Genomic DNA, 57,671 nt, shown 5'->3' with positions numbered 1-57,671 from the left:
TTTGCTGAGTTTGTGACCACATTTTGGGCAGTTCTTATTGGGCATATCAAAACCTGAACCGTACGAACCATCTGTGATAAACTCACTGTACTGACACTGACCACAGACATAGTGAGGAGAAAGAGGATTGACTTCTGTAATCCCAATCATGGTCGCAACGAAACTAGATCCAACAGATCCACGAGAACCCACCAAGTACCCTCGTTCATTGGAACGTTGCACCAGCATCTGCGATGCCAGATAAATCACAGCAAATCCATTTCCCAGAATAGAGGTTAGTTCTTTTTCAATCCGCAAATCGACAATATCTGGCAACGGATTTCCATAAATCTCAAAAGCTTTCTTGTAGGTCAATTCAGCAACCGTTTCTTCAGCCTTGTCGATGAAAGGCGTGTACAAGTCACCCTTAACGACCTCCACAGGCTCAAAGATTTCTGCCAAGGCATTGGTGTTTTCAATAACCAGTTTACGAGCCAGTTCCTCTCCCAAGAAGGCAAATTCATCCAACATCTCATTAGTCGTTCTAAAATGAGCCTTTGGAAGTGGTGCTGGTTGGGCATGTTCCCCATGACCGATAGTTCGGTTAATCATAGCCCCCTGTCCCAAACTACGGACGATAATTTCACGGTAAATCTCTTCTTCCGGTTCGATATAGTGAACATTACCCGTAGCTAGAACAGGCTTACCTAGACGGTCTCCCACTTCTATCAAACTTTTGATAATGGTCTGGAGTTCCTCCATATCTTTGACCTGCTCCTTAGCAATCAAGGGAGCATAGATGGCAGGTGGCATAACCTCGATAAAGTCATAATACTTGGTCACCTCAACCGCCGCATTCACACCTTGGGAAACGACTGCATCAAAAACTTCACCTTCAGAACAAGCCGACCCCAAAATCAAACCTTCCCGATGGGCATCTAAAACCGTTCTCGGAATCCGTGGCACCCCTTCAAAGTACTTGGTATTGGATAAAGAAACCAGCTTAAAGATATTTTTTAGACCTACCTGATTCTTGACATAGATAGTCGCATGCTTGATCCGAGCTTTTTTATAAGAATCTGGACTAATCAAATCAATGTTAAGTCTAGCTAGATCGGTCACCCCATGTTTTTCTGCCACTTCTTTGATAAAAATAAAGAGCAGACGACCAGTAGCTTCCGCATCGTAATTGGCCATGTGGTGATGTTCCAAAGCCACACCAAAACGCTTGGTCAAAGGCCCCAAACCATGACGTTTATACTCAGGATAGAGATTTCTAGCAAACTCAAGCGTATCAATAATTGGCTGACTAATCTTTGGAAGACCATGACGCTCATAATTGGCATTCATAAATCCTACGTCAAAGGTTGCATTGTGGGCAACTAAGACTGTATCCTTGCAAAATTCTTGGAATTCCTGTAACACTTGTTCCAGTTGTTTAGCATTTTTGACATGATCATCTGTAATTCCAGTTAACTCAGTAGTAAAAGCTGACAAGGGATGCCCAGGATTGATAAATTCATCAAATTCAGCAATAACATTCCCCTTGTACATCTTAGAGGCCGCAACCTGAATCAAGTCATTATAGATAGCTGAAAGCCCCGTCGTTTCCACGTCAAAAACCACGTAGGTCGCTTCAGACAAGTCCATCTCCTCTTCGTTATAGACGATAGGGACACGGTCCTCCACAATATTGGCTTCCATTCCATAGATTAGCTGGATTCCAGCTTTCTTGGCTGCCTTATAGCCGTGTGGAAAGGACTGGACATTCCCATGGTCCGTGATGGCAACCGCCTTGTGTCCCCACTTAGCAGCTGTCGCAACGATTTCTTCGACCTCTGGTAGTGCATCCATGGTAGACATGTTAGTATGAGCATGAAACTCAACTCGACGCTCACCTTCTGGCATCAAATCCTTCCGCTCATAGTGAACAACTTCCTGCACATCCTGTACGTTCATAGTCAAATCGCGTGTGAAATTATTCATCTCTATATTCCCACGCACTCGGAGCCAAGAATTTTTCTTGATGAGGTCAAATTTCTGAGCCTCTTCCTCGTTCTTGACCCACTTTTGCATAGAAAAACTTGAAGTATAGTCCGTCATTTTAAAATTGATCAAGACACGCCCTGTTCTGGTTACCTTTTGTTCAACATCAAAAACAAGTCCTTCAAAAACAATTCGATTTTCCTCTGTCGTTATATCGATCATAGAGGTGATTTCTGCTTTCTCTAACTTAGGCTTCACGGCAGCCTTCTTAGCCTGAAAATCAAAAGCTGGTTTCTCTTCCGCTGGAGGAGGTGTCATTTGATCCAATTGTTCCAAAGCCCGTAAGGTTGCCTCATTTGCTACTTGAACAATCTGCTCATTTTCAGCATGAAAAGCCTCTTCCTGCTCCTGGGTCAGAACATCATTCTTCTCTACTTGACAAATAAAAGCTGGAAAACCAAATTTTTCGAGCTGTTTAGAGAGGTTAGGGAGATGATTTTTCTTAAAATGCTCCTTGTCAATAGCTTCAGCTCCCTCTATAAAGAGATGATTCCCATCTGCTCGCACTTGTAAATTTTGATAAAGTGATTTAAAACCTTGACTAGCGCATGGCCCCTCAGAAAAAGCCTCTCTATAATAGGCCTGCAAGAGTTGATTTGAAAATTCTTGAGACAGAGCCTTGATTTCAAAAATTGCTTTATTGCCTGTCTTAGAAAATTCTTCGCTCAAACCTTTCTTTAATTCTAAAAAGATTTCAATAGGTAAAATATTAGAAAATACAAAGTGAAACTCCCATAACTTACTGATTTTATGAACCACAACACCTTCAATATCAGCCTGAGCTAAAGCAGAATGCTGCCTTATCTCTGACGGTATTCCTAATTGATTCATCAAAATTTCAAAACTATTTGACATTCATTTTCCTCACATTATTCTCCTACTATTTTACCATATTTAGAGACATTTTCTAAAAACAAAAGGAAGCCACTAAGTGACTTCCTTCAGAGCGAAGATAAATTAATCTTCACCTTTGTTTTTCTTAATGATTTCTTCTTGTACTGACTTAGGTACATCTTCGTAGTGGTCAAATACCATCATGAAAGTACCACGTCCTTGAGATGCAGAACGAAGAACTGTTGCGTAACCGAACATTTCAGCAAGAGGAACATAAGCACGAACGATTTGGCTGTTACCGTGTGCTTCCATACCATCTACACGTCCACGACGAGCAGTTACGTGACCCATAACATCACCAAGGTTCTCTTCTGGAACAGTGATTGTTACAAGCATCATTGGCTCAAGGATAGCTGGTTGTGCTGATTTAGCAGCTTCTTTAAGAGCAAGTGAAGCTGCGATCTTGAAGGCAGTTTCAGATGAGTCGACATCGTGGTATGAACCATCGTAAAGCTTAGCTTTAACGTCAACCATTGGGTAACCTGCAAGAACACCGTTAGCCATAGATTCTACCAAACCTTTTTCAACCGCTGGGATAAATTCACGAGGAACCACACCACCGACGATTGCGTTTTCGAATTCGAATCCTTTACCTTCTTCGTTTGGAGTAAATTCAATCCATACATCACCGAATTGACCTTTACCACCAGACTGACGTTTGAAGAATCCACGTGCTTGAGTAGAAGCGCGGAATGTTTCACGGTAAGATACTTGAGGAGCACCTACGTTCGCTTCAACTTTGAACTCACGACGCATACGGTCAACAAGAACGTCAAGGTGAAGCTCACCCATACCAGAGATAACTGTTTCACCAGTTTCGACGTTTGTTTCAACGCGGAATGTTGGATCTTCTTCAGCCAATTTTTGAAGGGCAATACCCATCTTGTCTTGGTCAGCTTTAGATTTTGGCTCAACCATCAATTGGATAACTGGTTCTGGAACGTTGATTGACTCAAGGATGATTTTAGATTTTTCATCTGTCAATGAGTCACCAGTAGTAGTATCTTTCAAACCAACGGCAGCAGCGATATCACCTGAGTAAACAGTGTCGATTTCTTGACGGCTGTTAGCGTGCATTTGAAGGATACGTCCGATACGTTCACGTTTACCTTTAGAAGTGTTCAATACGTATGAACCTGATTGAAGAACACCTGAGTACACACGGAAGAATGTCAAACGACCTACGAATGGGTCTGTCATGATCTTGAAGGCAAGAGCTGCAAATGGCTCTTCATCAGATGCTGGACGAGTTTCTTCAGCGTCTGTATCTGGGTTAATACCTTTGATTGCTGGGATATCAAGTGGGCTTGGAAGGTAGTCAATAACCGCATCAAGCATCAATTGAACACCTTTGTTTTTGAAGGCAGAACCACACAATACTGGGAAGAATTCAACGTTGATAGTAGCTTTACGGATACCAGCTTTCAATTCTTCGTTAGTGATTTCTTCACCTTCGAGGTATTTCATCATCAATTCTTCGTCAGTTTCAGCAACTGCTTCAACCAATTTTTCACGGTATTCTTGTGCTTGGTCAAGGTATTCAGCTGGAATATCTTCTTCAAGGATATCTGTACCAAGGTCGTTCGTATAGATTTCAGCTTTCATCTTGATCAAGTCGATGATACCACGGAAGTCATCTTCAGAACCGATTGGCAATTGGATTGGGTGTGCATTTGCTTGAAGACGATCGTGAAGTGTGCTTACAGAGTAAAGGAAGTCAGCACCGATTTTGTCCATTTTGTTGGCAAATACGATACGTGGAACTCCATACTCAGTTGCTTGACGCCAAACTGTTTCAGTTTGAGGCTCAACACCTGATTGTGAGTCAAGAACGGTAACCGCACCATCCAATACACGAAGAGAACGTTGTACTTCGATTGTGAAGTCCACGTGTCCTGGTGTGTCGATGATATTTACGCGGTGGTTGTTCCATTGAGCTGTTGTCGCAGCAGATGTGATAGTGATACCACGTTCTTGCTCTTGCTCCATCCAGTCCATTTGTGACGCACCTTCGTGAGTTTCACCAATTTTGTGGATTTTACCAGTGTAGTAAAGAATACGCTCAGTAGTTGTTGTTTTACCAGCATCGACGTGAGCCATGATACCGATATTACGAGTTTTTTCAAGTGAAAATTCGCGTGCCATGAGGTTTATTTCTCCTATTTATTTTTGATTTCTATTCTATTATAACACGATTTTAATAAAAACGGATAGGCAGGACCTACCCGTTCTCAATGTTTTCATGCTATTGTTGGTTTCAACTTGTAGATTTACAAGTTGAATTGAACTCGGGCTAAAGTTAGTTAACCGATTTGAGCTTGAACGGGATGCTGTGTGAAAAAGATAAACTTCCTTGTATCCATCGAATACTGCATCAGTTTCCTATTTCTACTTTGCTCTTTTAGCGCTCTTAGTATCCTAATTGAACCCGGGCTAAAAGCTCGGAAAATAGATAAGCTCTCCTAGAATCTTCGATTCTTCGTCAAGCTTCCTAATTTTCAGTCGCTTTTTTAACGCCCTTAGTATCTTAATCTTACCAACGGAAGTGTGCGAATGCACGGTTAGCTTCAGCCATACGGTGAGTGTCTTCACGTTTCTTAACAGCTGCACCAGTGTTGTTAGCAGCATCCAAGATTTCTTTTGCAAGACGGTCTTGCATTGTGTGTTCACCACGAAGACGAGCGATTGTTACCAACCAACGAAGTCCAAGTGTTGTACGACGTTCTGGACGAACTTCAACTGGGACTTGGTAGTTAGAACCACCAACACGACGTGCACGTACTTCAAGTACAGGCATGATGTTTTCCATAGCTGTTTCAAATACTTCAAGTGCATCGTTACCAGTAGCTTCTTTGATTTGCTCAAAGGCACCGTAAACGATTGAAGCAGCTGTACCACGTTTACCATCAAGCATAACGCGGTTGATAAGACGAGTAACTAGTTGTGAATTGTAAAGCGGATCTGGCAATACGTCACGTTTTGGAGCTCTATTTTTACGACTCATTTCTCTTTATCCCCTTTCCTTATGCTTTTGGACGTTTAGTACCGTATTTAGAACGGCCTTGTTTACGATCGTTAACACCTGCAGTATCAAGTGCACCACGGACGATATGGTAACGTACCCCTGGAAGGTCTTTTACACGTCCACCACGAAGAAGAACCACGCTGTGCTCTTGCAAGTTGTGCCCGATACCTGGGATGTAGGCAGTAACTTCGATAAGGTTGCTCAAACGTACACGAGCGAATTTACGAAGGGCTGAGTTAGGTTTTTTAGGTGTCATTGTTCCAACACGAGTTGCAACACCACGTTTTTGTGGTGAAGAAACGTTTGTTTGAACTTTTTTATGACTGTTGTAACCAACGTTCAAAGCTGGTGATTTAGATTTTTCTACTTTTGATTTACGCGGTTTGCGAACCAATTGGTTAATTGTAGGCATCTACATTCTCCTGTGTTTTTTTATTTTTGGTGATGATACACTTGGTGACAGCTATCATCTGTGTGTACTTTTGCAACATTTGTCAGCACGTCCCTGTACACTCTTGAGAGACCAAAAGTAAAAAGTACCGTCTATTATTGTAACACAATTTTCGCTTCATTGTCAATATATTTTTCTTTTTTCTTGTTAATTTTAGCTCTTTTGTAGTGCTCCCCCAAAAAAGAAAAAGGAGGAATCCCCCCTCTCCTAAAGTTAGTATTGTTCCATTCAATCCCATCAATTTTAGCACATAATGTTCAAAAAATATTATATCATCACAACCAACCAGATTCTTTCGCGATATTAGCTGCCTCTGTTCGATTGCCTGCATCAAGTTTTGAAAGAATATTGGTGACATAGTTTCGGACTGTTCCGTTTGATAAATAAAGTTGATCTGCAATTTCTTGGTTGGATAAGCCCTGAGCGATTCCCTTTAAAACTGCGATTTCTTGTTCTGTCAACGGATTGGGATGCATCATCACCACTTCCATCAATTCAGGCGAATACTCCTTGCGCCCTTCGAGGACAGTGTGCAAGGTTTGCATGAGCTCTACAATGTTTCTTTCTTTTAATACATAAGCATCTACTCCAGCCTTGACCGCACGTTCAAAATACCCAGGGCGCTTGAAGGTCGTCACCACAACCACCTTTGTTTCTATATTTTCTGCTCGTATCCACTCCAAGACTTCAAGACCTGTCTTAACAGGCATTTCTACGTCAAGGATGGCGATATCTACAGACTCCTTTTCTAATAGTTGGATTGCTTCTTGCCCATTCTTGGCCTGAAAGACAGACTCTACATCCGGTTGAAGCGTGAGCAACTGGCATATGGCGTCTCGCAACATACTTTGATCTTCTGCGACTAATACTTTCATCTACTTTCTCTCCTTATAAGGTAGTCGAACCTGAACTTCTGTCGGTTGTTTCCAACTAATTACCTTTACTTCTCCCGAAAATGGAAGAACACGATCTCGAACTGTATGGAGATCATCCCCGCTTATAGAAACAAAGCCACAGCCATCATCTCTCACTGTTAGAATGAGTTCTTTCTCTGTCCGTTCTAATTTCAAGTAGACTTTAGACGCTTTAGCATGTTTAATGATATTGGTCACTAATTCAAGCAAAATCATGGAAGCCGTTGATTCCAATTCCTGAGTTAAGCTAGCTGTATCTAGTTGATTAGCTATTTCCACCTCAATTCCAGCAATTTCTAACATCTTTTTCACAGTCTCTAGTTCGGATGTCAAAGTTCTAGACTTAAGATTTTCCACAATGGTTCGCACTTCACGCATTGATTCTTTGCTAATTTGCTGTATTTCTCTTAATTCCTTTTCCACCTGTGGATAAGCCTCCATCTGAAATAACTGCAAGGCTAAATCTGTCTTGACACTCAACATAGCAAAGGTATGTCCCAGACTATCATGCAAATCTTGACCGATACGACTGCGTTCATTTTCAGCAAGCAAGAGATTTATCTGGGCATTTTGCTTAGCCTGAGCTTCTTTCAAATCCTCCACAAGACGAATGCGAATCAAGCCGAAAGTCATCAAATCGACAAAAGCAAGAATTACAAGTAGATAGAATAGATACTCAACTTCGATTCTCTGAAAAATCAAAAGTTGACCCACAACAAGGACTTGAGCAAGAAGAAAAGTCCAGACATGTAAAGACTTTAAACCACCTACGCTGAAATGATAACTTAAGAGATTGGATAGGAAAAAGAAAAACCAGATATAATTAACAGCAACAAAGGCAGTATTCCCAACTACATAAATCAGCATGAGGCCCCAATATAGCCAAGATAGGCGCTGACTCTTAGTTGTTAAAACACCCAAATACGCCACTACAAATAGAATATCAATCAATAAATGCCAGGCAGAAAGCCATCCAGTCACTACAGGTAGGATGGGGAAAATCATAAAAATTAAACTAGCCCAAAACATATAATGTATGCTTTTCAGTCTTTCAAGCATTAAGCATTCTCCTTATGACCTTGAAGGTAAATGGTCAAACCAAACAAAACTGCTGAAAAAACAAGTAGATAAACTGTGGCTGATAGATTGATGCTACCCTCGTTTAAGAAGGTCTTGAGCAACTCCATCAACTGATAAGTTGGTAGGCACTTCCCGATTGCTTGCATCCAGTCTGGAAATAAAGAGATGGGCATCCAGAGTCCACCTAAAACAGCCAAGCCTAGATAGAGAAGATTGCCCACGACAGACATCAGCTGACTAGAAGGCAAGAGTGTCAAGGTCAAGCCAAGCGCTACAAAAGCTACACTTCCTACTATCAGCAAGAACGCAGCCCCAATCCAGCTTCCTAAAGGCATATCCACACCTCTTACCAAGTGCCCAACTGAGAAAACAACCAGGATTGAGACCAGATAATCAACCATCATACTTGTTATCTTTGATAGATAATATTCTACCATATTTACCGGAGTATGGCGCAATGTTTTCTGCCAGTTGTTGATTTTATCTGTATGTAAAACAGCTGGGAATGAAAACATAGCTGTCGACATCATGGAAAAGGCTGTCATAGAGATGAGGTAATCACGCATAAAATTAGCTGGTCCACCAGGTGTGTCCTGGTACATGCCTGAAAAGAATAAATAGAAGGCTGTCGGCATCCCTACAGATAATAGATAATAGACTAATTGTCGTTTGGTCAATAGAAATTCTATCTTGTTTAGTGCGATCCATCGTTTCATCTTAGTCATCTCCCTTTTGTGTTTCTTCAAAGATTGTATCCAACAAGCTACGATTATTGACTTCAATTTCTTGAATCCTACATCCTGCTTGCACTAACAGTTGCCAAAAAGCATCCGCTTCACGTGTAACTACTTGCAAAGCATCTTGTTTTTGTGACCAGTTTTCAACCAAGTTAGACTGCTCAATGACTTCCTTGTATGCTAGAGGAAGGATAAAATGCTTTTCAATTCCCTCACTACGCATGGCTAGAGGCGTCGTATCACGAATCAACTCTCCCTTATTCAAGACCAAGATTCGGTCCGCTGTATGCTCTACCTCTTCGATATAATGGGAGGAATAGAGAATGGTAACTCCCTTAGCTTTTAGTTCCTGAACAATTTCCCAAAAGCGTTGACGGGTTGAAGTATCCATGGCAGCAGTCGGCTCATCTAAGAAGACTAGCTTTGGTCGCCCAATCAAGGTCAAGACGAAAGAAAAGAGACGCTTTTGTCCACCTGACAATTTTTCTGCAAATTGCTCTTTTTGTTGCTGGTCAAACTGCAATAGTTGATCAATTTCCTGGTTGCTCAAGGGATTTGGGTAAATGCTTTGAAAGAAAGCAATCAACTCTTTGACCTTTAATTTCTGAACGATGACATTTTCTTGAGGCAGGTAGGATCTTGTGTAATCTAACTGAGAACTCGTCACTGACAAGCCTTGGATGGATACTTGACCGCTTGTGACCAGTTTATCTCCAAGCAGACAGTCCAAGAGTGTGGTCTTCCCAGCACCATTGGGCCCAATCAAGGCGACGCATTCACCTTCAGCTACCTCAAAGGAAATACCCTTCAAAATAGACTTGCCCTTGATGTTTTTATTTAGGCTTTCTACCTTAATCATGTTCATGATATTCTCCTTTCAGCCACTCCTTTCCCATAGGAAAGGCGATAAAAATCATAAATCCTAGTCCCCAGGCACCACGGATGAATTGGTGAAGGAAGGCTTGATCAAACCAACCTGTAAACATTTCTACCAACCATACCACTAGTGATAGTCCAATAAAAAGATAGAGAAACGCTTTTTTCATTTTTCAAACTCCTTTTTCACATCTGAGACTAATTTCAAACCTTCTCGGATAAGCCAGGACATCATTCCAAATCCTGCAAATAGCTCCCAAGGAAAATGATAGAAATCTTCATCCAATCCTGAAAACATGAGATAAGTCATGACTCCTGCTACTACTAAACTCATTGCGACAATTACTTTATGTTTCATTTTTTTCTTCCTTTCTGTTATAAATCTATTGTATTTCATTATAAATTAGAAAAATAGAGCCTAATGTAATTAGAGAATATGACAAAAGTCATTTAGTAAACGAAATGATAAAAAATTAAATGGCGACATAAACAGTTAGATGTTAGAGAAAAATGAAAATAAGCATTACTTATAAGTTTATTAATTAGATAAAAAAGAGAACTTAACTAGTCCTCAAAAAAGTCCCATAAGATCAATAATTCTTTCGAATTAACGTTTACTAAATTGTGATGCTTTACGAGCTTTCTTAAGACCTGGTTTTTTCTACATCATGATATTTATGGTAAATTATTGCTAAAATCAAGTACTTTCGAGAGATGAATCCTCAATTTTTACATATATAATCCTTTTGAAAATCAAGAGGTTATCAAAGGGTTATCACTTTTTTAGTTTTCGGAGCTTATGTAATTGAGAAATACGATCTAATGTATCACAAAGATGATGTACAGTTTAGCAACAAATATACAGTTTCTTCGCTCCTGGACAATTTCTTTTTCTATCCTGAAAATATTTAAATAGTTCTAAATATTATTTCTAGATATTTAAAAATAATAAAACAAATTCTATTTTATTTCTAAATATTTGAAAATAATTACTATTTATATTATACTATCTTTGAGGTAACTATTATGAACTATATTAAAAGACCACATTATTTAGACTTTTTAAGAAGACATCGTGACCGCCAAATCATTAAAGTTGTGAGTGGAGTTAGACGAGCTGGTAAATCTGTTCTCTTTCAACTCTATAAAGAGGAGTTACTAGCAACTGGGGTAGACGAGGATCAGATTATATCCATAAATTTTGAAGATTTGAGTTACTATGAACTGCGACATTTTCAAACATTATTTGCTTATATAAAAGAGCGGTTAGTTGAGGAAAAAACATACTATATCTTTTTAGATGAAATTCAACATGTTGAAAAATTTGAGCTAGTAGCAGATAGTCTATTCATCCTACCAAATGTTGACCTCTATTTGACTGGATCCAACGCCTACTTTATGAGTAGCCAATTAGCTACAAACTTGACTGGTCGGTATGTTGAGATAGAGGTTCTTCCTTTGTCATTTGAAGAATACCTATCAGGTCAAGCTCTCTCAAAGAATCTGAATACAACAGAAATTTTTAACAATTATCTCTTTAGTGCTTTCCCTTACTTATTGCAAACATCATCTTACGCTGAAAAAATTGACTATCTAAGAGGAATATATAACTCAATACTGTTAAATGATATTGTCACTAGATTGGGAAATCCAAATCCTACTATTATTGAGCGCATTGTCCGAACCCTTCTCAGTAGTACAGGTAGCTTAATATCAACGAATAAGATTCGCAATACCCTGGTCAGCCAAAATGTTTCAATATCCCACAATACTTTGGAAAATTATTTGACGACTTTGACAGACAGTTTACTTTTTTATTCCGTTCCACGTTTTGATGTAAAAGGCAGAGCATTATTACAACGCTTAGAAAAATATTATCCCGTTGATTTAGGTTTACGACACCTCTTATTGCCAGACCACAAAGAAGATATTGGCCATATCTTGGAAAATATTGTCTATTTGGAATTGAGACGTAGATATTCGCAAGTATATGTTGGTAATTTAGATAAGTATGAGGTTGATTTTGTTGTTGTAACTGATCTTGGTCACTACGCTTATTATCAAGTCAGTGAAACAACACTTGCTCCAGAAACACTAGAAAGAGAACTTAGACCACTAGAAGCCATTAAAGATCAATTCCCAAAATATCTATTAACAATGGATACGATTCAGCCAACAGCAAATTACAATGGTATTGAGAAGAAAAACATTATAGATTGGTTACTAGAAAAGTAGATAATCATAAATCATACAGCTAACTAGATTTGTAACAGTCTGTTATCAATGATTCTACCCAAATCCTAACAAAATATAAGAAATTTGGAACACACTATCTAATACAAAGACTTGAAGGATAAAATGGAATCTATAACTTCTGAAAGCAATATTATTACTCATAATGATGAATCTCCATAGAATTAATAAAGCTAGGAATCAAACGGAACTATAATGAAAAAGAGACTAAGCAATCAGGCTCTAAAATCCTAAAAAGCGCATAGTATCAGATATTGAACAACCTTGATAATATGCGTTTTATTATGGAAATATTTGCTTCATTTTCTCCTGAAATAGAGCTTTTTCTATCCTATTTTCTCTATTTCTAATGACTTACTTCAGCTTCTTACCTCTTGGAAAAAGCAACAAAGATATGAACTGGCAAAATTTGGCATCATCAGTAATCCAGAACAATTTGTTTTTACATATATCGACACAAAAAGAAACATCAACAATCCTTTACATGCTGACTATCTAAACAATAAAATGAAAAGCATCATAAAGAGCTGACACATGCTACACCTCATAAACTGCGACATACAGGAGCAACGCTTGCTAAACAAGCAGGAATGAGCTTAGAAGCAATTTCTGAAGCACTAACACACAGCGATACAGGTACAACTCAAATTTATGTCAATACTTCTAACGTTGTTTCTATGACCGTTGGTGAATTTGCTTTAAAGTCTCTAAAACAATAAGGTGAAAATAAGGTAAACTTTGAGGTAAACTTTTGAGTGCTTTGAAACGTTGATAGTATCGTATTAATTAATGTTTTGAGCCAACTGGCCTTGTCCGGTTGCAGCCAAATTTGCAAGCAACTAAAGTCGCAACAACTGTGTCAATTGCACCAATTTAGTAAGAAAGTACAAAAAGAACACCCCGAAAGGTGCTCTTTGTAAGTATAGTAATTCTTTCGAATTAACGTTTACTAAATTGTGATGCTTTACGAGCTTTCTTAAGACCTGGTTTCTTACGTTCAACTTTACGTGAGTCACGTGTAAGAAGTCCTGCGCGTTTCAATGAATCGCGGAAGTCTGGGTCTACTTGAAGAAGGGCACGAGCGATACCGTGACGGATAGCTCCTGATTGACCAGCGTATCCACCACCTACAACGTTAACGAAAACGTCGTATGAACCTACAGTTGAAGTAACTGCGAATGGTTGGTTGATGACAAGACGAAGGTCAGCGTGTGGGATGTACTCTTCAACATCTTTTTTGTTAACAGTGATTTTACCAGTTCCTGGAACAAGGCGAACGCGTGCAACAGCGTTTTTACGACGTCCAGTACCTGCATATTGTGCTTGTGACATACTTTATTGTTCCTTTCCTTAGATAAGTCCTGAAATATCAAGAACTTCTGGTTGTTGTGCAGCGTGAGTGTGCTCAGCTCCAACAAATACTTTCAACTTCATACCTTGAGCGCGTCCAAGTGTATTGTGTGGAAGCATACCTTTAACTGATTTCTCGATCAAACGTACTGCATTTTTAGAACGAAGTTCACCTGCAGAGATTTGTTTCAATCCACCTGGGTGGTTTGAGTGAGTGTAGTAGATTTTATCAGTTGCTTTTTTACCAGTCAATTTAACTTTTTCAGCATTGATAACAATCACAAAGTCACCTGTATCAGTGTGTGGTGTAAATGTTGGTTTGTTTTTTCCGCGAAGTACGCTAGCAACTACTGCAGAAAGACGTCCAAGTGGTACATCAGTTGCGTCAACTACGTACCATTTACGTTCAACTTGGCCTGGTTTAGCCATAAATGTTGTTTTGTTCATGATTTCTCCTATATATAGTTCGATTTTTGTTTACGGTGATGGGTGTTCCTTCCCATCGAAAAGTATTTGGAAGGTTCCGGGGCCTTTCAAATGGGGTAAACAATACCGCCTACTATCATATCAAATTTCACCCCTAAAAGTCAATAGATATGAAAAATATTTTTCTAAATTCCGCTCTTTTTGTCTCTAGAAAACCTCGCTTTCGCGAGGCTCTTCTATTTATAAGATAAAGCACGTTTAAAGGTTTTCCAAGGACCTAAATCATCTGTTTGCAGAACGAGACTAGCATACATACGCCCGATAAAGACTGTTGCAGTTACTGCAAAAGCGATCGTGATAGCAAGCGAAATCCATGCTTCTGCTCCCCCTGCATAGCCATTAATGGCTCTAAATGGCATGAAGAAAGTCGAAATAAAGGGAATATATGAACCAATTTTTAAAATCAAATTGTCCCCTGCAGAGCCTAAGGACATAACTCCCACAAAACCTATCACAATCACAATCATCAAAGGTGACAAGGCTTTTCCTGCGTCCTCAGGACGAGAAACCATAGAACCTAGGAAGGCTGCTAAAACGACGTACATAAAGAAACTGACTAAAATAAAGAGCAAGGTATTCAGAGAGAAAGCATCTCCCAAGTGATCCAAGATACCAAACTGAGCCAAGAATGGCAAATCTTTAAAGAGCAGAATGGCAGCGAGACCACCCACGACATAGATGCCGATATGAGTCAAAATCACAAGCAACAAGGCAAGCATACGAGCATAGAAATAATGGCTAGCTCGAATACTGGAAAAGACCACCTCCATGATTTTAGTCCCTTTCTCACTAGCCACTTCCTGGGCAGTGACACTAGCATAAGTAATTAAAATCATATAGAGAAATGCTCCAACCGCTGTAGCCGCGATGGTTTGAATCATTTTTTTATTTTCCTTGGATTCATCAATTTTCTCCGTAAAGTTAACTGTTTGTTCCAAGCGTTTTTCCTGTTCTTGCGACAAATTAGCTGCCGAACGATTGAGTTGAGCTTGAAGCTCATTTAACTTGCTCGTTACTCCTAGCTTAATAATACTCTCAAGAGAAGTTTCACCGTGATAAACTGCCTTCAAGACAGTATCCTCTTGGTCAATGGTCAAAAAGCCTTTTAATTTTTCATCCTTGATAGCAGCTTGAGCACTTGCTTCATCCTTGTAGTCAAAATTGAGACCATTGGTAGATTTGAGACCTTCTGTCACAGCTGGAACAGTGCTAATAACTGCTATCTTACCACTCTGAGCCATTGATGAGCCTTGGAGATAGCCAATTCCTCCAAAGAGACCGATAAACAAGAATGGTGAAATCACCATAAAGAAGAAACTCCACGACTTGATGTGTCGAAGATAGGTTTCCTTCATTACAACCCACATATTTCTCATACTTCCACCCCTGATTCTAGTTTAAAGATTTCATCGATTGTTGGCGCTTGCTGGTCAAAGGTTGCGATATATTGCCCCTGAGTCAAGATTGGGAAGAGCTCCCTTCCAGCGCTCTCATCCTCCAAGATCAATTTCCAACTGCCTTGTTTAGTCAAGCTCACCTGCTTAACATGAGGAAGATTTTCCAATTCTTCCTTACTTCGTTCACTTGAAACAAAGAGACGCGTTTTCCCGTATTGATTGCGGACATCCTGGACTGGTCCGTGCAAGACCACACGGCCATCTCGAATCATCAGAATATCGTCACAAAGTTCCTCGACGTTGGTCATGACATGGTCAGAAAAGATAATGGTTGCTCCGCGCTCTTTTTCCTGAAAAATGACTTGCTTGAGCAATTCTGTATTGACTGGGTCCAAACCACTGAAAGGTTCATCCAGGATAATCAAGTCTGGCTCATGAATCAGAGTAATGATGAGCTGAATCTTCTGCTGATTTCCTTTTGACAGGCTCTTAATTTTATCTGTCAGCTTTCCTTTTACTTCTAACCTCTTCATCCATTGAGGAAGTTTTTCCTTGATTGCCTTGGCATCCATACCTTTTAGAGTCGCCAAGTAACGAACTTGTTCAAGGACTGTCAATTTAGGCATGAGACTGCGTTCTTCAGGCAGATAGCCAATCCGAGCATAGGTTTCCTGACGAATATCCTGACCATCCAGACTGATTTCTCCCTGATATTCTAAAAATTTCAAAATACTGTGGAAAATCGTTGTCTTCCCAGCACCATTTTTTCCAACTAGTCCCAAAATACGACCTGGTCGCGCTTGAAAGTCAATACCAAACAAAACTTGCTTGGGTCCAAAACTTTTCTCTAGACTTCTTACTTCTAGCATCTTTCACCTCCGAAATGTCTTGCACTCATTATACTCCTTTTTGATAGCCTTTACAATGGTTTCTGTCCATTTTTATAAGACTAATGCTATGTAAAATATGGCCTGGAGCACTTTTATACTCAATGAAAATCAAAGAGCAAACTAGGAAGCTAGCCGTAGGTTGCTCAAAACACTATTTTGAGGTTGTAGATAAGACTGACGAAGTCAGTCACATATATACGGCAAGGCGAAGCTGACGTGGTTTGAAGAGATTTTCGAAGAGTATTAGTGATAAATCCATTATACAGTAGCAAACTTAATTTATCATCTCTGTTCCTCAACTGTCCATTTTTGATCCTGAATTGTTATTTGAAAAGCAAAAATCCACCCCGAAGGATGGATTGATACTTTAACGCACTTCTGCATTGACTTTTTCTTCGAGTGATGCTTGGATTTTTTCCATGTAGCGTGCGACTTCTTCGTCCGTTAAGCTATCTTCAGGATTTTGGAAAGTCAAGCTATAAGCCATTGACTTCATACCTAGTCCCAATTTTTCGCCTGAGAAGACGTCAAAGAGTTTGATATCTGTCAAACGTTTCACGCCGGCAGCTTGGATCGCGTCCACAACTTCTTGGTGAGTCACTTCTGCCTTGAGAAGGAGGGCAACGTCACGGCTGACTGCTGGGAATTTGGTGATTTCCACAAATGGAGCAGCAGGTTGAAGCGCAGCTTCGACGGCTGAAAGGTTAAGCTCAGCTACATACGTTTCTGGAATATCGTAAGCCTTAGCAGTGACTGGATGCACTTGGCCAAGGAAACCAAGAACTTGGTCACCGAGTGAAATCATAGCTGTACGACCTGGGTGGAGGCTAGCAATCTCAGATGTTGCTGTATAAGTTACTTGGAGTCCCAAGCGAGTAAAGAGCGCTTCAAGGATTCCCTTAGCATAGAAGAAATCAACTGGAACTGCTGCTGTTTGGAAATCTTTTTCAGCAACTAAGCCTGTCAAGGCAAAGGCAAAACTGTTGATTTCATTTGGAAGTTCTTCTTTTGGATTGCCTGTTTGTTCAAAAACTTTTCCAATCTCATAAAGGGCCAAGTTTTTATTCTTACGAGCCACGTTGTAGGCAACAGTGTCAAGGATACCTGAGATCATATTTTGACGGAGGACAGAACGGTCCGCTGTCATTGGCCACATAAGTTCAGTAAGGTTACTTGGTTGAGCCGTAAACACAACTGCTTTTTCAGGAGTTGTTAGAGCGTAGGTGATGATTTCTGTCAAACCTGCTCCTTCAGCGATGGTACGAACTTGACGGCGGAGTTTCTGTGTGGCTGTCAATTCACCAGCTGTCCCATCGTCTTTTGGAAGACTGGTTGGCAAGCGGTCATATCCATAGATACGAGCAATTTCTTCAAAGAGGTCTGCCTCGATTGTGATATCCCAGCGACGACGTGGGACACTGACTGTAAAGCTATCTGCATTTCCAGAAAGGCCAAATCCAAGACGACGGAAGACGTCTTCTACATCAGCATAAGAAAGCTCTGTACCAAGGACACGGTTAACATCAGCAAGAGTTGAAGAAACTTCCACATCAGAGGTATCAAGCTCACCCGCTGAAACGATACCTTTACGTACTGTTGCACCGGCAAGTTCGGCAATCATACTAGCTGCCGCATCAAGAGCTTCATTGACTGTTGCCACATTGATACCTTTTTCAAAGCGAGAAGATGACTCAGAACGAAGGTTGAGGCGACCACTTGTCTTACGGATAGATTTGCCATTGAAAACAGCAGCTTCAAGGACAACACGACTAGATTTTTCAGAGATTTCTGTTGCTTGACCACCCATAACACCTGCAAGAGCTACTGGCTTGTCTGCGACAGTGATAACTAAGTCATTCATGTCCAAGTCACGTTCTTCACCATCTAAAGTCACCAATTTTTCACCAGCACGCGCTTCACGTACACGGATGTCAGTTTCTTCAAAGGTATCCAAGTCAAAGGCATGCATTGGTTGACCAAAGTAGAGCAGGATATAGTTGGTCACGTCCACTACGTTATTAATTGGACGGATTCCTTCGTTCATGAGAAGGTTTTGCAACCATTGTGGACTTGGTGCGATAGTCACATTGTCCAAGATACGAGCGGCATAGTAAGGCGCCTTGTCTGTCTCAATGCCCACAGAAAGAGCATCTGCTGCAGCTTGGTCAGTTTCTGAAAGAGTAAATTCTTTAAAGTTGACTGCCTTGTCATAGATGGCCGCCACCTCGTGAGCCACCCCACGCATAGAAAGAGCATCCGCACGGTTAGGTGTAATTGAAAGTTCGATGATTTCATCATCCAAGTCTAGATATGAGAAGACTTCCTCACCTGGAACGGCATTTTCTGGCAAGATTTGGATGCCATCTGCGAATTCCTTAGGTACAACTGAGTCAGAAATTCCCAATTCACCAAGTGAACAGATCATCCCAAGTGACTCAAGACCGCGGATTTTTCCTTTTTTGATTTTGTAATTGTCAGCGATACGAGCTCCCGGAAGTGCCACCATAACCTTGATACCTGCACGCACATTCGGGGCACCACAGACGATTTGACGGGCTTCTTCTTCGCCAACGTTAACCTGACAAACATGGAGGTGAGTTTCTGGCACATCTTCGCAAGACAAGACCTCACCGACGACAATTTTTGAGAGACCAGCAGCAGGTGATTCAACACCTTCTACCTCGATCCCTGTAGTTGACATTTTTTCAGCCAACTCTTGTGATGGCACATCAATGTCCACCAATTCTTTTAACCATTTATAAGATACAAGCATAATTTAGTTTTCCAGAATGACAGTTGCCACTCTGGTTATTTTCCTTTCCTATCATTTCAATAGAAGAATCATCTTCTTACCTTAATTTCTTTCTCAGTAACCAATCCGTATCTACTTTTTGACCAACCATAAAATGATGTTGGCTAAATTTTTCAAAACCATATCGATTATAAAACGCTTGAGCTTTTGTATTATGCTCCCAAACACCTAGCCAAGCCCAGAAAAAACTATTTTTTGTAGCAAGTTCCAGAACGAATTCAAACAGTTTCTTACCGAATCCAAATCCTTGGAATTTTTGTAGCACATAGAGGCGTTGAATTTCAAAAGCATCCTCTAATTCTCTCTCAGTCTGAGCACTTCCCCAGTTGACTTTGAGAAAACCAGCTATCTCCTCTTCATGCATAATGAAATAGGTTTCGGATTCTGGATTTTCCAACTCAGTTGACAAAACTCTCAGACTATAAGCCTCTTCAAAGTATTCCTGTAACTGCTCTTCCGTATTATCATGCGCAAATGTTTCACGAAAGGTTTGTTTGGCAATTTTGGCCAACACCTCAACATCTGCCATTTCTACTTTTCTAATCATTATTTAAACTGTTCTGAGAAGCGGACATCTCCTTGGTAGAATCCACGGATATCATTGATTCCATAACGGAGCATAGCTACACGCTCTTGTCCAAGACCAAAGGCAAATCCAGAGTAAACAGTCGCATCGATACCACTCATTTCAAGGACACGTGGGTGAACCATACCGGCACCCATAATTTCGATCCAACCTGTTTTCTTACATACGTTACAGCCTTCTCCACTACACTTGAAACAAGAAACATCCACCTCAACAGATGGCTCTGTGAATGGGAAGTAAGATGGACGCAGACGGATCTGACGCTCTTCACCGAACATTTTTTGCACAATCAACTGAAGGGTTCCTTGAAGGTCTGCCATAGAAATGTTCTTCCCAACAACCAAGCCTTCAATTTGGTGGAACTGGTGACTGTGGGTCGCATCGTCTGTGTCACGACGGAAGACACGCCCTGGCGAAATCATCTTCAAAGGACCTTTTGAAAAATCATGGGCATCCATAGCACGCGCTTGAACTGGAGACGTGTGAGTACGGAGCAAGATTTCTTCTGTGATATAGAAGGTGTCCTGCATGTCGCGAGCTGGGTGGTCTTTGGGAAGGTTCATACGCTCAAAGTTATAGTAGTCTTGCTCAACTTCAAAACCATCCACGACTTGGTAACCCATACCGATAAAAATATCTTCGATTTCTTCACTAGTTTGTGTGAGGACATGACGGTGACCAGCCGCAACTGGACGACCTGGAAGTGTCACATCGATACTCTCGCTAGCTAATTGTGCAGCGACTTTCTTTTCTTCCAAGAGCTTAGCTGTTTCTTCAAAGGCTGCTGTCAAGACATCACGAGCTTCATTGACGTGTTTCCCAATGATTGGACGCATCTCAGCAGAGACATCTTTCATCCCTTTGAGGATTTCAGTGAGCGAACCCTTTTTACCAAGGACAGAGACACGCAAATCTTGCATCTCTTTTTCATTTTCAGCAGTAATCTGCTTCAAGCTAGCCAGCGTTTCTTCACGAAGCGCTTTTAATTGTTCTTCAATAGTTGACATAATTCCTCCATCAGTCTCTCGTAGATAAAAAGAAAACCACATGCCAAAAACTCCACTCGGAGCGTTGACACGCGGTACCATCCGTTTTTATCTGATAAGTCAGACCTTCATTTCTAAATCCATGCGCAAGTGAATTCACCCAGCTTTCATATAGAGAGCTTGCAGTCACGGCTCTCCTCCCTGATATACTTCCCTTGAGTTACTAGTCTTGCGGATTCCTATTCAATTACTACTTAGTTTATCAGATTTTGAGTTAAAAAACAAGTTAGATTAGACTAATTTCAGTATAAAACTCGTTCCTTTTTCCGTTGCTCCATCTTCCACAAATCCAAGCGACTTGAAACACCTCCTAGAAGCATGATTGTAGGTGTAGATTTCCTTGACTCTCAATTCTTTCCATCCTTTTACTCGAGCCAATTCAATCAAAGTACTTAGAATCTTTTTTCCAAGTCCTCGATGTTGGTAAGCGGAATTCCCAATCACAATGGGGAGATTATCCTGAGATAGTGTAACATCCCCAATTGGAAACCATTCTCCCTTCTCCTTGACTTCAATCCAAAAAAGTTCACCATGCTGATCCAAATAGGAATACATAGCTTCCAAGGTCGCTGGACTGTAAGGAAGCTTCACCCCATCTACTAGGTAAACCAAGTTCACATCCTGATACCAAGCCAAAGCTTCCTCACAATGATTGACCTGATAATAAGGAACAAGACGCAGTGCATCATCTATTTGTAAGATCTCTTTCATCTACTTTCCCTTTCAATAAGAGAGTTGCTGCTTGATTAAAACCCTCACACCAGTTATACCATTTTGCTTCATACTCATCTTGAGGTAAGATATGATTTTTTAAATCCAGAACAGAGTAAATCTTTCTTTCCTCACAAGCTTGCGCATAGAGATGATATAGTTCATCACCGCCGTCTCTATCAAACTCAGCAGAAATCGTATCCCGACCTGCCAATAAAGCCTGATAAGCCCTGTGATGCCCATCTGTAATCAACAAGCAATCTCCGAAGGCAAGAATACTGATTGGATCGACTTGGATTGTTTCTGCCGACTGGTAAAGCCTCTGAATACCTTCTAGTTTCTTTTCTGATAAGTATAGTTGAGTTGGATGAAGATCTTTTATATTGACTTTCATTTCTTTCTCCTCAAGAGATTTTGATACTCACTTCTGCTTGCCTTTAAATCGCCATTGGAAACGAAGCTTGTCATAGAAAGGAAACTCGATAAACAGGACTCCCAAGCCCACACAGAGACTGGCAAGGACGTCTGATGGATAGTGAACCCCCAGATAGACCCTTGATACTAGCACACTGACTAGGTAGAGGGCAAGGACGATTTGTACGATTTTTCTCCAGACTGGATTTTTAATCCGTTGACTGAGAATGACAATCAGAGTGCCCACCATCAGCGTCACTGCCAAAGAATGCCCACTTGGAAAAGAAAATCCCTTCTCCTCTACCAGATGTATGATAGCTGGCCGTGGGCGCTGGTAGATATTTTTAAAGGTCACGATTAAAAAACCTGCCAAAGTCAGATTTCCCAGCATGAAGAAACTTTCTATCTTCCATCGCTTACGATAAAAGACAAAAGCTGTAATGACAACCCAAGTGATAATCACTGGGATATCAATCAAGCGTGTGATGGACTTGAAAAGAATAGTCAAGTAATCTGGCAAGTCTCCTCGAACGGCAACCTGTATCGGTTGGTCAAAACCGACCAGCGTTTCAGGGTAAAATTTGACCATGTAGCCAAGAATAACGAAAAGTAAAAGGGCAAAACTGCCCTTCATTAAAAATGTTTGTTTATCTCTCATAATGTTTTAAGGTTGGTTTCAAGAGAACGTACAACAACCAGAATGAAACGGAAAAGATTACACCCTCAATCAAGTTAAAAGGCAATACCATGGTCATTAGGTAGTTGGAAAGTCCCAAAATTTTTCCAATATCAAAGTTAGCAAACTTAGCGTACAAAGGAACAGCGTAAACATAGTTGAGAACCAACATAGCCACGGTTAAACCAATAGTCCCAGCTAGAGAGCCTAGTAGGAAACGAAGGGTTGTCCGTTCCTTTTTCCAAATCAAAGCAAAGACGATGACAAAAACTCCCAAAGCTACGATATTCATCGGCAAACCAATGTAAGTATTCACTCCTTGACTATTAAGAAGCAATTTCAAGAGTGAGCGAAGCAAGAGAATTCCTAGAGCAGCAGGCAAATCCATGACCACCAAGCCCACAAGGACTGGCAAGATACTAAATTCGATCTTGAGGAAGGACGCCGCTGGTAAAAGCGGAAAGTCAAAGTACATCAGCACAAATGAGATGGCTGATAGAATTGCAATGGTCGAAAGTCGACGTGTGTTTGTCATAACAGGTTCCTCCAATTTTCTATAAAATCAGAAGAAGTTAGAAAGGATTTCTCTATCTATTCTCACTTTTTATATCCCAAAAGTTCCCTCTCACTCTACCAATGCAAGCGGTTACAATCTAGTTATAAATCCATCAGAACAGACAAAGCTATTCTTTCGTCTTCTCCCATCCAGACTATACTGTCGGTTGTGGAATCTCACCACATCAGCTTGCGCTCGCGGACTTCTTTAAAGAGAAGGAAATAGAGATTTTTCTTTTAGACTAGGCGACAAGCTGTAGGCATAACTTCTGGTTAGGCAAAGCTTGTCAACAAAGTATAAAAGGAAAAGATCATTTCCTAGTTAAAGTCACCGCCGGTCGGGAATCACACCCAGCCCTGAAGACTCTTTTATCATAACAAAAAACGCTTGCAAGCGCAAGCATTTTGTTCATTTCATTTTCATTTTTTATTTCAATTTATCTGCTTCATAGGTATGAACGAGCTCAAGACCTGCAAAGCTCTGCTGTCGGAGGGCTTCGTAGACAATCATGCAGACGGTATTAGACACATTGAGACTGCGGACATGTTCATCATTCATAGGAATACGGAGAGCTTTCTCAGGATGTTCGCGCATAAAGTCCTCAGGCAAGCCCTTGTCTTCACGTCCAAAAAGAAAATAATGGTCTTCGTCAGTCGATAAATCTACATCAGAATACACTTTTTCAGCAAATTTCGAAATCAGATAGAGTTTACCCTTCATCTGAGACATAAAATCTTCCAAACTATCGTAAAAATAAATCTCTAGCTTATCCCAATAATCCAATCCAGCCCGCTTCATCTTGCGGTCGTCAATAGGAAAGCCCATTGGCTTAATGATGTGGAGGGGAGAATTGGTCGCAGCGCAAGTACGCGCGATATTGCCTGTATTTTGTGGAATTTGAGGCTCAAATAATACAATGTGATTTGTCATGACTTGCTTCCTTTCACCATTGCAAAAAAATAGCCACACTGCCCGGAGTCAAGCTCAGCAAACAGCGTGGTTAAGGCATCGTTAACTTACCTCACAACAGGTTTGAAGTAAATCAGCGAAACTACTTTCTTAGTATAACACTTTCAGAATCATTGTCAATAGAAACGACTTGATTTTTTCAATTTTTTCAAACTATTTCCAAGGGTTTCTAGGAGAAAATTCTTAAATATCTGCAAAAATTGCTTACTCTTTTATACCTATCTATGGACTGGGAATGATGATATTATGACCTCGTTATCTCAAATACTGCTGTATGAAGCCACTCATTATGAATTTGTAAGTCATTTTCTATAACCCTACTAAAGGTGAAGCCATTTTTTAAAAGCACCCTCTGAGAGGCTAGATTACCTGTTGCCGTTCCTGCAATGATTCTATTGAAAGCATAAGTCGTGAAGGCTTTTTCTAAAACGAGTTTAACCGCTTCGCTTGCATATCCTAAATTGCTAACATTTTCTCCAATCCTATATCCAAGTTCTGCTGTCTTTCGATTATTCTCTAAAACACTTAAATTGATTCTTCCAACCATAACGCCTTGTGTATCTCTAATAAGATGCATGTAGACATCATGATTCTCTTGTTCCCTTAACAATTCCCTCGTAATTTCTTTAAAACCTTCTAAATCAAAATAGTTAGCTGGTCTAGGAGGTAAATTCCGCTCAAAATACTCTTGATTCTCTTTTTCAAAAAAATAGACGTCTAAACTATTTTCTTCAGACAACAGCTCTAAACTTATCATTGTAAATCATCTCCCGTCATTATCTACATTCAAATTTTCTCATGTTTACACAAAGTGAAATTAACACGATTTAAATTAAATACTTTTACTATTTTATATCGTCTCTACATTGTGACACTGAACTTAGTTAAAAATGATTATATTTGAATAACTTTAATTTTGTAGTGTAAATTCTACTATAAAGTAGACAAACTAATTCATATTTTGTCAAAAAGTTTCAAGCATACAATTATTAACTTTATTTCTCATACAATCTATCAATAAAAAGTTATAGAATAATTTCTCTTTACTTATCTAATGAAAACTTTGACAATACTATTTCCAAGGGTTGTAAAATCGTCCCTGATTCTGCAAGATAAGTAGTAAACTAATTACTAAAAACAAGGCTGCCAAGAGCAAGGTAAGATAGTCTCCTTTTCTCAAGGCTTGATAACTATACCAAGTGCGTTTTTTCTCTTTCCCAAAGCGTCGAAGCTCCATGGCGGTCGCGATGGTATCAATGCGTTCTAGCGAGCTAAAAATCAAGGGAGTAATAATGAGCAGATTGCCTTTGATTCGTTGCATGAGAGAAGCTTTCTTGGATAATTCCATCCCACGCGCCTCCTGAGACATCTTGATAGTAAAGAATTCTTCCTGCAAATCTGGAATATAGCGCAAGGTCAGGCTGACTGAATAGGCAATCTTATAAGGCACACCGATTTGATTTAAACTGGAAGCAAACTGACTAGGGTGGGTTGTCATCAAAAAGATAATAGCCAGAGGAATGGTACAAAGGTACTTAATGGCCAGATTTAGCAGATAAAAGAGCTCTTGACTGGTCAGAGTGTAGGCACCGATTCCCTGCCAAATCACACTTCTCTCTCCGTAAAGACCAACCCCATACTCGGGAGAAAAGAGATAGACCATCAAGACGTTTAAAACGGCAAATACCGTCGCAAAAACTGCCACAAAAGAAACATCTTTAAAATGGATTTCTGACAAATAGAGGAGAAAGACCGAAAAGATGGCAATCAGAACAAGCAGTCTGGTATCATAGCTAATCATAGCCGCCAATGACACGAGGATGAAAAAGAGGAGTTTCCCAGCTCCTGACAAGCGATGAATCACAGTATCTCTATGCTGGTAACCAATTAATTTAGCTTGCATCCTTCTCTCCTTTCTTTGTAAAATGCCGTTAAAGCAAGTGGATCCACGTCTAGTTTTTTAGCCAAGTTGAAGATTGAAGTTTCTTTTAGATTGGCTTTTACTAACAGCTCAGGATTGCTCAACAGACTAGCTGGATCGGTATCGGCAATCAGTTCCCCATCAACCATGACAAGAGCACGATCAGAATAATCCAGCATCAATTGCATATCATGAGTAATCATGACAATGGTATGCCCTTTTTGATGCAACTCTTCGAGAAATTCCATAATCTCAGTATAGTTCTTCTGGTCTTGACCTGCAGTTGGTTCATCTAAGAGGATAATTTCAGCCCCTAAGATCAAAATCGAGGCAATAGTGACACGCTTTTTCTGACCAAATGACAGGGCAGAAATGGGCCAATTACGGAATTCATAGAGACCACAGATTTTCAAGGTTTCATAGACTCTCGTTTCAATTTCCTGCTCGTCCACACCTCGCAAACGAAGTCCCAGAGCCACCTCATCAAAAATCATATTGGTTGAAATCATTTGATTGGGATTTTGCAGCACATAGCCTACTCGTTCCGCCCGCTCTGCAACAGAATCTTCTTTTATATCCTGACCTTTCCAAAGATAAGAACCTTCCGTCTGGATAAAGCTACTTAAGGCCTTGGCTAGAGTTGACTTCCCTGCTCCATTTTTTCCGACAATGGCAATCTTTTCACCCTTTTTAATATCTAAATGTAGGGACTTTAAAATCGGTCTATCATCATAAGAAAACGACACGTCCTCTAGTCTAAAGAGTGACTGCAATTCTGGGGTTTCTTTTACCTGTTCCGTCTGCAACTGAATCTGGCCTTTTGAGATAGACAAGTTGTCCAAATTTGATAATTGTTCTTCCTTGAATAAATCTACACCCAATTGACGTAAAGTGGTTAGATAAAGGGGTTCGCGAATTCCATTTTGGGTCAACAAATCAGTCGCCAATAACTGATCAGGACTCCCATTAAAGAGGATACGGCCATCGTTTATCAAGACAATTCGATCCACAGGACGATGCAATACATCCTCCAAACGGTGCTCGATAATAAGGGTCGTCGTCCCCTCTTCCTTATGAATCTGGTCAATCAATTCGATAATATCCTGACCTGACTTGGGATCAAGATTGGCGAGTGGCTCATCAAACAAAAGAATCGGACTTTCATCAATCAAGACACCAGCCAGACTGACTCGCTGCTTTTGTCCACCTGACAAATCCTGAGGACGCTGCGGCAGTAAAGGGAGAAGGTCCAGCTTTTCAGCCCATTTATGAACACGACTTTTCATCTCTTCTAGATCTGTCACATCATTTTCCAGAGCAAAAGCCAAATCCTCTGCCACAGATAAACCGATAAACTGCCCATCTGTATCCTGCAAAACTGTGCTGACCAGATGAGACTTATCATAGATGCTCATATCAAAGGCTGTTTGCCCCTTGATCAAAAATTCTCCAGATGTCTGACCCTTGTAAATATTTGGAATAATTCCATTCAAACACTGACCCAAGGTAGACTTGCCTGACCCAGATGGCCCAACAATTAAGACTTTCTCTCCCTTGTAAATGGTCAAGTCTACCCCTTGCAAGGTCGGTTCTTGTTGTGTTTCATACCGGAAAGAGAAATCTTTCCACTCAATTATAGCTTCTTTCATCTTACTCTCTTCATTCGCTTCTTAGACTTCTATTTTATCATAAATCTACCCCTTCTTGCAGTCTCTTCTCTTAAAAACTTAGCGCCAAAAAGATTCCTATCCTAGCTTGCTTACCCTACTAGCCTATAAACATCGAAAAAGACCGGTTGCCCAGCCTTTTCCTTTATGTTAATCCTTTTTCAAACTTCCTGAACGAGTCTGCGTACGTGAATAAGCTAGCAAGAGAAGGGTACCTGCGATAGCTACAGTTACAGCATTAGCAATTCCCGCAACAATCCCTTGGGCAAATACTTTTTCTGCCGCTTCTTGATAAATCACAACATCTCCAAGTGGTGCCAAGACACCCCAAACCAGAGCATTTGCGACAATCTGAATGAGGTTAAAGAAGACAATATCCTTCAATTCAAAAATACCCTGAGTTACTCGAATGTATTTTCTAAAGAGTCCTACAGCTAGACCAAAGAGACCACTAGCAATAATCCAAGTCCACCATAGACCGTAGCCAGCAAGAGAGTCCTTCACTGCATGCCCAATTAAACCAACAAGTAATCCCACTAGAGGACCAAAAATGATAGACAAGAGGCTCTGTACCGCATACTGAAGCTGGATGCTTGTATTTGGAACAGGCGTCGGAATGCTGATCATCCCGATGACAACAAAGAGCGCAGCTCCAACACCGATAGCAACAACTTGTTTAATTGATTGATTTTTCATCTATATTCTCCTATTTTATAATTCTATTTTATTTATTTCAATGGTCCAAGATGAACCGACACCCACATTATAGGCCTTGGCAAAGGAACCTTGGTTGATAGCCAGACCTAAACGATAGAGGGAATTGATGTAAAGGATGGGTTGCCCAATTCTCACATCTGCAAATGATTTGCCATAGACAACCTGATTTTGATAGACCAGCATATCAGCGTGATAGATAGTCACTTCAAAACGGTCACCAAATGCTGGTTCCAGCTTGTAAAATTCTTCTCGCGTGATAGAGGTCCAAAGCGAACCAAAACGCACATCCAGAATATCAATAGCTCCCTTCACCAAATGGTCTTCAATGATGGTCTCTACGACTGGAAGCTCCACAATCTGATCCACACTGAGCTCTGGCCCCACTTCCTCAAAACTAATGTGACCACTGGCTAATTTAGCACCAGTATAGGCATAGACATCACGACCGTGGAAAGTATAAGAGTGCTCTGTGTTTTGACGTCTATTGGCCACTTCAGAAATCTCACGAATAGCTACAATACCAACGTGTTTCTTGATAAAAGAAAGAGTCCCATTGTCTGGAGTGACAATGTATTGATTTTTTGCAGTCTTGGCAACCACACTCTTACGTTTCGAGCCGACACCCGGATCGACAACCGATACAAACGTCGTTCCCTCAGGCCAGTAATCCACCGTCTGAAAGAGACGATAGCTCCCCTCAAAAATATTATAAGGCGTGATATCGTGCGTCAAGTGATGAATTTTTAAGGTTGGAGACTCTTCTAAAGCCACTCCAATCATAGCCGATACCGCACCATCAACCAGACCAAAGTCTGATTGTAATACCAGTAAATTATTATTCATTTTATCTCCTTGTATATCCTTTATCATACCATATTTCATAGAAAGGCGCTAATAGCTATTTCAATTGGTTAGGGTATAGTTTTACCTTATAGCAAAATTCCACTAAAAGCTCTTGTTATTAGCAAGTAGGTGCATTTTTTCTTGAAAAAAGGTATGATAGTTACATCATGAAAAAGTAGGTTTTAATATGAAAATTATCCTTGTCGGAGGGGGAAAAGTTGGTTTTGCCCTCTGTCGCTCCTTGGTTGCAGAAAAGCATGATGTTTTGCTGATTGAGCAAAACGAAGCTGTTCTCAATCATATTGTCAGTCGCTTTGATATCATTGGTATCCCTGGTAACGGAGCTGATTTTGCCATTCTTGAGCAAGCCAGCGTCCAAGATTGTGATATCTTTATCGCCCTGACTGAGTACGATGAAGTGAACATGATTGCAGCCGTTCTAGCCAAAAAAATGGGAGCTAAAGAGACCATCGTTCGGGTGCGGAACCCTGAATATTCTAACTCTTATTTCAAGGAAAAGAATATTCTCGGTTTTTCTCTTATCGTTAACCCTGAGCTCCTGGCTGCCCGCGCCATTGCCAATATCATTGACTTTCCCAACGCCCTCTCTGTCGAACGTTTCTTTGGTGGACGGGTCAGCTTGATGGAATTCACTGTTAAATCCTCAAGTGGTCTTTGCCAAATGCCCATTTCTGATTTTCGTAAAAAATTTGGCAATGTTATTGTCTGCGCTATAGAGAGGGATCATCAAATTATCATTCCAAGTGGTGACATGACTGTACAGGATAAAGATAGAATCTTTGTCACTGGTAACCGTGTTGACATGATGCTTTTCCATAATTATTTCAAGTCTCGTGCCGTGAAGAGCCTTCTTATTGTTGGAGCTGGTAGAATTGCCTATTATCTACTAGGTATCCTCAAAGACAGTCGTATCGATACTAAGGTTATTGAAATCAATCCTGAAATCGCTAGCTTCTTTAGCGAGAAGTTTCCAAATCTTCATATCGTTCAAGGAGATGGTACTGCAAAAGATATCCTGCTAGAAGAAAGTGCTCAACACTATGATGCCGTTGCGACTCTAACAGGGGTCGATGAAGAAAATCTGATTACTTCTATGTTCCTTGACAGGGTAGGTGTACAGAAAAACATCACTAAGGTCAATCGTACCAGTCTCCTCGAAATTATCCATGCACCTGATTTTTCAAGTATCATCACACCTAAAAGCATCGCTGTAGATACAATCATGCACTTTATTCGTGGTCGGGTTAATGCCCAGTATTCAGATCTTCAGGCCATGCACCATCTAGCCAATGGCCAAATCGAAACCCTACAATTCCATATCAAGGAAGCCAATAAAATGACTTCCAAACCTCTTTCTCAACTCAAACTGAAAAAAGGGGTTCTCATAGCAGCCATCATTCGAAAAGGCAAGACTATTTTCCCTACTGGGGAGGATATGTTGGAAGTTGGAGACAAGCTCCTAGTAACAACCTTGTTGCCGAATATCACTAAGATTTATGACTTGATCGCGAGGTAAGAGATGAATAAAAGTATGATTCGTTACCTCCTTTCAAAGTTACTTTTGATTGAAGCTGTTCTCCTCTTGGTTCCTGTTGCGATTGCTGTCTATTACCGTGAATCGAGCCAAGTCTTTACAGCCCTCTTTACAACGATTGGGATTCTCGTATTACTAGGCGGTTCAGGAATTTTACAAAAGCCAAAAAATCAACGGATTTATGCCAAGGAGGGAATCTTGATTGTGGCCCTCTGTTGGATCCTTTGGTCTTTCTTTGGAGGTCTCCCCTTTGTTTTTGCTAAGCAAATTTCCAGCGTTATCGATGCCTTTTTTGAAATTAGCTCTGGCTTTACAACTACTGGAGCAACTATTCTGAACGACGTTTCGGTCCTCAGTCGCTCCCTCCTCTTCTGGCGAAGTTTTACCCACTTGATTGGAGGGATGGGAGTGCTTGTTTTTGCACTTGCTATTATGGACAATGCCAAGAATAGCCACCTAGAAGTGATGAAGGCTGAGGTTCCTGGTCCCGTCTTCGGTAAGGTTGTATCCAAACTCAAAAACACTGCCCAGATTCTCTATCTCCTTTATCTAGCTCTCTTCTCCCTCTTTGTCATCATCTATTATCTAGCCGGTATGCCTCTCTACGATAGTTTTGTCATTGCTATGGGTACAGCAGGTACAGGAGGATTTACCGTCTATAACGACGGAATTGCCCACTATGGTAGCTCACTGATTACCTATCTGGTTAGTATCGGAGTTCTGGTTTTTGGGGTAAATTTCAACCTTTACTACTACCTCATGCTCCGTCGCGTTAAAGCTTTCTTTGGAGATGAAGAACTTCGAGCTTACTTGGTCATTGTACTGCTTTCTACAGGCTTGATTAGTCTCAATACCCTCTATCTCTATCCAGGATTTTCAAAGAGTTTTGAAATGGCCTTCTTCCAGGTTTCCAATATCATTACAACGACTGGTTTTGGTTACGGAGACATTACCAACTGGCCCCTCTTCTCCCAGTTTATCCTCCTCTTCCTCATGGGAATCGGTGGTTCTGCTGGTTCAACCGCAGGTGGACTCAAGGTTATTCGAGGCCTCATCCTTTCAAAAATTGCCAAAAACCAAATTTTGTCAATTCTATCGCCCCACCGTGTTTTGACCCTCCATGTTAATAAAACGGTGATTGATAAGGATACTCAGCACAAAATTCTCAAATATTTTGTCATTTATATTATGATTTCACTATCACTCATTTTTATTATTAGCCTTGACAGCAATGACTTCCTAGTCGTTACTAGTGCTGTCTTTAGCTGTTTCAACAATATCGGCCCTATCTTAGGAACTACTTCTAGTTTTTCAATCTTTAGCCCTCTCTCAAAACTCCTCCTTTCATTCGCTATGATTGCAGGTCGTTTAGAGATATATCCCATCCTACTTCTCTTTATGAAGCGGACATGGTCCAAGAGATAAAATACAACCACACCTTGTATCTTACAAAGTGTGGTGTTTTAATTTCAGATCACCTTCCAGAATTCAACGAACTCTTTTTAAACCAAGTTAGACACTTCAGAGACTGACTGAGGTTTACACTCAATAAAAATCAAAGAGCAAACCGGAAAGCAAGGCACAGAGTTCTCAAAGCACTTCTGTAACTCAGCAGATAAAACTGACGTGGTTTGAAGAAATTTTGTCAGAGTATAAGAATCAAAAAAACAACCCTCAGTCGACTGACCGAGGGTTCCTTATTTCATTATTCAAGAACTTGATTAGTTCAACGCATCCAAGGCATCATCCATAGAAAGAACTTCGTGGAAGACACGTTGTGTCAATTCAGTTTTTTGTTCTGGAGTGAGGTATTTAGTGTTTACACAGTATCCAGAGATACGTACGATAACATCTTCACCAGACATAATCTTTTCGTAAACATCGTTCAAGTCCATAACGTTCAAGTTAACGTGTTGTCCACCGTTTTCAAAGTAACCATCAAGGATTGTTACCAAGTTATCAACTTGTTCGTCACGAGTCTTACCAAGAGCACGTGGTGAAACTTGAGTAGTCAATGAGATACCGTCAGCCGCATAACCAAAGTCAAGACTAGAAAGTGAGTTCAAGTTTTGCAACCATCCACCTTTAGCTTTGTTAGATGGGTTAGCACCTGGTGAGAAGAATTCAAGTTTAGACAAGTTCACAGAACCATCTTCGTTAAGATATACACCTTTATGGACTGGTGAGTTACCAGTTTGTTTAGAGTAAGCAACGTTAGATGTGATAGTCAAAAGTGAAACTGTAGCTTCTGCATCTTTGTAAAGTTTGTGGCTACGTAGACGAGTTGTATAAGCTTCAATCAACCATTCTGCCAATTCGTTTGAACGAGGATCATCTTCACCCCAACGTGGGTATTCACCGATTGTTTCGTAATCGTAGATGTAGCCATTTTCATCACGGATTGGTTTAACTGTAGCGTATTTGATAGCTGACAATGTATCAACAGTGTTAGCAAATCCACAGATACCGAATCCCATGTTAGCACGTTGTTTAGTTGGCAAGAATGCCATTTGAACAGCTTCGTAGTTGTACTTATCAGTCATGTAGTGGATGATATTCAAAGCATCTACATAAGTGTCAGTCAACCAGTCAAGAGATTTTTCAAAGTTAGCTTTAACTGATTCGAATTCAAGAACTTCATCACGGATAGGATCGATGTCAAATACTTTGTAATCTTTATGAACATCGTCGTAACCACCGTTCAAACCAGTAAGAAGGGCTTTCAATACGTTTACGCGAGCACCGAAGTACTGGATGTTGTGACGTTGTTCTTCGTTTTCTGGGTCAAGTGGTGATACACAGCATGAGATACAGCTCATTTCACCGTATCCGTCTTTAGCCATTGTTGTAACACCTTCGTATTGGATAGAAGAGTGTTTGTGGCTCATGTGCATACAGTAGCGACGGAAGTTGTATGGCAATTTATCAGTCCAAAGAACTGTCAAGTTTGGTTCTGGTGAGTTACCGATGTTGTCAAGAGTGTTCAAGAAACGGTAGTCCATCTTAGTAACACGGTGACGACCGTCGTTACCCATACCAGCCATAGAAGTTGTGATGAAAGTTGGGTCACCTGAGTACAATTGGTCGTAAGCTTTTGTACGAGCAAATTTAACTGTACGAAGTTTCATAACAAAATCATCAACGAATTCTTGGATTTCTGATTCAGTAAATGTACCACGAGCAAGGTCACGTTCAGCAAAGATATCCAATACGATTGGCACACGTCCTAGAGATGTAGCAGCACCGTTGATAACACGGCAGACAGCCATGAAGGCAATGTTAACCCATTGGATAGCTTCTTTAGTGTTCATCGCTGGTTTGCGAACGTCAACTCCGTAAAGATCACCTAAGCGTACAACTTGTTGTAATGCTTGATATTGAAGGTTGATTTCTTCACGAAGACGGATTGTTTCTTCATCGATTTCTTCGATTGCATTCCAATCGTTTACTTTTTCTTGCATCAAGTAGTCTGCACCGTAAAGAGCAAGACGAGCGTAAACACCGATGATACGTCCACGTGAGTATGCATCTGGAAGACCAGTTACAGTGTGTGCGTGACGAGCGCGACGGATGTTTGAAGTGTAAGCACGGAAGATACCGTCGTTAACTGTTGTTACGTATTTAGTGAAGATTTCGTGAACAGCTGGGTCTGGTTCATATCCATTTTCTTTCAAAGTAGTTTCAGCCATACGGATACCACCTCTTGGCATGAAGTTCAATTTGAAGAGTTCATCGTTTTGGATACCATAGATAACTTCGTTTTCTTTGTCGATAAATCCTGCTGGGATATCAGCGATAGATGTTGGACGAGTGTCCATTGGGAAACGAGTTTCTTCGTAGTGAGCTTTAGTTTCTTCTACAATTTTTTTGATGTGAAGTGAGCGTTCAGTTGGTCCTGCAAGGAAGCTTTCGTCTCCATCGTAAGGCGTGTAGTTAGCTTGAACAAAGCGTGAAATGCTTACTTTTTCCTTCCAATCTACGCCTTTGAAGCCTTCCCAAGCTTTATCAAAAATATCTTGAGCTTCAACAACTGTTTTAACAACCATGTTAGTGTCCTCTTTTTTCTTTCTAGTAACAGCTATCTGTTACATTTATGAGTTAAGTATACCATACAGTAAACGATTTCAACAAGAGTAAAATCCCTATTTTCACACTTTCTTTTCTAAAACAGAATGTTTTTTCAAGATAAACTGTATTATATTTTTGAAAAACAAAACCTGATTTTCCTTTTTTTCAGAAAAAAGGATATAATAAAAGGAAATAAATACTTAAAAGGAGTTATACATGCTGGTTTTTCCTTTGTTAAATGATTTGTCCAGAAAAATCATCCACATTGACATGGATGCTTTTTTTGCTGCTGTAGAAATTCGAGACAATCCTAAATTAAAAGGTAAACCAGTCATCATCGGAAGTGATCCAAGAGAAACTGGTGGCCGTGGAGTCGTTGCAACCTGTAGTTATGAAGCTAGATCTTTCGGTATTCACTCTGCCATGAGTTCGAAAGAGGCTTACGAACGCTGTCCTCAAGCTATTTTTATCTCAGGAAATTATGAAAAATATAAGACAGTGGGACTTCAGATTCGAGAGATCTTTAAACGTTATACAGATATCATCGAACCAGTTAGTATTGACGAAGCTTATTTAGACGTGACAGAAAATAAACTAGGTATTAAATCGGCAGTTAAAATCGCTCGTCTCATTCAAGAGGATATCTGGCAAGAACTTCATCTAACTGCTTCTGCCGGTGTTTCCTACAACAAATTCTTAGCTAAAATGGCTAGCGATTATCAAAAACCACATGGTCTGACAGTGATTCTACCTGAGCATGCTGAGGATTTTCTCAAACAAATGGACGTGGCCAAGTTTCACGGAGTAGGAAAAAAGACGGTGGAACGTCTTCATCAAATGGGCATTTTTACTGGCGCTGATCTATTTGAAATTCCTGAAATAACCCTAATAGACCGCTTTGGCAGACTGGGCTACGACCTTTATCGAAAGGCTCGTGGTATTCACAACTCTCCAGTTAAATCAAATCGCATCCGTAAATCCATCGGGAAGGAGAAAACCTATGGGAAGATTCTCCGTGCCGAGGAAGACATCAAAAAAGAGCTGACTCTCCTATCAGAAAGAGTCGCTCTCAATCTCAGCCAACAAGAAAAATCTGGAAAAATTGTCATTTTGAAAATCCGCTACGAGGACTTTTCAACTCTTACTAAACGAAAAAGTTTAGCTCAAAAAACACAGAATGCTAGTCAGATAAGCCAAATAGCCCTGCAACTCTATGAAGAGTTAAACGGTAAAGAAAGAGGTGTCCGCCTGTTGGGGATTACCGTGACTGGATTTTAAAACCTTGAAGAGTCTGACCCTTCAAGGTTTTTCTTATATAAATAAACGAACAAAGCTATAAAGTAGCAAGACACCACCAAGCACGATACGGTATTTACCAAAAAGGGTAAAGTCGTGTTTTTTCACATAGCTGGTCAAGAAACGAATAGCGATCATGCTGACTGCAAAGGCTACTCCCATCGCAACCAAGAGCAAGAACAATTGCCCAAAGCTCAAGAGTTGTCCCGCTTTTACAAATTTGAAAATCTTTAAGGCACTAGCTCCAAACATAACAGGAATTCCAAGATAGAAGGTAAATTCCGTTACAACAGAACGACTGGTTCCATTCAATAAACCACCGACAATCGTTGCCCCAGAACGACTAGTTCCTGGTAAAAGGGCAAGAACTTGGAAGAGTCCGATATAGAAGGCTGTAGTATAAGGAAGCTTGTCTAACTCTGTTACACTTGGCTCGATAGCACGCGCTTTATTGCGCTTTTCCAAATAGATAAAGGCAATTCCATAGATAATCAACATGAGAGCAACTGAAACCATGTTATGGAAGTGGGTATCAAACCAATCATCAAATTTAAAGACAGCAAGCAAAGGTAAAGTAGCTACAAGAACTTTAGACCACAATTGCCAAGTCTTACGAACTTCCTGCTTGTCTTTAGTCGATTTGAAAGGATTGAGCTTATTAAAGTAAATCACCATGACCGCTAAAATCGCACCAAGCTGAATCACAACATTAAACATGGATATAAAGGCTTCATTTTGATTTTGATATTGGATAAATTCCTCTGCTAAAATCAAGTGGCCTGTACTGGAAATTGGCAACCATTCCGTAATTCCTTCCACAATCCCGAAGAAGATAGATTTTAAAATTTCAATAAGATACATAGATTACTCCTTTTTCTATCTTCCATTATAGCATACTTTTTCAGTCTATAGCACTTCTCTTTAAAAGGCACCGATACTGCCACCTCCACCGCCTCCAGAGAAGCCACCGCCAGAACTTCCACTTCCAGAAGATACGGAGTAGGTACTTGCTGTATTTGCGACACTAGCATAATGGCTCATTTGTGCTGTTGAATCATAAAACATACTGTGCCAGCCATAAGCTACATAGAGGTTGATATCTGGATTTTCTACTTGGATGTGATGCACCTTCATTAAATGACTGACCTTTTCCGCATAGCCAAATAAGGTCGCATAGACCAAGAGGCGATTCCAGACCACAATACTTTCCAGCTCAGCCTGATCCAATCGTGCAATCTCACGCAACATATTTTCAAAACTGGTCCAGAGATAGTAGACTTCTGCCCCTGCTTCATTTAGGACACCATCACGATTATCTAATCGAAGCTTCCAATAATAGAAAACAGCCAAAACCAAACCTAGAAAACCAAGTATTAGCAAAGGAAGGTAAAAATAAGCATGAACATCTAAACTGTACAAGAACAAACCAAATCCGATAAATAGGGGTAGGATAGTAGAGAATCCCATACCCACTTGCAAGGCCTTTTCCCCACCAGTTAAAGATCGATAGTAATCTGGGAGCCCCCAGAAGGAAACTCGATTTCTCACTCCTTCTTGCATCTCTTTTAATACTGCTTCGAAAGAAGATTTGAGCTGAATCCCTCTTGCTTGAATCCGTTTTTCATCGGCAGATTTGGCTCCGCGATAAAGACTCTCAGATACCTTGTAATCCGCAAACAAGTTGGAAAGAGTTGTTTCTTTTTTGCCTGAAAAGGCCAGATTTAGGCAGTCTTTCTCAAAATTTGACAAACCATCTTCTTTTACCAGTCTTAAGCCAACTGCATCTCCCTCTGAAATAATAGAGACATTCCCACGATCTATCACATCTAACAAGGTAGCTTGAATAAGTTGGTCAAAGGTGAATTTTCCTGCTCCTTTGGTTAGAGGACTTACTTCCTCCAAAGAGGTCGAGTAGACAGCCTCTGATAAAACCATAGGCTCTAATTCCATTGGTGGTTCATAGAGACGATGATCTTTGGCATATTTAACTGAAGAAGTGGTCTTTCTTCTATAAATAAAATAGAAGAAAACACTCAATAACAAGGAGATGGAAAGTATGGAAGGGAAGACCCAAGTAAGGAGTTGTTTACTCTGATTCTTTTCTTTAACAATCGAGTCTTCTATCTTATTAAACTCTTCTAAACGATTTCCTTTCAAGCCCTGATCCCTAGCGCTAGCAAAATCGGCCCGAGGCCAGTAGGCATGCAATTCAACCCCACGCTTAGCCGGAAGATTGTCCAAACGAATAGTATAATCAAGGTTACTCTTTTCAATCGTTCCCTCTCTAAAAAGTTTCCCTGTATGGAAAAAGAGTTTTTCAGCCCCCTTCTCTCCCCTTACATGAAATTCAAACTTTCCAATAGCCCCTGAACTATCTGTTAAAGGTTGCCAATTTAATTCAGCGATGTCATCATATAGGAAAAGTAAATTTTTTAAGTTCCAGGTGAGATCAACTTCAACTATGTCGCCCTCCTGACCCGGATTGTAGACTTTCACAGTATAACCATCCGCTTCTTCTGTCACTTCGCTTGTAACATCTGTCAGTTCAGCACCATTTTTCGATGCCTGAACCTTTGGATGAGAATCAATGGCAAATCCGCTAGGCATCTTGCCAGCACGTCCAAGTCCCACGATTTGGCCCTTAAAGTCCTCCTCAAACTGGTAAACTATCTTCTGTCTAAATTCTGCTGTATTGTCTGCATGAATATACAAATCCCCTTGATAAGAGTTTATCTTGAAATCAATGGCAAAAACAGAGAATGGCAGAAGGCAAAACAAGCCTAACACTAGTAAGAAAAAAGTTTTTTTCATCAACTAAGCCCCCCTTTTTATCTTTGCTATCATTATATCATTTTTTCATAAGTAAAGGCTTACCTATATTGAAAAATAGAGTTTTTTTCGATAAAATAGGAGACAGTTATTTTTTAATAGATTAGAAATAGGAGAAAACATGAAAAAAATATACTTATCTATTTTTGCAAGTCTCTTACTGACGTTAGGGCTTGTCAATGTTGTTCAAGCCGATGAATATTTACGCATCGGTATGGAAGCGGCGTATGCCCCATTTAACTGGACACAGGATGATGATAGCAATGGTGCTGTCAAAATCGATGGAACTAACCAATATGCCAACGGCTACGATGTTCAAATTGCCAAAAAAATCGCCAAAGATTTAGGGAAAGAACCCTTAGTAGTCAAAACTAAATGGGAAGGTCTCGTCCCAGCTCTTACTTCTGGAAAAATCGATATGATTATTGCAGGTATGAGCCCAACCGCTGAACGTAAAAAAGAAATTGCTTTTTCAAGCAGTTACTACACTAGTGTGCCTGTTCTTCTGGTAAAAAAAGATTCCACCTATGCAAATGCAAAAAGTCTAAACGATTTTAACGGTGCTAAAATCACATCCCAACAAGGTGTTTACCTCTATGACTTGATTGCTCAAATTACGGGTGCAAAAAAAGAAACAGCAATGGGGGACTTCGCTCAGATGCGCCAAGCTCTTGAAGCTGGAGTCATTGATGCCTATGTATCAGAACGCCCTGAGGCTTTGACAGCAGAAGCAGCTAACTCTAAGTTTAAAATGATCCAAGTAGAACCAGGATTCCAAACTGGAGAGGAAGATACTGCTATTGCCATCGGCCTTCGCAAGGATGACAGCCGCATTTCTCAAATCAATTCTAGCATTGAAACAATCTCTAAGGATGAGCAAGTTTCCCTGATGGATCGTATGATTAAAGAGCAACCTGCCGAAGCTACAACAACTGAAGAAACTAGCAGTAGCTTCTTTAGCCAAGTTGCTAAAATTCTTTCTGAGAACTGGCAACAACTCTTGCGTGGTGCTGGTATCACTCTTTTAATCTCTATCATCGGAACCATTACTGGCCTCATTATTGGTCTTGCTATTGGTGTCTTCCGAACAGCACCTCTATCAGAAAATAAAGCTATCTATGGACTACAAAAGTTCTTCAGTTGGATTCTTAACGTCTACATTGAAATCTTCCGTGGGACACCAATGATTGTTCAATCCATGGTCATCTACTATGGTACTGCCCAAGCTTTTGGCATCAATCTTGACCGTACACTGGCTGCTATTTTCATCGTTTCAATTAACACAGGTGCCTACATGACTGAGATTGTCCGTGGTGGTATCTTGGCTGTTGACAAGGGGCAATTTGAGGCTGCAACTGCTCTTGGTATGACACATAATCAAACCATGCGTAAGATTGTCCTACCTCAAGTAGTTCGAAATATCTTACCAGCAACTGGTAATGAGTTTGTCATCAATATCAAAGATACTTCAGTATTGAACGTTATCTCTGTTGTCGAGCTTTATTTCTCAGGAAATACCGTCGCAACTCAAACCTACCAATATTTCCAAACATTTACAATCATTGCTGTAATCTACTTTATTCTTACCTTCACCGTAACACGTATCTTGCGCTTCATTGAGCGCCGTATGGATATGGATACTTATACTACAGGTGCTAACCAAATGCAAACGGAGGATTTGAAATAATGAAACAACCAATTCTTGAAATCAAACACCTCAAAAAATCTTATGGACAAAATGAAGTTTTAAAAGATATCTCTCTGACTATCCACAAGGGAGAGGTTATCTCCATCATCGGAAGCTCTGGAAGCGGAAAATCAACTTTTTTACGTTCTATCAACTTACTTGAAACTCCTACTGATGGAGAAATCCTCTACCAAGGTAGCAACGTATTAGAAAAAGGTTATGACCTTACCCAGTACCGTGAAAAGTTGGGAATGGTTTTCCAATCTTTTAACCTCTTTGAAAATCTCAACGTTCTTGAAAACACAATCGTCGCTCAGACAACAGTTCTTAAACGCGAACGCGCAGAAGCTGAAAAAATTGCCAAAGAAAACCTTGAAAAAGTCGGTATGGGGGAACGCTACTGGCAGGCAAAACCCAAACAACTCTCAGGTGGTCAAAAACAACGTGTAGCAATCGCTCGTGCCCTCTCAATGAATCCAGACGCTATTCTCTTTGATGAACCAACATCTGCTCTCGATCCAGAAATGGTTGGAGAAGTCCTTAAAATCATGCAGGACCTTGCTCAAGAAGGCTTGACCATGATCGTCGTAACACATGAAATGGAATTTGCCCGTGATGTATCACACCGTGTCATCTTTATGGATAAGGGCGTAATTGCGGAGGAAGGAAATCCAGAAGATCTCTTTACCAATCCCAAAGAAGAACGTACAAAAGAATTTCTCCAACGCTATCTTAAATAATAGTAAAAGACTGCATGATTCATGCAGTCTTTTACTATACCTAAAAATGAAAAGGCAGATTCCCATTAGGATTCCGCCGTTATCCAAAGATTAATCTTCAAATTTTTCATGATTTTTTTCGTAGAAATCAATTAAACCTAGAGCTGTTTCAAATGAAATATTTTTTACCTTCGCACGCCCCTGCGCTAGAGCAATGATAGACATTTCACGCGCATTCGTTTCTTTAGAGATACGGTAGCCTGTGATTTTCTTATCACGAACCCAGCCAACAACTGTTTCTACTTTTTCAAAGTTTGACTTAGCCATGTTCTTCTCCTATTTTCTTCTTTACGATATTTAATTGTATACGTTTTTATGTGTTTTGTCAATAAAAAAACATATATTCAATAAAATAAATGGTTTAGAATTTCCTTACTATCTTTTTAAAGCCGATAATATATAGGTTTTTTCTTGCTAAAAACCATTAGCAAATACTTTAAAATAATTGTATTATTAACTCTTTTTTATGTAAATTTATTCATGTATATTAAATACCAGTTCATAACTAAGCTAGACAGGTTCTATCTCTCAGTTCATTAATTATCTTCCTCTTCAAATCGACAAGTCCATTAGAGACAGTTGTCAGCCTATACTATCTCCAAAAAATTTCTTTTCTTTCTCCTTTTAGTCTTGCTTTCCTGTCTTCAAGTAAAATTTATCATTTGTACAACTGGTACTTTTTATTTACTTTATCAAGTTTTACTATTTCCCATACGCCTTCTACAACTACTGACTATACCTTTGTTATAGTAAAGATTGAAAAATTTTATATACTTCTCATCTGACAATAGTACTTTGATCACTCACTTAATTCAAAACGATTCATTCATAATTACTGATTATTTTTTCGAATATCTATTATATTTAGTCTAATTTATGATTACCTATATATAAACCCAAGTATTCTAAAAAATCTCCTTATATATAGCAAATCTAATTTTTGGAATAATATATTCTGAATCAAAAAATAATAGGTGTTATAATGAGTTGTCGGAAAAACAGCACGATTGATTTCCTAAGTCCATAGGAATCGCCCCCTTTCTTCACCCTCATTATAACACCGTTACATCAGTTATGCAAATAATATGATATTTTTTTATTAGTCCTCAGACAAGCATATTATAGAGCGTTTCATTCCCATTTAAGTTAATATAAGCAGGATCAAATCCTTCCATTCGACGAATCAATCCTGCATAATCATGCTTATCTGCCAAAGCGATTCCAATCAATACTGGACCTGTCCCCTTACTAGCTCGTTTGATATATTCAAAACGTGTGATATCATCATTTGGCCCTAAGATATCATTTACAAATTCACGCAAAGCTCCTGGACGCTGTGGAAAATTCACCACAAAGTAATGCTTGATACCATCATAAATCAAGGCACGCTCTTCCATTTCTGGCATACGGTTGATATCATTATTTCCTCCAGAAATGATACAACAGATTGTTTTCCCTTTGATATAATCAGACAAGACCTCTAAAGATGCAATACTAGTAGCTCCAGCAGGCTCAGCAACAATCCCTTGCTTAGAGTAGAGGTCAATCAAGGTTTCAGAAATCAATCCCTCATCAACACCTACCAAAGTTTGAACATGTTGACGAGTTGCCTCATAGGTCAACTGTCCCACCTTTTGTACAGCAATCCCATCTGCAAATTTATCAATTTCTTTGAGTTTAACAGGCCCACCAGCATCAAAGGCAGCCTTCATGGAACGGGCTCCATTTGCTTCTACACCAATGACTTCAATTTCTGGATTTGTTTCCTTGATATAAGTTGAAACCCCAGCAATGAGACCACCACCTCCAACAGGAACTAAGACAGCATCAAAATCAATCGATTCTTTCCTAGCTTCTTCTAAAATCTCATAAGCAACTGTACCTTGACCTGCTTGAACATTGATATCATCAAAGGGATCAATAAAAGTACGATTTTCAGACACTGTGAAATCTTGAGCTGCTTTAGCAGATGCATCGAAGGTATCGCCAATCAATTTGATAGTGACAAAGTTCCCACCAAAAAAGCGAACCTGACCAATTTTTTGTTGTGGCGTAGTAATGGGCATAAAGATAGTAGCAGGAATTTTCATTTCATTACAGGTATAGGCTACTCCCTGCGCATGATTTCCCGCAGAAGCGCAGACTACCCCACGCTCACGCTCTTCCTTGCTGAGCTGGGAAATGGCATAATAGGCACCACGAATTTTAAAGGAACGAACACGTTGAGCATTTTCCTTTTTCAAATAAATCTTAGCACCATACTTCTCCGATAAATAATGGTCATAATCAAGCGGTGTATTAACGACAACACCATTCAAAACCTTGTGAGCCTTGATTATATCTTTTGAACTTAACATACAAAACCTCTTTTTCTATAAAAAACAGTCACTAATGACTGTTTTTAGTTATTCATCTCCGAAAACTTCAGCAACACTTTCATGATATGTATGAGCCATACGAATTGAAAACTCTTTAGGAAGTTCATAACGATTTGTGGAAATCCAATCATATAACCATTCTGCCAAACTTTCTTCACTATCATTACGATGGAAGATAAAATAGTTTAAAATTTCTTTATATTCTACATCATTCAAATCCAAGGTGTCTACAAATTGACTACGAGGAACAAAATCAGAATCTAATTTTCTTAGTTGATCTGTCAATTCTCCCAATTGTAAATCCAACTGAAAAAATAATTTTTGCAGTTGCCTATCAGTTTCATCACATCCTGTCTTGATAGAAAACAAATTGGTAATATTCATATGATTTCAACCCCTAAATAAGTACAACTAATATCCCACGAATAGCTGAAGCTAAAGTTTTCGCAAAATTCTTTGCTCTCTAATTAGTTATAGATTTTGAATGCATCATCGTCGTTTTTACCAACGAATGGCATTGCTTTACGCAATTCTGCACCAACTTTTTCAATTTCAAGATTGGCTGCTTGTTCACGGTAAGCAGTCAATTTTGGACGGCCAGCTTTATAGTCATTTACAAAGTCATTTGCAAAAGTACCATTTTGGATATCTGCCAATACAGCTTTCATGTTTTCTTTAACTTGCTCAGTAATCACACGTGGACCTGATACATAGTCACCGTACTCAGCAGTATTTGAAATAGATTGACGCATTTTCTTGAATCCACCTTCATAAATCAAATCAACGATCAATTTCATTTCGTGAAGAACTTCAAAGTAAGCCAATTCTGGAGCATAACCTGCTTCTGTCAAGACTTCAAAACCTGCTTCGATAAGGGCAGTCAAACCACCACAAAGTACAGCTTGTTCACCAAACAAATCTTCTTCAGTTTCTTCTTTGTATGTTGTTTCAAGAAGACCAACACGAGCCGCACCAACTCCTTTACACCAGTCCATGGCAATGTTTTTCGCATTTCCTGTTGCATCTTGGTATACTGCATAAAGAGCTGGAACACCAAATCCTTCTTCGTAAGTACGGCGTACCAAATGTCCAGGTCCTTTAGGAGCACACATGAAGACATCTACATCTGCAGGAACTTTGATAAATTCAAAGTGAATGTTGAAACCATGGGCAAATCCAACTGCATTACCAGCTTCCAAGTTTGGAGCGATTTCTGCCTCGTAAAGTTCTTGTTGAATTTCATCTGGCGCCAAAATCATGATAACATCAGCTAATTTAGTAGCTTCTGCTACTGTATAAGTGTCAAATCCATCTTCCTTTGCTTTATCAAAAGATTTACCTGGACGTACACCGATAATAACGTCACGACCTGAATCACGCAAGTTTTGAGCATGGGCATGACCTTGTGATCCATAACCGATAACGGCGATTTTTTTACCGTCAAGTGCTGCTACTTTAACATCTTTTTCGTATTCCATTTGAACTGCCATTGTTTTTCTCTCTTTTCTATTATTTATTGTCTTTTAGGCTGGTTTAACAAATTTAAGTTGGATTTTTATACTCAATGAAAATCAAAGTGCAAACTAGGAAGCTAGCCGCAGGTTGCTCAAAACACTGTTTTGAGGTTGCAGATAGAGTTGACGTAGTTTGAAGAGATTTTCGAAGAGTATTAATCGCGGGTAAATCCAGTTGCACCCGTACGAGCAATATTTCGAATACCATAAGGTCGAATAACTCGTAATAGAGCCTCGCTCTTTTCAGCATTCCCAGTCATCTGAATGGTAATTGAGCTCGGTGCCACATCTACCACTGTTGCACGGAATGGTTGAATAATGGCTAAAATTTCTGCCCGTTTTTCAGCTGGGGCTGAAACCTTGACCAAAATAACCTCACGCTCCAAATGGGGTTTGTCTGTAATATCTCGAATGCGAATCACATCAATCTGGCGATTGAGTTGCTTGATGATTTGCTCCACTTCATCGTGAGAAGCTACATCAATAATAATGGTAATACGTGATACATTTGGATCTTCTGTAATTCCAACTGAGATGCTCTCAATATTAACCTGACGACGAGACAAGACTCCTGTAAAGCGGTTAAGAACACCTGAACGATTCTGTAGTTTAGCTGTTAACATTCTACGCATGGAATTTCACCCCCAACATCTCATGATTACTCTTGCCAGCTGGTACCATTGGTAAAACTTGCTCCTTACGAGAAATATCAACTTCAATTAGCATTGGGATATCCTCAGTTATAACCTTAAGATCCTCTTCTAGAGTCTCAGGATTATCAAACTTATAGTTTTTAATTCCATAAGCCTGTGCCATCAGCTGAAAGTCAGGAAGGACATCAAAAACAGATTCTGAAGTTCTACCTTCATAGAAAGCTTCCTGCCACTGGCGAACCATCCCAAGCGAGTGATTGTTGAGAATCACAACCTTGATTGGAACCTTATAAATGTTCAGAATCGCCAATTCTTGGTTGGTCATTTGAAAACCACCATCACCAACAAACAAGACAACTTCCTTGTCAGGATTCGCAATTTTAGCTCCAATTGCTGCTGGGATCCCAAAGCCCATGGTTCCCAAACCACCTGATGTAACCAACTGACGTTCATTTTGATATGGATAATACTGGGCTGTCCACATCTGATGTTGCCCAACATCTGTGACAACAATGGCATCTCCCTTGGTCAACTCACCAATTCGCTCAATAACGGCTTGAGGTTGAACGACTCGTTCTTTCTTATCATAAGAACGAACACGCTCTTTATCTTTTGTGACTTTTTCAATCCACTTTTCAGTATTGTTATGAACTGTCGGTTCTGCTAGTAGCATTTGCAAGGCCTTCTTAGCATCACCAACAACTGGGATATCCACATTGATAATCTTTCCAATCTCTGCTGGATCAATATCAATATGGGCAACCTTAGCATTTTTAGCAAAGGTCTTAGGATTTCCAGTTAAACGATCATCAAAACGGGAACCAATATTAATCATAAAATCTGCTTCAGTCATGGCAATGTTAGCTGCAAATGAGCCATGCATCCCTCCCATTCCAAGGAAAAGAGGATGACTAGTTGCAATTGTTCCCTGACCTAAAAGACTCGTCACAACGGGAATTTGATAGCGCTCTGCAAATTCATTTAATTCTGCAGCAGCTTCTGCATAACTAATTCCACCACCTGCTAGTAATACCGGTTTTTTAGCCTTTGATAGTTGCTTCAGGATTTTCTTAATCTGCATATCATTAGGCTCAAGAGTCGGTTGATAACTTGGTAAATTTACCTCAGGTGAATAAATGAAGTCAGTCTCTAAAGCAGAAACATCTTTAGGAAGGTCGATGACGACCGGTCCTGGTCGGCCTGTTGTAGCAATATGCACTGCCTCCGTCACAATTCGAGGAATATCTGCCGTCTCACGTACCTGATAGTTGTATTTGGTGATTGGCATGGTAATCCCGACAATATCCGCTTCTTGAAAAGCGTCTTTCCCAATTCCAGCTCGAGCTACCTGACCTGTAAAGACCAAAAGGGGAACGCTATCACTCATGGCATCAGCAATCCCTGTAATGGCATTTGTTGCTCCCGGTCCACTTGTGACGACAGCAACACCCAACTTTCCAGTTGATTTGGCGTAACCCTCAGCTGAATGTAAACAACCCTGCTCATGGCGACCTAAAATATGTCGAATGCCTTTAAAGCTATATATTGCATCGTAAAAAGGCAAGACTGCACCACCAGGATAACCAAAAATGGTATCAACTCCCAAATCACGAAGTGTTTCCAATACTAGGTCAGACCCCGTCTTAGGAGATTCTAAACTGATTTTCTCCATTATTCCCCTTTCTTTTCTCTTAAAAATAACTTGTTACTATCATACCATTTTTTCAAAAATTTTCAAGATAAAAGAAGAAATTTTCTGAATTTTCTATTTTAACGTTTGTTTATGAATAATATTTTTATATGAAATATACCATTTTTTTCTTAAAATACAAAAAGAACTGATTTCTCAGTTCTTCATTCATCTTATTCTACACTAAATAGGTATGGGTAAACAGGTTGTTGTCCTTGGTGAATTTCGACCTCTACATCTTCAAACTCTTCAGCGATTTCTTGAGCAATTTCATTGGCAAGTTCTTCGCTTCCGTCTTCACCGACATAGAAGGTTACGATTTCACTATCTTCGTCTAACATATGTTTCAATGTTTCTGTCAAGGTTTGGTGCATATCAGGATTTGATACGAGGATTTTCCCATCCACCATTCCAAGATTGTCATTTTCATGGATTTCTAAGCCATCGATAGTTGTATCACGAACCGCTGTTGTAACACTTCCGCTGACTACATCACTAAGGGCTACTGTCATACGTTCTTTGTTTTCTTCGATTGACTTACTTGGGTCAAAGGCAAGAAGACTTGTCAAGCCTTGTGGCAAAGTACGAGTTTCAACAACTACTGCTGGTTGATCTAAAACTTCTGCAGCAGATTGGGCTGCCATAAAGATATTCTTATTGTTTGGTAAGAAGATAATGTTTCGAGCATTGACCTGTTCAACAGCCTTGATAAAGTCCTCTGTCGAAGGGTTCATGGTTTGCCCACCTTCGATGACATAATCCACACCTTGGGCACGGAAGATATCTGCCAAGCCTTGACCAGCCACTACGGCAATGAGAGCAAATTCTTTTTCCTCAGTAAGTTGACTAACTTGAGATGCTTCCTTTTCAACTTGCGCTTCATGTTGGTTACGCATGTTGTCCACTTTTACCTTGACCAAGCTACCATATTTAAGACCCTCTTGCATGACCAAACCTGGGTCTTCTGTATGAATATGAACTTTAACGATTTCATCGTCATTAACAACAAGGAGTGAATCTCCAAGCTCGTTCAAATAGTTACGGAATTCCTCATAATCAAAATCTTTGATATAAGTTGGTCCATGCTTAAGAGCTACCATAATCTCTGTACAATAACCAAAAGTAATGTCCTCAGTTGCCACATGACCAGCTACAGACTTATGATGTTCTGCATTGATCATTTCGCTCATGTTGGCTGGAGTAGCTACAAAGTCCTCAGAAGCGCTGAATTCGCCAGTAAGTGCCGAAAGGAATCCTTCATAGATAAAGACCAAACCTTGACCACCTGAATCTACCACTCCAACTTCCTTGAGAACTGGAAGCATGTCTGGTGTTTTAGCAAGGGCTGTTTTAGCACCTTCTAAAGCAGCACGCATGACTTCAACTGCGTCATCTGTCTGCTCTGCCTTCTTCTTAGCACCAATAGCAGCACCACGAGAAACTGTCAAAATAGTTCCTTCAACTGGTTTCATAACAGCCTTGTAGGCTACTTCAACACCTGATTGGAAAGCAAGGGCCAAATCTTGACCATCCAACTCTTCTTTGTCCTTAATAGCTTGTGAAAATCCGCGGAAAAGCTGAGAAGTGATAACACCTGAGTTTCCACGCGCACCCATCAAAAGCCCTTTGGCAAGAATGCTGCCTACCTCTCCAACTGTAGAAGCCGGCTTGTCTGCCACTTCCTTAGCACCATTTTCGATGGTCATTCCCATATTTGTCCCGGTATCTCCATCTGGAACTGGAAAGACGTTTAATGAATTGACATATTCAGCTTGCTTATTCAAGCGAATTGATGCTGCCTGCACCATTTCCTGAAATAAGCTGGTAGTAATTTTTGACACGTTTATTCTCCTACAACTTTGATATTTTGAATGTAGACATTTACAGTCTGAGCAGTAATTCCAAGCTGGTTTTCCAAACTAAAACGAACACGCTCTTGAATGTTTTTTGACACTTCGCTAATCTTTGTTCCGTAGCTCAACACGGTATATACATCAACTGCAATACTGCCATCTTCGGCCGCTTTTACGACGACACCTTTGGAATAATTTTCCTTACCTAGAAGGGCTTGGAAATTATCTTTGAGGGCATTTTTACTAGCCATACCGACCACACCAAAAATCTCAGTTGCTGCTCCACCTACGACGGTTGCAATCACTTCATCTGTTAGTTCGATTTGACCATCTTTTGTATTAATTTTTACAGTCATCCTTTTTACCTCAACTAGTTGATACTCTATTTTATCATATTTCAGCCCAAGTGTAAAAGCAGAATACTGTATCAGCGGATATTTACTCTATTTTTCAAATGATTTTATATCTACAGTAAAAGAAAAAAGACCCTAAGGTCTCCTTACTTCTATTATCAAACGCGTTCAACTTTACCTGATTTCAAAGCACGAGCTGAAGCCCAAACTTTTTTAGGTTTACCATCGATAAGAACAGTAACTTTTTGAAGGTTTGGTTTTACGGCACGTTTTGTTTGGTTCATCGCGTGTGAACGGTTGTTTCCTGATACAGTCTTACGACCTGTAAAGTAACATACTTTAGCCATTGTGTTTTCCTCCTATTAGATCTAATATAGCGGATGTGCTAGCACCACATACCGTACTATGTTATCACACTTTCTTCATTTTTGCAAGGGAATTGGAAGATTTTTTTATTTAACGTAGACAATTCCTAACTTCCCAAAGGCCACTTCCCCGCGAATAATCAAGGTTTTGCTGGTTGGGCCTACAGGAGCGTCCGCCTTGGCTGCACCAAAGGATGTTTCTACTTTCAAATCTACACGCCAGTGTTGCGGAACATAGACAGTTGCATTACCAAAAGCGACTTCAATATTTAAAGTTGCAAAATCACCCAACATCTCTGCATTGTCATAGTAGATTTTTGCATTTCCAAAAGCAACTTCTACTTGGTCGTCTACAAGATCTTGATCTTGTTTATAGAAAGTCCCACTTCCAAAAGCAACTTCCTTGTCTGTCAGAATGGTCTTTTCACCATCATACCACCATTTTTTCCCATTCCAAAACTTACTTGAGTGAGTGAGATAGCCAACACCTAGCACTGCTAAGATACTAGCCCAAAATAAAGACTGATTTGGGATAGGCAAAATATTATAAAAATGATTTGCAATCATTAAGGCTACTAGAGCGGTAAAAACTGCTGATGTCAGGTGACGACGAAGCAAAGCCTCAACTGATTGGTAGGCAAAAAATCCAATACCAATCAAAGGCCAAATGTGCCCTCCCAGAGAAGGGATTCCAAAATTCCCCTGCAATAACACTAAAGCTGCCAAAATAAGCAACACAATACCAAATGCTTTCTTTTTCATGTTCTTACCTCATGTTTCTTAGATTTTCTTTTAGGAGGGATTGGTAATGCCGTGACACATGAACCTCCTTATGAGTCTGATAAAAGGAAATGGTGCCCGTTCCTGAAAAGGACTTGTCCACCGAATAGATTTGCTGAATATTAGCGATAGTTGACTTGGATACCCGACTAAAATAACGAGGAAGGATAGCCTCTAACTCATAGAGTTTAAGCCGAACCTCGTAGGCATCTTTCTGGGTATGGGCATAAATCTTGCTACCTTCCGTCTCAAAGAAGAGAATTTCCAACAAGTCCAGATAATATTCGCCCGTCCCCTTGTAAAAAATCAATCTAGGAGACTTGAACTCTTGCAAGAGACGCTGCAAATCCGCAATCTCATCTGTCAAAGCCGCTGCCTTGATGACAATTTCAGTTTCCTCTAAATTGCTGTCAATTTCGATTCGTAACTTCATTCCATCTCCTTTCTGACTCTACTATATCAAAGGAAAAATAAGAAAACAAGAGCAAAAAAGCAAGTGGTTACTTTAGACCCGTAAGTGGTTGTAAGGCTACCTTAACTTACAGGTCAACATAGAAAGAAAATCACACCCCACACAAGACCACAAATATAACCAACCACTACATCCTTGGGAAAATGCACACCCCCTAAGACTCTCACTAGACCGAGGAGAGCTGACAAGACCAACAAGATAACCCCTACAGATAAACTAGCATGCAAGCAAGCCATGGAAATAATGGTTGCTGAGAAGACATGACGACTGGGCATAGACTGACCAGGACTATCCCTGTCAAGCAAGGGTTTAATCCCCCATTCCTCATAAGGTCTAGGAGCATTGATTTTCTTACGAAAAAGGGATAAAATCACAAAACCTGATGCAGGTACAAACACATAGATCAAGGCCTGTTCCCCAAGTCCTTCTTGGAGATAGGTAGTGGCTAACAAGGTTAGATAAACTATAGGCATAACTACTGTCATAAACCGATTAAAAATTCTTAACAAAGTCAGAAAGAAAGGCTTAGTCTCAATATTACCAGCAACGTGGTCATACCATTCTTGATAATTTTTCATATATTTTCTCATCACTTACTCAAATTTTATACTCAATGAAAATCAAAGAGCAAACTAGCAAGCTAGTCGCAGACTGCTCAAAGCACTGCTTTGAGGTTGTAAATAAGACTGACGGAGTCAGCTCAAAATACTATTTTGAGGTTGCAGATAGAACTGACGGAGTCAGTAACATATACCTACCGCAAGGCGAAGCTGACGCGGTTTGAAGAGATTTTCGAAGAGTATTGCTTGCAAGCAAGCACTTGTCTTCTAGTATAGTGCAGAAAAAGAAGGCCGTCAAGCCTTCTTTCGATTTATTCTTCTGCTTGGTCTTCTGTAAACTGACTGTTGTAGAGGTCAGCGTAGAAACCAGTTTGCGCCATCAGCTCATCATGATTTCCTTGCTCGATGATATTTCCATCCTTCATAACCAGAATCAAATCAGCATTGCGGATGGTTGACAAGCGGTGGGCAATGACAAAGGAAGTTCTACCTTCCATCAAACGGTCCATGGCTTTCTGAATCAATTCCTCCGTCCGTGTATCAACCGAAGAGGTCGCCTCATCCAAAATCAAGAGTGGCGCATCTTTCAGCAAAGCACGAGCGATGGTCAAGAGTTGTTTTTGTCCGACAGACAAGGTTACTGTATCATCCAAGACAGTATCATAACCATCTGGCAGCGTCATGATAAAGTGGTGAATCCCCACAGCCTTGCTGGCTTCAATCACACGCTCATCGCTAATATCCTTTTGGTTATAGATAAGATTGTCTCGGATAGTGCCTTCAAAGAGCCAGGTGTCCTGCAAGACCATTGAAAAGGCATCGTGTACTTCCGAACGCTTCATCTCCTTGGTATCGACACCATCGATACTGATGCTTCCCTTATCAATCTCATAAAACTTCATCAAAAGATTGACAATGGTTGTCTTACCAGCCCCAGTCGGTCCGACAATTGCAACTTTTTGACCTGCATGAGCGGTCGCAGAAAAGTCATGGATGATGGTTCGCTCTGGTGTATAACCAAAGGAGACTCGATCAAAGACTACTTGACCTTTCATATCGCTCAATTGTCTTTCTTTATGGGATTCATCTTCCATCTCCTCTTCAGCTAGGAATTCGAAGACACGTCCCATGGCTGCACTAGCCTGCTGCAAACTAGTAATCCCTTGAGCGATTTGTGAAAGAGGCTGAGAAAAGATACGAACGTAGGCCATAAAGGCAACGATAATCCCGATACTGATGTGCCCATTTAAGGCCAAGGCTGCACCAACGATAATCACTAAGGCATAACTAAAATTCCCAATAAACATCATAATCGGCATCATAATCCCTGAAATAAACTGAGATTTCCAGATACTGTCATACAAACGATTATTTAATGTCGTAAATTCTTCTTTCGTGCTCTCGATAGCATTGTAACTGGTCACCACATTATGGCCAGAGTACATTTCCTCCACATAACCATTGACAGCTGCCAAATCCTGTTGCTGACTCTTAAAAAAGCCCTGGGATTTGCCCATAAAGACGGACACGAAAGCAAAACCGATAAGAGTTGACACAACCGTCACCAAGGCTAAAATCCAGTTCATCCCAAACATGGTTACCAAGACTGCTAAGACCAATAAACTAGATGAAAGAACTGTTCCCAGACTTTGATTAAGGGACTGGGCTGCAGTGTCAACATCATTGGTTACACGAGACAAGGTATCTCCTTGAGAATGTCCATCAAAATATCCTAATGGAAGGCGATTAATTTTCTCTGCAATGGCTGTTCTCAAACGCTCTGAAAAACGTTGAATGGCTGTTGTAAACAGAAAGGCCTGCAAATAATTGGATAGAAGTCCGATCACATAAATCACGGCCAAAAAACCACCAATAGCTGCAACCGCCGCGACATCCACACTTGTTTCTAGACCACTGGCAATAATATTAGTCATTTCCTTGATGCGGGTTGGACCATATACAGTAATGATATTGGATACGATTGTTGCTAGAAAGGCGATTAGAAGGGCAAACTGGAGACCTGCAAGATAGGGTTTACTCTGTTTCCAGAGCGACAGTTTTTTATTTTCCATGTTCCAATTCCTCCTTCGATAATTGTGAATAGGCAATTTCTTGGTAAACTTCGTTATTATCTAGAAGTTCCTTGTGGGTGCCTTGTCCCACGACTTTTCCTTGATCCAAGACCAAAATCAAATCCGCATCCATAATCGTTGAAATACGCTGTGCGACAATGAGCTTGGTCATAGACTTAGTTTTTTCAGCTAGCTCTTGGCGTAGAACTCGGTCTGTCTTGTAATCCAAGGCTGAGAAGGAGTCATCAAAGATGAGGATTTCTGGCTTCCGAGCCAAGGCACGCGCAATGGCCAGACGCTGTCTTTGACCACCTGAGAAGTTGGTTCCTCCTTGGGCCACTTCTGACGCTAAGCCAGCTTCTTTGTCTTCGATAAAGTTCTTAGACTGGGCCAATTCCAGAGCTTGCCACATAGCCTGCTCACTAAGTGGTGTTTCTTGACTGCGTCCAAAATCTAAATTGCCCTTGACATCACCTGAAAAGAGAACCGCTTTTTGAGGGATATAACCAACCTTGTTGCGCAAATCTTCTAAGGCATAGTCTTGAACATTGACACCGTCCACCAGAATTTCTCCTTCTGACACATCGTAGAAACGTGGAATCAGATTGACCAGAGTTGATTTACCAGAACCAGTTGACCCAATAAAGGCCACTGTTTGACCAACTTCTGCTCTAAAGCTAACATGCTCAATAACCGCCTCCGAATTTGCCGCATAGCGGAAGGTCACATTCTTAAATTCGACCTGACCTTTGAGGTTTTCATCAGCCAGCTGCACTTGAGCAGGGTTTTGGATAGAAGAATGCAAATCCAAAACCTGATTAATCCGCTTGGCAGAGACCATAGTTCGAGGAAGAACGATGAAGAGTGCCCCCATGAGAAGGAAGCCCATGACAACCTGCATGGCATAAGACATGAAAACAACCATGTCACTAAAGAGAGGCAGACGCGCTGTCGCAGCAGCATCGTTGATTACATAGGCCCCAATCCAGTAAATCGCCACACTCAAACCACTTGAAATCCCCATCATGATTGGATTTAGAATGGCCATAAGACGGTTGACAAACAAATTCAAGCGTGTCAATTCATCATTTGCTACAGCAAATTTTTCATTTTGGTAATCCTCTGCATTGTAGGCACGAACGACACGAATACCTGTTAAACTCTCGCGAGTGATACTGTTCAGTTTATCTGTCAGCCCCTGAATCAAGGACTGTTTTGGAAAGGCTAGCGTCATCAAAACAGTTGTCATCAAAACGTTGACAATCACTGCCACAAGTACGGCCCAGAGCCAGTATTCTGAACGACCTAAAATCTTCCCGATAGCCCAGATAGCCATAATCGGACCACGCGTAACTACTTGCAAGCCCATGGTAATCAACATCTGAACCTGAGTAATGTCATTGGTGGTACGAGTTAGGAGACTGGGAATAGAGAATTTCTTAATCTCTGTCTGCGAGTAATCCAAAACTCGGTTAAAAATATCACTTCTCAGCCTACTAGTATAAGAAGCGGCCACTCTGGACGCAAAAAATCCAACTGCAACTGCGGATAAGAAGGCTAGAAAGGACATTCCCACCATCATACCTGCTGGTTGCCATAACTCATCCAAGTTGGTAGCCTGAGTTCCCAGTAAATCCGTGATTTTAGAGATATAGGTCGGCACTTCCAACTCCAGATAGACCGAAAAGCAGGTAAAGAGAATGGCTAGTAAAATCATCCCCCATTCTTTTCTACTAATTCGTTTTGCTAATTTCTTCATTATCTCCTCCTATTCTCTTGATATTTTCCTGTAATTGATTGAGGACTTTCTCAAAAATCAGTAATTCGCCTTCATCTACGTCTGCCAACAACTGCTTGTCTATGCGTTTAAAAAAGGCCTTAAATTCTTGCATTTGAGAACGCGATTTTTCCGTCAGACGAACAAACTTAGCCCGCTTATCGCTAGAACTCGCCTCCAATTCTACCAGACCATTTTGCACCATACGCTTGACCAAGTTACTAGCAACAGACTTGCTAATATTGAGTTCCTTCTCAATATCTTTAATCAAGACCAAGTCTTGGTTTTCCTCACGGATATCCAAAAAACGTACAACCTGACCTTGCGGTCCACCCATAAATTCAATACCACAACGTTTGGCTTCCCTTTGTACCATGAGATGAATCTGATGACTAAAACGCTTAAAGACTAACATCGGTTTATCCATACTAACTCCTTTCTAACTATCACATTTAGTTCTCCTAGGAACTAAATAAGTTTCCATGGGAACTATTTTACCACTTTGAAAAGAGATGTCAAGGAAAAGTTTCCTAGAGAACTATTTTCTTGATTCAAAAAATCCCAAGTGAGTTTCTCACTTAGGATCATGTTTTCTAGATTAAATTAGAATCCGTCTACATTCGTATAAATCTTTTGTACGTCTTCGTCGTCCTCAAGGACACTGTAAAGTTTTTCAAAGGTTTCAAGGTCATCGCCTGACAATTCCACTTCTGACTGAGGAATCATTTCCAATTCAGTCACTTTGAATTCTTCGATACCTGACTCACGAAGGGCAACGATAGCCTTGTGAAGGTCAGTTGGAGCTGTGTAAACTGTGATTGTACCTTCTTCTGCTTCTACATCATCCACATCCACATCTGCTTCTAGCAATTGCTCAAAGACCGCATCCGCATCTTCACCAGCAAATACGATAACACCCTTGTTGTCAAAGAGGTATGAAACCGAACCTGAAGCACCCATGTTTCCGCCGTTTTTACCAAAGGCAGCACGGACATTGGCCGCTGTACGGTTGACATTAGAAGTTAAAGTATCAACAATCAGCATAGAACCATTTGGTCCAAAACCTTCGTAACGTCCTTCTGTAAAGGTTTCGTCTGTGTTTCCTTTAGCCTTGTCCAAAGCTTTATCGATAACGTGTTTTGGCACTTGGGCTTGTTTAGCACGGTCGATAACGAATTTCAAAGCTGAGTTTGATTCTGGATCTGGATCACCTTTTTTAGCTGCTACATAGATTTCTACACCAAATTTTGCATATACTTTAGAGTTAGCTCCATCTTTAGCCGTTTTCTTGGCTACAATATTGGCCCATTTACGTCCCATTAGGAATCTCCTTTTTTCACATTTTGATCTTTCTTATTATAACACAAGTTTTTTCGATTTTCACTAGAGGAAATGGATTTTATTCAGTAAATCCAACTAGGATAGCACTTTGGCTGCTAAGATTGCCTTGCCTTCTTTTATCAAGGGGTGACGGAATAGTGAGAAATAAAGTTGGATGGTCATGGCAACCCAGATAAGGGGTTCACAAAGAATAACACCCCTATAGCCCGCCCAAGGAATAATCAAAACCACAAAAGCGATTTTCCCGATTAGTTCGATAAAGCTAGAAACTAGAGGAAGGACTTTCTGTCCCAAACCCTGCAAGCAATTGCGATAAATCAGCAAAAGACTCAAAATAGGATAAAAAGCTGAAC

54 protein-coding genes, 1 pseudogene and 1 riboswitch (2 of these 56 cut by a window edge) are annotated in these 57,671 nt (G+C 40.3%); of the genes and pseudogenes, 8 read left to right on the top strand and 47 right to left on the bottom strand.

Annotated elements, in window-relative coordinates:
* The 10 genes from QZ114_RS03390 to QZ114_RS03345 form a co-directional block, all read right to left on the bottom strand.
* Positions 1-2,880: the 5' portion of a PolC-type DNA polymerase III gene (locus tag QZ114_RS03390; protein ID WP_295499703.1), read on the bottom strand. Its footprint begins 1,512 nt before the window's first position; 2,880 of the gene's 4,392 nt are visible here — the first part of the coding sequence; its start codon is at positions 2,878-2,880; its stop codon lies off the left edge, out of view.
* A 102-nt stretch (positions 2,881-2,982) separates the two neighbouring features.
* A complete protein-coding gene (fusA, locus tag QZ114_RS03385; RefSeq protein WP_000090355.1) occupies positions 2,983-5,064 on the bottom strand; it encodes an elongation factor G in 2,082 nt (693 codons plus the stop codon).
* A 388-nt stretch (positions 5,065-5,452) separates the two neighbouring features.
* Positions 5,453-5,923, bottom strand: coding sequence for a 30S ribosomal protein S7 (gene rpsG, locus QZ114_RS03380; RefSeq protein WP_000087873.1), 471 nt, complete (start codon positions 5,921-5,923; stop codon positions 5,453-5,455).
* A gap of 19 nt (positions 5,924-5,942) precedes the next feature.
* Positions 5,943-6,356, bottom strand: a complete 414-nt coding sequence (gene rpsL / locus QZ114_RS03375; RefSeq protein WP_001142332.1) for a 30S ribosomal protein S12 — start codon at positions 6,354-6,356, stop codon at positions 5,943-5,945.
* A 314-nt stretch (positions 6,357-6,670) separates the two neighbouring features.
* Entirely contained in the window at positions 6,671-7,270 is a 600-nt protein-coding gene (locus tag QZ114_RS03370) for a response regulator transcription factor (protein ID WP_295499700.1), read from the bottom strand.
* On the bottom strand, positions 7,271-8,368 hold the full coding sequence (locus QZ114_RS03365; RefSeq protein ID WP_295499698.1) for a sensor histidine kinase: 1,098 nt from the start codon (positions 8,366-8,368) through the stop codon (positions 7,271-7,273).
* Entirely contained in the window at positions 8,368-9,105 is a 738-nt protein-coding gene (locus tag QZ114_RS03360) for an ABC transporter permease (protein ID WP_295499696.1), read from the bottom strand. Before QZ114_RS03360 ends, QZ114_RS03365 begins: the two co-directional genes overlap by 1 nt.
* 1 nt (position 9,106) lies before the next feature.
* Positions 9,107-9,991 (bottom strand): ABC transporter ATP-binding protein, encoded by an 885-nt coding sequence (locus tag QZ114_RS03355; RefSeq protein WP_295499694.1) that lies wholly within the window; start codon positions 9,989-9,991, stop codon positions 9,107-9,109.
* Complete coding sequence (locus tag QZ114_RS03350) at positions 9,978-10,172, bottom strand: hypothetical protein (protein WP_000708869.1); 195 nt, start codon at positions 10,170-10,172, stop codon at positions 9,978-9,980. Before QZ114_RS03350 ends, QZ114_RS03355 begins: the two co-directional genes overlap by 14 nt.
* Positions 10,169-10,360, bottom strand: a complete 192-nt coding sequence (locus QZ114_RS03345) for a hypothetical protein (RefSeq protein ID WP_295499691.1) — start codon at positions 10,358-10,360, stop codon at positions 10,169-10,171. The genes QZ114_RS03350 and QZ114_RS03345 overlap by 4 nt, the downstream gene beginning before the upstream one ends.
* A 668-nt stretch (positions 10,361-11,028) precedes the next feature.
* Between QZ114_RS03345 and QZ114_RS03340 the strand changes: the two genes are divergently transcribed.
* The gene (locus tag QZ114_RS03340) at positions 11,029-12,237 is read left to right on the top strand and encodes an ATP-binding protein (RefSeq protein WP_295499689.1); all 1,209 of its coding nucleotides are present in this window, start codon (positions 11,029-11,031) and stop codon (positions 12,235-12,237) included.
* Positions 12,238-12,597: 360 nt separating this feature from the next.
* Positions 12,598-12,974: pseudogene (locus QZ114_RS03335) on the top strand (site-specific integrase).
* 220 nt (positions 12,975-13,194) lie between these two features.
* Here the strand turns inward: QZ114_RS03335 and rpsI are convergent.
* From rpsI to QZ114_RS03250, 17 genes are all read right to left on the bottom strand, one after another.
* A complete protein-coding gene (gene rpsI / locus QZ114_RS03330; RefSeq protein ID WP_000075973.1) occupies positions 13,195-13,587 on the bottom strand; it encodes a 30S ribosomal protein S9 in 393 nt (130 codons plus the stop codon).
* An 18-nt stretch (positions 13,588-13,605) separates the two neighbouring features.
* Positions 13,606-14,052 (bottom strand): 50S ribosomal protein L13, encoded by a 447-nt coding sequence (rplM, locus tag QZ114_RS03325; protein ID WP_001044624.1) that lies wholly within the window; start codon positions 14,050-14,052, stop codon positions 13,606-13,608.
* Positions 14,053-14,267: 215 nt separating this feature from the next.
* Positions 14,268-15,467, bottom strand: coding sequence for an ABC transporter permease (locus tag QZ114_RS03320; protein ID WP_295499676.1), 1,200 nt, complete (start codon positions 15,465-15,467; stop codon positions 14,268-14,270).
* Complete coding sequence (locus tag QZ114_RS03315; RefSeq protein WP_078238004.1) at positions 15,464-16,357, bottom strand: ABC transporter ATP-binding protein; 894 nt, start codon at positions 16,355-16,357, stop codon at positions 15,464-15,466. Before QZ114_RS03315 ends, QZ114_RS03320 begins: the two co-directional genes overlap by 4 nt.
* Before the next feature lie 388 nt (positions 16,358-16,745).
* Positions 16,746-19,151 (bottom strand): phenylalanine--tRNA ligase subunit beta, encoded by a 2,406-nt coding sequence (gene pheT, locus QZ114_RS03310; protein WP_295499673.1) that lies wholly within the window; start codon positions 19,149-19,151, stop codon positions 16,746-16,748.
* A gap of 76 nt (positions 19,152-19,227) precedes the next feature.
* The gene (locus tag QZ114_RS03305; protein ID WP_295499671.1) at positions 19,228-19,737 is read right to left on the bottom strand and encodes a GNAT family N-acetyltransferase; all 510 of its coding nucleotides are present in this window, start codon (positions 19,735-19,737) and stop codon (positions 19,228-19,230) included.
* Entirely contained in the window at positions 19,737-20,783 is a 1,047-nt protein-coding gene (gene pheS / locus QZ114_RS03300) for a phenylalanine--tRNA ligase subunit alpha (protein WP_295499669.1), read from the bottom strand. The genes QZ114_RS03305 and pheS overlap by 1 nt, the downstream gene beginning before the upstream one ends.
* 270 nt (positions 20,784-21,053) lie before the next feature.
* A complete protein-coding gene (locus QZ114_RS03295; protein WP_295500257.1) occupies positions 21,054-21,503 on the bottom strand; it encodes a GNAT family N-acetyltransferase in 450 nt (149 codons plus the stop codon).
* Between the two features lie 4 nt (positions 21,504-21,507).
* Positions 21,508-21,927: a chromosome partitioning protein ParB gene (locus QZ114_RS03290; RefSeq protein ID WP_125422382.1), complete on the bottom strand. Its 420-nt coding sequence runs from the start codon at positions 21,925-21,927 to the stop codon at positions 21,508-21,510.
* A 27-nt stretch (positions 21,928-21,954) separates the two neighbouring features.
* Positions 21,955-22,605 (bottom strand): phosphatase PAP2 family protein, encoded by a 651-nt coding sequence (locus tag QZ114_RS03285; protein ID WP_295499666.1) that lies wholly within the window; start codon positions 22,603-22,605, stop codon positions 21,955-21,957.
* Positions 22,595-23,158, bottom strand: coding sequence for an ECF transporter S component (locus tag QZ114_RS03280; protein ID WP_000185823.1), 564 nt, complete (start codon positions 23,156-23,158; stop codon positions 22,595-22,597). Before QZ114_RS03280 ends, QZ114_RS03285 begins: the two co-directional genes overlap by 11 nt.
* A 154-nt stretch (positions 23,159-23,312) precedes the next feature.
* Positions 23,313-23,547, bottom strand: a riboswitch (FMN riboswitch).
* Positions 23,548-23,605: 58 nt separating this feature from the next.
* A complete protein-coding gene (locus QZ114_RS03275) occupies positions 23,606-24,109 on the bottom strand; it encodes a tRNA (cytidine(34)-2'-O)-methyltransferase (RefSeq protein WP_295499663.1) in 504 nt (167 codons plus the stop codon).
* A gap of 283 nt (positions 24,110-24,392) precedes the next feature.
* On the bottom strand, positions 24,393-24,905 hold the full coding sequence (locus tag QZ114_RS03270; protein ID WP_295499661.1) for a GNAT family N-acetyltransferase: 513 nt from the start codon (positions 24,903-24,905) through the stop codon (positions 24,393-24,395).
* 315 nt (positions 24,906-25,220) lie between these two features.
* The gene (locus QZ114_RS03265; protein WP_295499659.1) at positions 25,221-26,051 is read right to left on the bottom strand and encodes an energy-coupling factor transporter transmembrane protein EcfT; all 831 of its coding nucleotides are present in this window, start codon (positions 26,049-26,051) and stop codon (positions 25,221-25,223) included.
* A complete protein-coding gene (locus QZ114_RS03260; RefSeq protein WP_295499657.1) occupies positions 26,036-27,718 on the bottom strand; it encodes an ABC transporter ATP-binding protein in 1,683 nt (560 codons plus the stop codon). The genes QZ114_RS03265 and QZ114_RS03260 overlap by 16 nt, the downstream gene beginning before the upstream one ends.
* Positions 27,719-27,886: 168 nt before the next feature.
* Positions 27,887-28,432, bottom strand: coding sequence for an ECF-type riboflavin transporter substrate-binding protein (locus QZ114_RS03255; protein WP_268718081.1), 546 nt, complete (start codon positions 28,430-28,432; stop codon positions 27,887-27,889).
* A 15-nt stretch (positions 28,433-28,447) separates the two neighbouring features.
* Positions 28,448-29,296 carry an S-adenosyl-l-methionine hydroxide adenosyltransferase family protein gene (locus QZ114_RS03250; RefSeq protein WP_295499655.1) on the bottom strand — a complete coding sequence of 283 codons (849 nt, stop codon included), beginning with the start codon at positions 29,294-29,296 and terminating at the stop codon, positions 28,448-28,450.
* Between the two features lie 187 nt (positions 29,297-29,483).
* On the opposite strand from QZ114_RS03250, the gene trkA reads away from it, so the two are divergent.
* Complete coding sequence (gene trkA / locus QZ114_RS03245) at positions 29,484-30,833, top strand: Trk system potassium transporter TrkA (protein WP_295499654.1); 1,350 nt, start codon at positions 29,484-29,486, stop codon at positions 30,831-30,833.
* Positions 30,834-30,836: 3 nt separating this feature from the next.
* Positions 30,837-32,276, top strand: coding sequence for a TrkH family potassium uptake protein (locus QZ114_RS03240; protein WP_295499653.1), 1,440 nt, complete (start codon positions 30,837-30,839; stop codon positions 32,274-32,276).
* 296 nt (positions 32,277-32,572) lie between these two features.
* Here the strand turns inward: QZ114_RS03240 and pflB are convergent, their stop codons facing one another.
* On the bottom strand, positions 32,573-34,897 hold the full coding sequence (gene pflB / locus QZ114_RS03235; RefSeq protein ID WP_295499652.1) for a formate C-acetyltransferase: 2,325 nt from the start codon (positions 34,895-34,897) through the stop codon (positions 32,573-32,575).
* Positions 34,898-35,135: 238 nt separating this feature from the next.
* On the opposite strand from pflB, the gene dinB reads away from it, so the two are divergent.
* Positions 35,136-36,197 (top strand): DNA polymerase IV, encoded by a 1,062-nt coding sequence (dinB, locus tag QZ114_RS03230; RefSeq protein WP_295499651.1) that lies wholly within the window; start codon positions 35,136-35,138, stop codon positions 36,195-36,197.
* A 33-nt stretch (positions 36,198-36,230) separates the two neighbouring features.
* Here the strand turns inward: dinB and QZ114_RS03225 are convergent, their stop codons facing one another.
* The gene (locus QZ114_RS03225; RefSeq protein ID WP_295499649.1) at positions 36,231-37,076 is read right to left on the bottom strand and encodes an undecaprenyl-diphosphate phosphatase; all 846 of its coding nucleotides are present in this window, start codon (positions 37,074-37,076) and stop codon (positions 36,231-36,233) included.
* 60 nt (positions 37,077-37,136) lie between these two features.
* Positions 37,137-39,026, bottom strand: a complete 1,890-nt coding sequence (locus QZ114_RS03220) for a DUF2207 domain-containing protein (RefSeq protein WP_295499648.1) — start codon at positions 39,024-39,026, stop codon at positions 37,137-37,139.
* A 139-nt stretch (positions 39,027-39,165) separates the two neighbouring features.
* On the opposite strand from QZ114_RS03220, the gene QZ114_RS03215 reads away from it, so the two are divergent.
* Positions 39,166-40,731: an ABC transporter substrate-binding protein/permease gene (locus tag QZ114_RS03215; RefSeq protein WP_295499646.1), complete on the top strand. Its 1,566-nt coding sequence runs from the start codon at positions 39,166-39,168 to the stop codon at positions 40,729-40,731.
* Positions 40,731-41,471 carry an amino acid ABC transporter ATP-binding protein gene (locus tag QZ114_RS03210; protein ID WP_295499645.1) on the top strand — a complete coding sequence of 247 codons (741 nt, stop codon included), beginning with the start codon at positions 40,731-40,733 and terminating at the stop codon, positions 41,469-41,471. Before QZ114_RS03215 ends, QZ114_RS03210 begins: the two co-directional genes overlap by 1 nt.
* Before the next feature lie 90 nt (positions 41,472-41,561).
* Here the strand turns inward: QZ114_RS03210 and QZ114_RS03205 are convergent, their stop codons facing one another.
* The 12 genes from QZ114_RS03205 to QZ114_RS03150 form a co-directional block, all read right to left on the bottom strand.
* Positions 41,562-41,777, bottom strand: coding sequence for a hypothetical protein (locus QZ114_RS03205; protein ID WP_180833755.1), 216 nt, complete (start codon positions 41,775-41,777; stop codon positions 41,562-41,564).
* 839 nt (positions 41,778-42,616) lie between these two features.
* Positions 42,617-43,867 carry a threonine ammonia-lyase IlvA gene (ilvA, locus tag QZ114_RS03200; protein ID WP_295499641.1) on the bottom strand — a complete coding sequence of 417 codons (1,251 nt, stop codon included), beginning with the start codon at positions 43,865-43,867 and terminating at the stop codon, positions 42,617-42,619.
* Between the two features lie 48 nt (positions 43,868-43,915).
* Positions 43,916-44,272, bottom strand: a complete 357-nt coding sequence (locus tag QZ114_RS03195) for a ketol-acid reductoisomerase (protein ID WP_295499639.1) — start codon at positions 44,270-44,272, stop codon at positions 43,916-43,918.
* Positions 44,273-44,355: 83 nt separating this feature from the next.
* Complete coding sequence (gene ilvC / locus QZ114_RS03190; RefSeq protein ID WP_000290685.1) at positions 44,356-45,378, bottom strand: ketol-acid reductoisomerase; 1,023 nt, start codon at positions 45,376-45,378, stop codon at positions 44,356-44,358.
* A 179-nt stretch (positions 45,379-45,557) separates the two neighbouring features.
* The gene (gene ilvN / locus QZ114_RS03185; RefSeq protein ID WP_001253810.1) at positions 45,558-46,034 is read right to left on the bottom strand and encodes an acetolactate synthase small subunit; all 477 of its coding nucleotides are present in this window, start codon (positions 46,032-46,034) and stop codon (positions 45,558-45,560) included.
* A complete protein-coding gene (locus QZ114_RS03180; RefSeq protein WP_295499635.1) occupies positions 46,027-47,727 on the bottom strand; it encodes an acetolactate synthase large subunit in 1,701 nt (566 codons plus the stop codon). Before QZ114_RS03180 ends, ilvN begins: the two co-directional genes overlap by 8 nt.
* 191 nt (positions 47,728-47,918) lie before the next feature.
* Positions 47,919-49,586 carry a DAK2 domain-containing protein gene (locus tag QZ114_RS03175; RefSeq protein WP_295499633.1) on the bottom strand — a complete coding sequence of 556 codons (1,668 nt, stop codon included), beginning with the start codon at positions 49,584-49,586 and terminating at the stop codon, positions 47,919-47,921.
* Between the two features lie 2 nt (positions 49,587-49,588).
* Positions 49,589-49,954 carry an Asp23/Gls24 family envelope stress response protein gene (locus QZ114_RS03170; protein ID WP_000216437.1) on the bottom strand — a complete coding sequence of 122 codons (366 nt, stop codon included), beginning with the start codon at positions 49,952-49,954 and terminating at the stop codon, positions 49,589-49,591.
* Between the two features lie 155 nt (positions 49,955-50,109).
* On the bottom strand, positions 50,110-50,298 hold the full coding sequence (rpmB, locus tag QZ114_RS03165; protein ID WP_001140948.1) for a 50S ribosomal protein L28: 189 nt from the start codon (positions 50,296-50,298) through the stop codon (positions 50,110-50,112).
* Positions 50,299-50,403: 105 nt separating this feature from the next.
* The gene (locus tag QZ114_RS03160; protein ID WP_295499630.1) at positions 50,404-51,078 is read right to left on the bottom strand and encodes a LiaF transmembrane domain-containing protein; all 675 of its coding nucleotides are present in this window, start codon (positions 51,076-51,078) and stop codon (positions 50,404-50,406) included.
* Positions 51,079-51,082: 4 nt separating this feature from the next.
* Positions 51,083-51,529 (bottom strand): LytTR family DNA-binding domain-containing protein, encoded by a 447-nt coding sequence (locus tag QZ114_RS03155; protein ID WP_295499628.1) that lies wholly within the window; start codon positions 51,527-51,529, stop codon positions 51,083-51,085.
* A gap of 113 nt (positions 51,530-51,642) precedes the next feature.
* Complete coding sequence (locus tag QZ114_RS03150; protein ID WP_295499626.1) at positions 51,643-52,146, bottom strand: phosphatase PAP2 family protein; 504 nt, start codon at positions 52,144-52,146, stop codon at positions 51,643-51,645.
* 35 nt (positions 52,147-52,181) lie between these two features.
* On the opposite strand from QZ114_RS03150, the gene QZ114_RS03145 reads away from it, so the two are divergent.
* A complete protein-coding gene (locus QZ114_RS03145) occupies positions 52,182-52,352 on the top strand; it encodes a hypothetical protein (RefSeq protein ID WP_295499624.1) in 171 nt (56 codons plus the stop codon).
* A gap of 87 nt (positions 52,353-52,439) precedes the next feature.
* Here QZ114_RS03145 and QZ114_RS03140 read toward each other — a convergent pair whose 3' ends face one another.
* The 5 genes from QZ114_RS03140 to QZ114_RS03120 form a co-directional block, all read right to left on the bottom strand.
* On the bottom strand, positions 52,440-54,200 hold the full coding sequence (locus QZ114_RS03140; protein WP_295499621.1) for an ABC transporter ATP-binding protein: 1,761 nt from the start codon (positions 54,198-54,200) through the stop codon (positions 52,440-52,442).
* A complete protein-coding gene (locus QZ114_RS03135) occupies positions 54,190-55,959 on the bottom strand; it encodes an ABC transporter ATP-binding protein (protein WP_295499618.1) in 1,770 nt (589 codons plus the stop codon). Before QZ114_RS03135 ends, QZ114_RS03140 begins: the two co-directional genes overlap by 11 nt.
* A complete protein-coding gene (locus QZ114_RS03130; RefSeq protein WP_049510943.1) occupies positions 55,934-56,404 on the bottom strand; it encodes a MarR family winged helix-turn-helix transcriptional regulator in 471 nt (156 codons plus the stop codon). The genes QZ114_RS03135 and QZ114_RS03130 overlap by 26 nt, the downstream gene beginning before the upstream one ends.
* A gap of 176 nt (positions 56,405-56,580) precedes the next feature.
* A complete protein-coding gene (locus QZ114_RS03125) occupies positions 56,581-57,297 on the bottom strand; it encodes a YebC/PmpR family DNA-binding transcriptional regulator (protein ID WP_295499615.1) in 717 nt (238 codons plus the stop codon).
* Between the two features lie 96 nt (positions 57,298-57,393).
* Positions 57,394-57,671, bottom strand: partial view of an MATE family efflux transporter gene (locus QZ114_RS03120; protein WP_295499613.1) — the final stretch only. Its footprint extends 1,093 nt past the window's final position; the window shows 278 of its 1,371 coding nt (coding positions 1,094-1,371); the start codon falls outside the window, past its right edge; its stop codon occupies positions 57,394-57,396.

The sequence above is a fragment of the uncultured Streptococcus sp. genome (assembly GCF_901875575.1).
Lineage (GTDB): Bacteria > Bacillota > Bacilli > Lactobacillales > Streptococcaceae > Streptococcus.
Note: the sequence above shows the minus strand (reverse complement) of the source record. Positions and strands in the feature narration are given on the sequence as shown.

Excerpts from the sequence above, each read along its gene's own strand:
- fusA (WP_000090355.1), bottom strand. The coding sequence starts at position 5,064 with ATGGCACGCGAATTTTCACTTGAAAAAACTCGTAATATCGGTATCATG.
- rpsG (WP_000087873.1), bottom strand. The coding sequence starts at position 5,923 with ATGAGTCGTAAAAATAGAGCTCCAAAACGTGACGTATTGCCAGATCCG.
- rpsL (WP_001142332.1), bottom strand. The coding sequence starts at position 6,356 with ATGCCTACAATTAACCAATTGGTTCGCAAACCGCGTAAATCAAAAGTA.
- QZ114_RS03370 (WP_295499700.1), bottom strand. The coding sequence starts at position 7,270 with ATGAAAGTATTAGTCGCAGAAGATCAAAGTATGTTGCGAGACGCCATA.
- QZ114_RS03365 (WP_295499698.1), bottom strand. The coding sequence starts at position 8,368 with ATGCTTGAAAGACTGAAAAGCATACATTATATGTTTTGGGCTAGTTTA.
- QZ114_RS03360 (WP_295499696.1), bottom strand. The coding sequence starts at position 9,105 with ATGAAACGATGGATCGCACTAAACAAGATAGAATTTCTATTGACCAAA.
- QZ114_RS03355 (WP_295499694.1), bottom strand. The coding sequence starts at position 9,991 with ATGAACATGATTAAGGTAGAAAGCCTAAATAAAAACATCAAGGGCAAG.
- QZ114_RS03350 (WP_000708869.1), bottom strand. The coding sequence starts at position 10,172 with ATGAAAAAAGCGTTTCTCTATCTTTTTATTGGACTATCACTAGTGGTA.
- QZ114_RS03345 (WP_295499691.1), bottom strand. The coding sequence starts at position 10,360 with ATGAAACATAAAGTAATTGTCGCAATGAGTTTAGTAGTAGCAGGAGTC.
- QZ114_RS03340 (WP_295499689.1), top strand. The coding sequence starts at position 11,029 with ATGAACTATATTAAAAGACCACATTATTTAGACTTTTTAAGAAGACAT.
- rpsI (WP_000075973.1), bottom strand. The coding sequence starts at position 13,587 with ATGTCACAAGCACAATATGCAGGTACTGGACGTCGTAAAAACGCTGTT.
- rplM (WP_001044624.1), bottom strand. The coding sequence starts at position 14,052 with ATGAACAAAACAACATTTATGGCTAAACCAGGCCAAGTTGAACGTAAA.
- QZ114_RS03320 (WP_295499676.1), bottom strand. The coding sequence starts at position 15,467 with ATGAGAAATATGTGGGTTGTAATGAAGGAAACCTATCTTCGACACATC.
- QZ114_RS03315 (WP_078238004.1), bottom strand. The coding sequence starts at position 16,357 with ATGCTAGAAGTAAGAAGTCTAGAGAAAAGTTTTGGACCCAAGCAAGTT.
- pheT (WP_295499673.1), bottom strand. The coding sequence starts at position 19,151 with ATGCTTGTATCTTATAAATGGTTAAAAGAATTGGTGGACATTGATGTG.
- QZ114_RS03305 (WP_295499671.1), bottom strand. The coding sequence starts at position 19,737 with ATGATTAGAAAAGTAGAAATGGCAGATGTTGAGGTGTTGGCCAAAATT.
- pheS (WP_295499669.1), bottom strand. The coding sequence starts at position 20,783 with ATGTCAACTATTGAAGAACAATTAAAAGCGCTTCGTGAAGAAACGCTG.
- QZ114_RS03290 (WP_125422382.1), bottom strand. The coding sequence starts at position 21,927 with ATGAAAGTCAATATAAAAGATCTTCATCCAACTCAACTATACTTATCA.
- QZ114_RS03285 (WP_295499666.1), bottom strand. The coding sequence starts at position 22,605 with ATGAGAGATAAACAAACATTTTTAATGAAGGGCAGTTTTGCCCTTTTA.
- QZ114_RS03280 (WP_000185823.1), bottom strand. The coding sequence starts at position 23,158 with ATGACAAACACACGTCGACTTTCGACCATTGCAATTCTATCAGCCATC.
- QZ114_RS03275 (WP_295499663.1), bottom strand. The coding sequence starts at position 24,109 with ATGACAAATCACATTGTATTATTTGAGCCTCAAATTCCACAAAATACA.
- QZ114_RS03270 (WP_295499661.1), bottom strand. The coding sequence starts at position 24,905 with ATGATAAGTTTAGAGCTGTTGTCTGAAGAAAATAGTTTAGACGTCTAT.
- QZ114_RS03265 (WP_295499659.1), bottom strand. The coding sequence starts at position 26,051 with ATGCAAGCTAAATTAATTGGTTACCAGCATAGAGATACTGTGATTCAT.
- QZ114_RS03260 (WP_295499657.1), bottom strand. The coding sequence starts at position 27,718 with ATGAAAGAAGCTATAATTGAGTGGAAAGATTTCTCTTTCCGGTATGAA.
- QZ114_RS03255 (WP_268718081.1), bottom strand. The coding sequence starts at position 28,432 with ATGAAAAATCAATCAATTAAACAAGTTGTTGCTATCGGTGTTGGAGCT.
- QZ114_RS03250 (WP_295499655.1), bottom strand. The coding sequence starts at position 29,296 with ATGAATAATAATTTACTGGTATTACAATCAGACTTTGGTCTGGTTGAT.
- trkA (WP_295499654.1), top strand. The coding sequence starts at position 29,484 with ATGAAAATTATCCTTGTCGGAGGGGGAAAAGTTGGTTTTGCCCTCTGT.
- QZ114_RS03240 (WP_295499653.1), top strand. The coding sequence starts at position 30,837 with ATGAATAAAAGTATGATTCGTTACCTCCTTTCAAAGTTACTTTTGATT.
- pflB (WP_295499652.1), bottom strand. The coding sequence starts at position 34,897 with ATGGTTGTTAAAACAGTTGTTGAAGCTCAAGATATTTTTGATAAAGCT.
- dinB (WP_295499651.1), top strand. The coding sequence starts at position 35,136 with ATGCTGGTTTTTCCTTTGTTAAATGATTTGTCCAGAAAAATCATCCAC.
- QZ114_RS03225 (WP_295499649.1), bottom strand. The coding sequence starts at position 37,076 with ATGTATCTTATTGAAATTTTAAAATCTATCTTCTTCGGGATTGTGGAA.
- QZ114_RS03220 (WP_295499648.1), bottom strand. The coding sequence starts at position 39,026 with ATGAAAAAAACTTTTTTCTTACTAGTGTTAGGCTTGTTTTGCCTTCTG.
- QZ114_RS03215 (WP_295499646.1), top strand. The coding sequence starts at position 39,166 with ATGAAAAAAATATACTTATCTATTTTTGCAAGTCTCTTACTGACGTTA.
- QZ114_RS03210 (WP_295499645.1), top strand. The coding sequence starts at position 40,731 with ATGAAACAACCAATTCTTGAAATCAAACACCTCAAAAAATCTTATGGA.
- QZ114_RS03205 (WP_180833755.1), bottom strand. The coding sequence starts at position 41,777 with ATGGCTAAGTCAAACTTTGAAAAAGTAGAAACAGTTGTTGGCTGGGTT.
- ilvA (WP_295499641.1), bottom strand. The coding sequence starts at position 43,867 with ATGTTAAGTTCAAAAGATATAATCAAGGCTCACAAGGTTTTGAATGGT.
- QZ114_RS03195 (WP_295499639.1), bottom strand. The coding sequence starts at position 44,272 with ATGAATATTACCAATTTGTTTTCTATCAAGACAGGATGTGATGAAACT.
- ilvC (WP_000290685.1), bottom strand. The coding sequence starts at position 45,378 with ATGGCAGTTCAAATGGAATACGAAAAAGATGTTAAAGTAGCAGCACTT.
- ilvN (WP_001253810.1), bottom strand. The coding sequence starts at position 46,034 with ATGCGTAGAATGTTAACAGCTAAACTACAGAATCGTTCAGGTGTTCTT.
- QZ114_RS03180 (WP_295499635.1), bottom strand. The coding sequence starts at position 47,727 with ATGGAGAAAATCAGTTTAGAATCTCCTAAGACGGGGTCTGACCTAGTA.
- QZ114_RS03170 (WP_000216437.1), bottom strand. The coding sequence starts at position 49,954 with ATGACTGTAAAAATTAATACAAAAGATGGTCAAATCGAACTAACAGAT.
- rpmB (WP_001140948.1), bottom strand. The coding sequence starts at position 50,298 with ATGGCTAAAGTATGTTACTTTACAGGTCGTAAGACTGTATCAGGAAAC.
- QZ114_RS03160 (WP_295499630.1), bottom strand. The coding sequence starts at position 51,078 with ATGAAAAAGAAAGCATTTGGTATTGTGTTGCTTATTTTGGCAGCTTTA.
- QZ114_RS03155 (WP_295499628.1), bottom strand. The coding sequence starts at position 51,529 with ATGAAGTTACGAATCGAAATTGACAGCAATTTAGAGGAAACTGAAATT.
- QZ114_RS03150 (WP_295499626.1), bottom strand. The coding sequence starts at position 52,146 with ATGAAAAATTATCAAGAATGGTATGACCACGTTGCTGGTAATATTGAG.
- QZ114_RS03145 (WP_295499624.1), top strand. The coding sequence starts at position 52,182 with ATGAAAATCAAAGAGCAAACTAGCAAGCTAGTCGCAGACTGCTCAAAG.
- QZ114_RS03140 (WP_295499621.1), bottom strand. The coding sequence starts at position 54,200 with ATGGAAAATAAAAAACTGTCGCTCTGGAAACAGAGTAAACCCTATCTT.
- QZ114_RS03135 (WP_295499618.1), bottom strand. The coding sequence starts at position 55,959 with ATGAAGAAATTAGCAAAACGAATTAGTAGAAAAGAATGGGGGATGATT.
- QZ114_RS03130 (WP_049510943.1), bottom strand. The coding sequence starts at position 56,404 with ATGGATAAACCGATGTTAGTCTTTAAGCGTTTTAGTCATCAGATTCAT.
- QZ114_RS03125 (WP_295499615.1), bottom strand. The coding sequence starts at position 57,297 with ATGGGACGTAAATGGGCCAATATTGTAGCCAAGAAAACGGCTAAAGAT.